Annotated in this window: 52 protein-coding genes; 27 read left to right on the forward strand and 25 right to left on the reverse strand. The window is 64.6% G+C overall.

Annotated features, from left to right (window positions below; translation table 11 throughout):
• Positions 1–129: 129 nt before the first annotated feature.
• The 4 genes from FCU66_RS26060 to FCU66_RS26075 all read left to right on the forward strand — a co-directional run bounded on the left by FCU66_RS26060 (position 130) and on the right by FCU66_RS26075 (position 3,796).
• Complete coding sequence (locus FCU66_RS26060) at positions 130–999, forward strand: branched-chain amino acid ABC transporter permease (RefSeq protein ID WP_136616330.1); 870 nt, start codon at positions 130–132, stop codon at positions 997–999.
• On the forward strand, positions 986–2,701 hold the full coding sequence (locus tag FCU66_RS26065; protein WP_136616331.1) for a branched-chain amino acid ABC transporter ATP-binding protein/permease: 1,716 nt from the start codon (positions 986–988) through the stop codon (positions 2,699–2,701). The genes FCU66_RS26060 and FCU66_RS26065 overlap by 14 nt, the downstream gene beginning before the upstream one ends.
• Positions 2,698–3,390 carry an ABC transporter ATP-binding protein gene (locus FCU66_RS26070; protein WP_136616332.1) on the forward strand — a complete coding sequence of 231 codons (693 nt, stop codon included), beginning with the start codon at positions 2,698–2,700 and terminating at the stop codon, positions 3,388–3,390. Before FCU66_RS26065 ends, FCU66_RS26070 begins: the two co-directional genes overlap by 4 nt.
• 262 nt (positions 3,391–3,652) lie before the next feature.
• On the forward strand, positions 3,653–3,796 hold the full coding sequence (locus FCU66_RS26075) for a hypothetical protein (protein ID WP_136616333.1): 144 nt from the start codon (positions 3,653–3,655) through the stop codon (positions 3,794–3,796).
• Between the two features lie 20 nt (positions 3,797–3,816).
• On the opposite strand, the gene FCU66_RS26080 is transcribed toward FCU66_RS26075, so the two are convergent.
• The 3 genes from FCU66_RS26080 to FCU66_RS26090 all read right to left on the reverse strand — a co-directional run bounded on the left by FCU66_RS26080 (position 3,817) and on the right by FCU66_RS26090 (position 7,284).
• Positions 3,817–5,127, reverse strand: coding sequence for a DUF763 domain-containing protein (locus tag FCU66_RS26080; RefSeq protein ID WP_246094010.1), 1,311 nt, complete (start codon positions 5,125–5,127; stop codon positions 3,817–3,819).
• Between the two features lie 162 nt (positions 5,128–5,289).
• Positions 5,290–5,982, reverse strand: a complete 693-nt coding sequence (locus FCU66_RS26085; protein ID WP_136616334.1) for a DUF2270 domain-containing protein — start codon at positions 5,980–5,982, stop codon at positions 5,290–5,292.
• Between the two features lie 111 nt (positions 5,983–6,093).
• Entirely contained in the window at positions 6,094–7,284 is a 1,191-nt protein-coding gene (locus FCU66_RS26090; RefSeq protein ID WP_168991740.1) for an MFS transporter, read from the reverse strand.
• Positions 7,285–7,420: 136 nt separating this feature from the next.
• Between FCU66_RS26090 and FCU66_RS26095 the strand changes: the two genes are divergently transcribed.
• Both FCU66_RS26095 and FCU66_RS26100 read left to right on the forward strand, forming a co-directional pair.
• Positions 7,421–8,329 (forward strand): LysR family transcriptional regulator, encoded by a 909-nt coding sequence (locus FCU66_RS26095; RefSeq protein ID WP_136616336.1) that lies wholly within the window; start codon positions 7,421–7,423, stop codon positions 8,327–8,329.
• 67 nt (positions 8,330–8,396) lie between these two features.
• Positions 8,397–9,059: an Imm52 family immunity protein gene (locus tag FCU66_RS26100; RefSeq protein WP_136616337.1), complete on the forward strand. Its 663-nt coding sequence runs from the start codon at positions 8,397–8,399 to the stop codon at positions 9,057–9,059.
• Between the two features lie 5 nt (positions 9,060–9,064).
• Here the strand turns inward: FCU66_RS26100 and FCU66_RS26105 are convergent, their stop codons facing one another.
• The 7 genes from FCU66_RS26105 to FCU66_RS26135 all read right to left on the reverse strand — a co-directional run bounded on the left by FCU66_RS26105 (position 9,065) and on the right by FCU66_RS26135 (position 15,937).
• Complete coding sequence (locus FCU66_RS26105; protein WP_136616338.1) at positions 9,065–9,895, reverse strand: 3-methyl-2-oxobutanoate hydroxymethyltransferase; 831 nt, start codon at positions 9,893–9,895, stop codon at positions 9,065–9,067.
• 1 nt (position 9,896) lies between these two features.
• Positions 9,897–10,358: a D-ribose pyranase gene (gene rbsD, locus FCU66_RS26110; protein ID WP_136616339.1), complete on the reverse strand. Its 462-nt coding sequence runs from the start codon at positions 10,356–10,358 to the stop codon at positions 9,897–9,899.
• Positions 10,355–11,317 carry a ribokinase gene (locus tag FCU66_RS26115; protein WP_136616340.1) on the reverse strand — a complete coding sequence of 321 codons (963 nt, stop codon included), beginning with the start codon at positions 11,315–11,317 and terminating at the stop codon, positions 10,355–10,357. The genes rbsD and FCU66_RS26115 overlap by 4 nt, the downstream gene beginning before the upstream one ends.
• A gap of 11 nt (positions 11,318–11,328) precedes the next feature.
• Positions 11,329–12,846 (reverse strand): sugar ABC transporter ATP-binding protein, encoded by a 1,518-nt coding sequence (locus tag FCU66_RS26120; protein WP_136616341.1) that lies wholly within the window; start codon positions 12,844–12,846, stop codon positions 11,329–11,331.
• 59 nt (positions 12,847–12,905) lie between these two features.
• On the reverse strand, positions 12,906–13,874 hold the full coding sequence (locus FCU66_RS26125) for a sugar ABC transporter substrate-binding protein (RefSeq protein ID WP_136616342.1): 969 nt from the start codon (positions 13,872–13,874) through the stop codon (positions 12,906–12,908).
• 45 nt (positions 13,875–13,919) lie between these two features.
• Positions 13,920–14,942 (reverse strand): ABC transporter permease, encoded by a 1,023-nt coding sequence (locus tag FCU66_RS26130; protein ID WP_136616343.1) that lies wholly within the window; start codon positions 14,940–14,942, stop codon positions 13,920–13,922.
• A gap of 230 nt (positions 14,943–15,172) precedes the next feature.
• Positions 15,173–15,937: a phytanoyl-CoA dioxygenase family protein gene (locus FCU66_RS26135; protein ID WP_109661350.1), complete on the reverse strand. Its 765-nt coding sequence runs from the start codon at positions 15,935–15,937 to the stop codon at positions 15,173–15,175.
• Between the two features lie 176 nt (positions 15,938–16,113).
• Between FCU66_RS26135 and FCU66_RS26140 the strand changes: the two genes are divergently transcribed.
• Together FCU66_RS26140 and FCU66_RS26145 are read left to right on the forward strand one after the other, a co-directional pair.
• Entirely contained in the window at positions 16,114–16,968 is an 855-nt protein-coding gene (locus tag FCU66_RS26140; RefSeq protein ID WP_246094012.1) for an AraC family transcriptional regulator, read from the forward strand.
• Positions 16,969–17,088: 120 nt separating this feature from the next.
• On the forward strand, positions 17,089–17,808 hold the full coding sequence (locus tag FCU66_RS26145) for a gamma-glutamylcyclotransferase (protein ID WP_136616345.1): 720 nt from the start codon (positions 17,089–17,091) through the stop codon (positions 17,806–17,808).
• Here FCU66_RS26145 and FCU66_RS26150 read toward each other — a convergent pair.
• The 5 genes from FCU66_RS26150 to FCU66_RS26170 form a co-directional block, all read right to left on the reverse strand.
• Positions 17,795–19,786: a glycoside hydrolase family 127 protein gene (locus tag FCU66_RS26150; RefSeq protein ID WP_136616346.1), complete on the reverse strand. Its 1,992-nt coding sequence runs from the start codon at positions 19,784–19,786 to the stop codon at positions 17,795–17,797. The two genes, FCU66_RS26145 and FCU66_RS26150, sit on opposite strands and share 14 nt — an antisense overlap.
• A 22-nt stretch (positions 19,787–19,808) precedes the next feature.
• Positions 19,809–20,666, reverse strand: coding sequence for a carbohydrate ABC transporter permease (locus FCU66_RS26155; RefSeq protein WP_136616347.1), 858 nt, complete (start codon positions 20,664–20,666; stop codon positions 19,809–19,811).
• Positions 20,666–21,595, reverse strand: a complete 930-nt coding sequence (locus tag FCU66_RS26160; protein WP_136616348.1) for a carbohydrate ABC transporter permease — start codon at positions 21,593–21,595, stop codon at positions 20,666–20,668. Before FCU66_RS26160 ends, FCU66_RS26155 begins: the two co-directional genes overlap by 1 nt.
• 175 nt (positions 21,596–21,770) lie before the next feature.
• Positions 21,771–23,018, reverse strand: a complete 1,248-nt coding sequence (locus FCU66_RS26165; protein ID WP_136616349.1) for an ABC transporter substrate-binding protein — start codon at positions 23,016–23,018, stop codon at positions 21,771–21,773.
• 63 nt (positions 23,019–23,081) lie between these two features.
• The gene (locus FCU66_RS26170; protein WP_136616350.1) at positions 23,082–24,125 is read right to left on the reverse strand and encodes a LacI family DNA-binding transcriptional regulator; all 1,044 of its coding nucleotides are present in this window, start codon (positions 24,123–24,125) and stop codon (positions 23,082–23,084) included.
• Between the two features lie 515 nt (positions 24,126–24,640).
• On the opposite strand from FCU66_RS26170, the gene FCU66_RS26180 reads away from it, so the two are divergent.
• From FCU66_RS26180 to FCU66_RS26195, 4 genes are all read left to right on the forward strand, one after another.
• The gene (locus tag FCU66_RS26180) at positions 24,641–25,717 is read left to right on the forward strand and encodes a diguanylate cyclase domain-containing protein (RefSeq protein WP_136616351.1); all 1,077 of its coding nucleotides are present in this window, start codon (positions 24,641–24,643) and stop codon (positions 25,715–25,717) included.
• A gap of 114 nt (positions 25,718–25,831) precedes the next feature.
• The gene (locus tag FCU66_RS26185) at positions 25,832–26,095 is read left to right on the forward strand and encodes a hypothetical protein (RefSeq protein WP_246094013.1); all 264 of its coding nucleotides are present in this window, start codon (positions 25,832–25,834) and stop codon (positions 26,093–26,095) included.
• Positions 26,096–26,100: 5 nt separating this feature from the next.
• Positions 26,101–26,292 carry a hypothetical protein gene (locus FCU66_RS26190; protein WP_027160878.1) on the forward strand — a complete coding sequence of 64 codons (192 nt, stop codon included), beginning with the start codon at positions 26,101–26,103 and terminating at the stop codon, positions 26,290–26,292.
• 52 nt (positions 26,293–26,344) lie between these two features.
• On the forward strand, positions 26,345–26,566 hold the full coding sequence (locus tag FCU66_RS26195; RefSeq protein ID WP_136616352.1) for a DUF6500 family protein: 222 nt from the start codon (positions 26,345–26,347) through the stop codon (positions 26,564–26,566).
• Positions 26,567–26,597: 31 nt separating this feature from the next.
• On the opposite strand, the gene FCU66_RS26200 is transcribed toward FCU66_RS26195, so the two are convergent.
• Together FCU66_RS26200 and FCU66_RS26205 are read right to left on the reverse strand one after the other, a co-directional pair.
• Positions 26,598–26,864 carry a DUF1488 family protein gene (locus tag FCU66_RS26200; protein ID WP_136616353.1) on the reverse strand — a complete coding sequence of 89 codons (267 nt, stop codon included), beginning with the start codon at positions 26,862–26,864 and terminating at the stop codon, positions 26,598–26,600.
• Positions 26,861–27,115 (reverse strand): hypothetical protein, encoded by a 255-nt coding sequence (locus tag FCU66_RS26205; protein ID WP_109660335.1) that lies wholly within the window; start codon positions 27,113–27,115, stop codon positions 26,861–26,863. The genes FCU66_RS26200 and FCU66_RS26205 overlap by 4 nt, the downstream gene beginning before the upstream one ends.
• A 249-nt stretch (positions 27,116–27,364) precedes the next feature.
• Here FCU66_RS26205 and FCU66_RS26210 point away from each other — a divergent pair, with 249 nt between their 5' ends.
• The 3 genes from FCU66_RS26210 (at position 27,365) to FCU66_RS41305 (ending at position 29,792) form a co-directional block, all read left to right on the forward strand.
• Entirely contained in the window at positions 27,365–27,694 is a 330-nt protein-coding gene (locus FCU66_RS26210; protein ID WP_136616354.1) for a co-chaperone GroES, read from the forward strand.
• Positions 27,695–27,794: 100 nt separating this feature from the next.
• Positions 27,795–29,426: a chaperonin GroEL gene (groL, locus tag FCU66_RS26215; protein WP_136616355.1), complete on the forward strand. Its 1,632-nt coding sequence runs from the start codon at positions 27,795–27,797 to the stop codon at positions 29,424–29,426.
• Positions 29,427–29,633: 207 nt separating this feature from the next.
• Entirely contained in the window at positions 29,634–29,792 is a 159-nt protein-coding gene (locus FCU66_RS41305; protein WP_164482308.1) for a hypothetical protein, read from the forward strand.
• Positions 29,793–29,811: 19 nt separating this feature from the next.
• Here the strand turns inward: FCU66_RS41305 and FCU66_RS26220 are convergent, their stop codons facing one another.
• The 3 genes from FCU66_RS26220 to FCU66_RS26230 are packed head-to-tail and all read right to left on the reverse strand — an operon-like array spanning position 29,812 to position 31,471.
• Positions 29,812–30,381 (reverse strand): DNA-3-methyladenine glycosylase I, encoded by a 570-nt coding sequence (locus tag FCU66_RS26220; protein WP_136616356.1) that lies wholly within the window; start codon positions 30,379–30,381, stop codon positions 29,812–29,814.
• Between the two features lie 12 nt (positions 30,382–30,393).
• Positions 30,394–30,693, reverse strand: a complete 300-nt coding sequence (locus FCU66_RS26225) for a hypothetical protein (protein ID WP_136616357.1) — start codon at positions 30,691–30,693, stop codon at positions 30,394–30,396.
• Positions 30,694–30,724: 31 nt separating this feature from the next.
• Positions 30,725–31,471, reverse strand: coding sequence for an SDR family oxidoreductase (locus FCU66_RS26230; protein WP_136616358.1), 747 nt, complete (start codon positions 31,469–31,471; stop codon positions 30,725–30,727).
• A gap of 184 nt (positions 31,472–31,655) precedes the next feature.
• On the opposite strand from FCU66_RS26230, the gene FCU66_RS26235 reads away from it, so the two are divergent.
• The 3 genes from FCU66_RS26235 (at position 31,656) to FCU66_RS26245 (ending at position 33,939) form a co-directional block, all read left to right on the forward strand.
• Positions 31,656–32,564: an AraC family transcriptional regulator gene (locus tag FCU66_RS26235; protein WP_136616359.1), complete on the forward strand. Its 909-nt coding sequence runs from the start codon at positions 31,656–31,658 to the stop codon at positions 32,562–32,564.
• Between the two features lie 379 nt (positions 32,565–32,943).
• Positions 32,944–33,258 (forward strand): GYD domain-containing protein, encoded by a 315-nt coding sequence (locus FCU66_RS26240; protein WP_095200474.1) that lies wholly within the window; start codon positions 32,944–32,946, stop codon positions 33,256–33,258.
• 183 nt (positions 33,259–33,441) lie between these two features.
• Positions 33,442–33,939, forward strand: coding sequence for a GAF domain-containing protein (locus tag FCU66_RS26245; RefSeq protein WP_136616360.1), 498 nt, complete (start codon positions 33,442–33,444; stop codon positions 33,937–33,939).
• Between the two features lie 154 nt (positions 33,940–34,093).
• On the opposite strand, the gene FCU66_RS26250 is transcribed toward FCU66_RS26245, so the two are convergent.
• Positions 34,094–35,152: a YeiH family protein gene (locus FCU66_RS26250; protein ID WP_136616361.1), complete on the reverse strand. Its 1,059-nt coding sequence runs from the start codon at positions 35,150–35,152 to the stop codon at positions 34,094–34,096.
• 813 nt (positions 35,153–35,965) lie between these two features.
• Positions 35,966–36,556, reverse strand: coding sequence for a transcriptional regulator BetI (gene betI / locus FCU66_RS26255; protein ID WP_136616362.1), 591 nt, complete (start codon positions 36,554–36,556; stop codon positions 35,966–35,968).
• A gap of 76 nt (positions 36,557–36,632) precedes the next feature.
• Here betI and FCU66_RS26260 point away from each other — a divergent pair, with 76 nt between their 5' ends.
• The 6 genes from FCU66_RS26260 (at position 36,633) to FCU66_RS26285 (ending at position 44,088) form a co-directional block, all read left to right on the forward strand.
• Complete coding sequence (locus FCU66_RS26260) at positions 36,633–38,657, forward strand: CocE/NonD family hydrolase (protein ID WP_168991738.1); 2,025 nt, start codon at positions 36,633–36,635, stop codon at positions 38,655–38,657.
• 37 nt (positions 38,658–38,694) lie between these two features.
• Positions 38,695–40,236 carry an ABC transporter substrate-binding protein gene (locus FCU66_RS26265; RefSeq protein WP_136616364.1) on the forward strand — a complete coding sequence of 514 codons (1,542 nt, stop codon included), beginning with the start codon at positions 38,695–38,697 and terminating at the stop codon, positions 40,234–40,236.
• Positions 40,237–40,530: 294 nt separating this feature from the next.
• On the forward strand, positions 40,531–41,496 hold the full coding sequence (locus FCU66_RS26270; protein WP_136616365.1) for an ABC transporter permease: 966 nt from the start codon (positions 40,531–40,533) through the stop codon (positions 41,494–41,496).
• Positions 41,493–42,335, forward strand: coding sequence for an ABC transporter permease (locus FCU66_RS26275; RefSeq protein ID WP_136616366.1), 843 nt, complete (start codon positions 41,493–41,495; stop codon positions 42,333–42,335). The genes FCU66_RS26270 and FCU66_RS26275 overlap by 4 nt, the downstream gene beginning before the upstream one ends.
• Positions 42,335–43,324 carry an ABC transporter ATP-binding protein gene (locus tag FCU66_RS26280; RefSeq protein WP_136616367.1) on the forward strand — a complete coding sequence of 330 codons (990 nt, stop codon included), beginning with the start codon at positions 42,335–42,337 and terminating at the stop codon, positions 43,322–43,324. The genes FCU66_RS26275 and FCU66_RS26280 overlap by 1 nt, the downstream gene beginning before the upstream one ends.
• Entirely contained in the window at positions 43,321–44,088 is a 768-nt protein-coding gene (locus tag FCU66_RS26285; RefSeq protein ID WP_136616368.1) for an ABC transporter ATP-binding protein, read from the forward strand. Before FCU66_RS26280 ends, FCU66_RS26285 begins: the two co-directional genes overlap by 4 nt.
• 7 nt (positions 44,089–44,095) lie before the next feature.
• Here the strand turns inward: FCU66_RS26285 and FCU66_RS26290 are convergent, their stop codons facing one another.
• The 3 genes from FCU66_RS26290 to FCU66_RS26300 all read right to left on the reverse strand — a co-directional run bounded on the left by FCU66_RS26290 (position 44,096) and on the right by FCU66_RS26300 (position 46,757).
• Complete coding sequence (locus FCU66_RS26290; protein ID WP_136616369.1) at positions 44,096–44,482, reverse strand: ester cyclase; 387 nt, start codon at positions 44,480–44,482, stop codon at positions 44,096–44,098.
• A 159-nt stretch (positions 44,483–44,641) separates the two neighbouring features.
• Complete coding sequence (locus tag FCU66_RS26295; RefSeq protein WP_136616370.1) at positions 44,642–45,634, reverse strand: carbon-nitrogen hydrolase family protein; 993 nt, start codon at positions 45,632–45,634, stop codon at positions 44,642–44,644.
• A 229-nt stretch (positions 45,635–45,863) separates the two neighbouring features.
• Positions 45,864–46,757 (reverse strand): LysR family transcriptional regulator, encoded by an 894-nt coding sequence (locus tag FCU66_RS26300; protein ID WP_136616371.1) that lies wholly within the window; start codon positions 46,755–46,757, stop codon positions 45,864–45,866.
• A gap of 154 nt (positions 46,758–46,911) precedes the next feature.
• Here FCU66_RS26300 and FCU66_RS26305 point away from each other — a divergent pair, with 154 nt between their 5' ends.
• The 3 genes from FCU66_RS26305 to FCU66_RS26315 all read left to right on the forward strand — a co-directional run.
• Entirely contained in the window at positions 46,912–47,307 is a 396-nt protein-coding gene (locus FCU66_RS26305; protein WP_136616372.1) for a (R)-mandelonitrile lyase, read from the forward strand.
• Positions 47,308–47,324: 17 nt separating this feature from the next.
• Positions 47,325–48,740 (forward strand): MFS transporter, encoded by a 1,416-nt coding sequence (locus tag FCU66_RS26310; RefSeq protein WP_136616373.1) that lies wholly within the window; start codon positions 47,325–47,327, stop codon positions 48,738–48,740.
• 50 nt (positions 48,741–48,790) lie between these two features.
• Positions 48,791–49,072, forward strand: a 282-nt coding sequence (locus FCU66_RS26315) for an aldo/keto reductase (protein ID WP_136625453.1), incomplete at its 3' end; no start/stop codon positions are given.

Consider the following 49,072-nt stretch of genomic DNA (forward strand, 5'->3'; position numbering starts at 1 on the left):
CGATGACAGCGTCCCTCTCCCCGTCACTATACGGGGAGAGGATGCCGGCAGGCAGGTGAGGGGCAGCACCAAACTCGACAGGGCGGCGGACCCCAACCCGCCGCCCGTTTTTCCAATCCAGGATATCTGATGAACGCTTTGCTCACATCCGCCGTGGCGGGGCTGACAGCCGGAGGCACCTATGCCTTGCTCGGCGTCTGCGCCGTCTTCACCTACCGGCTGGTCGCCGTGGTCAATTTCACCGGCGCCGCGATCGGCACGGCCGGGACCTTCGTGCTGATCGCGCTCTACGAAGCCGGTTTCCCGATCTGGCCGTCGGTGGTCGCCGGTATAGCGGCCGGCACGATGGTCGGCGTCGCCATCGGCACCATCATGACGCGGTGGTTCGGCGAGGCCAGCGCCTCGACCAAGGCGGCGGTCACCGTGGCGCTGCTGGTCGGCATCATCGCCATCGGGCTTCGCCTGACCGGGGGCCAGCATCCGCACAACATGCCGGAGCTGTTCCCGGGTTCCGCCTTTCGCATGGCCGGCGTCGAGGTGACGATCGCCTCGGTGCTGACGATCGGGCTGGCGGCGCTGTTCACCGTGCTGGCCGATCTGTTCCTCAACACCACCAAGGTCGGGCTCAATCTGCGTGCCCTGGCCGACCGGCCGATGGCGGCCGAACTGCTCGGCATCAGGGTGCAACTCCTGTCGTTGCTGGTCTGGGGCATGACCGGCGCTTTCACCACCTTCGCGCTGATGATCATCGCGCCGCAGCGCTCGCCGAATTTCATGACGCTCAGCCTGCTCGTCGTACCGGCACTGGCGGCCGCCCTTGTCGGCCTGTTCCGCAGTTTCTGGCGCACACTGGCTGGCGGCATCGTGCTTGGCCTTGTCGAAGGCATGGCAAGCTCGGTCGACAGCATCAGCCAGTACCGCAGCGCCATTCCGTTCCTGGTCGTGCTTGCCGTTCTGCTCTGGTCGCAACGGGAGGCCCGTTGGGATGAAGCGCGCTAGTTTGAAAGCCTCCCTGGTCGTTGTCATCGCGGCGATCGTCCTGGGCGGCGTCATCGCCGGGCTGCTGCCGTCCTACTGGGTGTTCCTGGCCACCTCGGTGCTGATCACCGGCGTCGCGCTGCAAAGCCTTGGCCTCGTCGCCGGCCGCACCGGCATGATCGCGCTCTGCCAGATGTCGTTTGCCGGCGTCGGCGCCTGGACCGTCGGCTATCTCAACCTCGCCGAGGCACCTGGCGGCCTGGCCGTGTGGATCCTAATCGGCGGGCTGGCGGCGGTGCCGCTCGGCGTCGCCATCGGCCTGCCGGCGCTGCGGCTGCGCGGCATCAACCTCGCCATCGTCACGCTGTCCTTCGCCACCGCTTTCGACACCATCCTGGCAACCATGACCTATCCCGGCCAGACCGATTTCCTGCAGGTGCCGCGGCCGGAACTGTTCGACGGCGATGAGGGCTATTTCGTCTTCGTACTGCTGTTCTACGTCGCGATTGCGATGGCGCTGGAATTCCTCAGCCGCTCGCGCCTCGGCGCCTCCTGGCTGGCGGTGCGTCACTCCGAACGCGCGGCGGCGGCGCATGGCGTCAGCATCGCCACCGCCAAGCTCTCGGCTTTCGCTATCAGCGCCTTCATCGCCGGCATTTCGGGCGGGCTGCTGGCCGGCTATCTCGGCACGCTGGTCTCCGAAAATTTCAGCATGATGCAGTCGCTGTCGCTCTATGCGGTCGCGGTGATGACCGGCGCGCATTTCGCCGAGGGCGCCATCATCGGCGGCCTGCTGGTCGTCATGTTCCCGGAAATCCTGCGCCGGCTCGACCTGCCGCAGGACATCGGCAATGTGCTGTTCGCCATCGGCGCCACGCAGGCCCTATCCACGGGCGAGACGATGAGCGAGACCTTTCGCCGGCAGCTGCGTAGACTGGTGCCGGCGCGCATAAAAGCGGCCGCGTCGGCGCCGGCAAGCGACCTGCCGGCCCCAGTCAGCCGCGCTGCCGGCCCGGCTCTCAGCGTCGAGAAACTCACGGTGCGCTATGGCAGCGTGGTCGCGCTCGACGGCGTCAACCTGACAGTTACGGCCGGCACCGTCGCCGGGCTGATCGGCCCCAACGGCGCCGGCAAGTCGACCTTCATCGACGCCGTCGCCGGCTTCCTGTCCAGCTATGAGGGCAGCATCAAGCTCGGCGGCAAGCCGCTCGAAGGCATGCCGGCGCATCTGCGCGCCCGCGAGGGTGTGCGCCGGACCTGGCAGACCAACCGCATCGCGCCGGAACTCACCGTCGGCGGTTATCTGGCGCTCGCCGCCAAGGGCCTGTCGGCGAGCGAGACCAGGGCGATCCTTGGTTGGCTGGATTGTCCCGATCCCAACACGCTGGTGGTCTCGGTCGACGCCGGCACCAGGCGCTTGCTCGATGTCGCCGGCGTGGTCGCTGCGCGCCCGGCGGTGCTGCTGCTCGACGAACCGGCCGCCGGCCAGTCGCATGAGGAGACGCTGCGGCTCGGGCAACGCATCGCCGAAATCCCAAAGCTGTTCGGCTCGGCGGTGCTGCTGGTCGAGCACGACATGGACCTGGTGCGGGCGGTCTGTTCGGAGGTCACCGTGCTCGACTTCGGCCGCGTCATCGCGTCCGGTCCGCCGGCCAAGGTGCTCGACCTGGGTCCGGTGAAGAAAGCCTATCTCGGCATCGAGGAAGAGAGCGTGGCCGCATGAGCAAGCTGGTCGTTTCCAACCTGTCGATCAACCGCGCCGAATTGCCTGTCGTGTCGTCGCTCGACATTTCGGTCGAAAGCGGCGCCATCAGCGTCGTGCTCGGCGCCAACGGCGCCGGCAAGACGACGCTGCTCGAAGGCCTGTCGGGCATCATCCCGGTCGCCGGCGGCTCGATCGCCATCGACGGCCGCGATATCCACAAGGCACGGCCTGGCGTGCGCTCGCGCGAAGGGCTGGCCCATGTCGAGCAGGGACGCACGGTGTTCCGGCAATTGACGACCGAAGAGAACCTCAAGGTGAGTTTGCACTCGGGGGCCGATCTCGCGGAAGCCTATGCGCTGTTTCCCGAACTGGTGCAGCGCCGCACGGTCAGGGCCAGCCTGCTGTCGGGCGGCGAGCAGCAAATGCTGGTCATCGCCCGCGCGCTGCTGACACGGCCCAAGGTGCTGCTGATCGACGAGATGTCGGCAGGCCTGGCGCCGGTCATCGTGACGCGGCTGATGAGCGCGGTGCGCAAGCTCGCCGACAATGGCTTGGCGGTACTGCTGGTCGAGCAGTTCGCCGCACTCGCGCTGTCGATCGGCAACCGCGCCTATGTCATGCGGCGCGGCCGCGTCGTCCATGATGGCGACTGTATGAAGCTGCTCAAGTCGCCGGACGAACTGCACCGGCTCTATCTCGGCGGATAGGACGGCGTTCATTCGTTGAATCGAGGTCCGGCGCCATCTTCTTGTTCAAGCACGGTCTTTTCCCGCTTGGCAGAAAACAACCGCGCGCCAGTCATGCTGGACCTCCTTGAACGCCGCTGAACAGGGCAGCACGTTCTTTGCCGGCCCACGCTCCGATCATTAGCATTTGTATCTGATCCGAGTTGATTTCCTATCGGGCCGTTAATGCGGCCATGCTGTTAATCAGCATTTGCTAATGATCATTCCGAACCTAAGGCAAGCCATGACCAAGAATCTCGGCAACGCACGTTACATGCCGCCAAAGGATGCCAAAGTCTCCTTGTTCGGCAAGGCCGCACCAGCTCTGTTCCCGCTTGTCGCGGCGGCGCTGGGCTACATGATCGGCAAGCAGTTCTTCGGCATCTAGGGCCTGGTGCAAACCATCCACTAATGTCGCTTGCCGCCTATGCCTTGGGGGCTGCCGGCAAAATCTTCGCGGACAGAGTCTTGGGACGGCGCCGGGGCGTCGGCGGAAGGCGGCTCCCAGCCGAAGACGCTGCGGCCGCCGAGCTGGTGCGACTGGTCGAATTCGCCGGCGACGATCTCCTTCAGGCTCGGCCCGGTGACGTAGCGCTCCAGCCGTCGCGCCTGGCCGTCCAGCCGTTGCAAGGCGCCGAGTTCCTCCTCATTGCCGAGCTTTGCCTTGCGGACCGCCGATTTCATCACCGCGATGGTCTCGTCATAGACTTTCAGCGGCACCGGAAAGGGATGCCGGTCCTTGCCACCATGCGCCAGCGAGAACCGCGCCGGATCGGAGAAGCGGCACGGCGCGCCATGCACGACCTCGGCCACCATCGCCAGCGCCCGCACCGTTCGCGCGCCGACGCCAGGCACCAGCAGCAATTCGGGAAAATCCGCCGGTCCGCTTTCGATCGCCGCGGAAATGTTGCCGTGCAGGCGGCGCATGACGATATCGCTTTCGCGGACATCATGATGGGCGGGCATGATCAGATTGGGCAGCATCGGCTGGGCGGATTGCGGCCTTGCTGAAGGTTCGATTGCCGCAAACTCGCGCACGATGCTGTCGGGACCGAGCTGGCGCAACAGGTCCAGCTGGCCGCTGCGCGAAGCCTCGGCGCGGTGGTCGGTCAGATTGACGATCTCGCCCTGCCGCTCGCCCTCGATGGCCGCATGCGGCTCGTCGACGAAACTTTTCAGGCCCTCCGAGAGCCAGTGGTAGCGGCGCGCCAGTTTGCTGTCGCCGTTCATGCCTTGCTGGACGACCACCCAATGGCTGTCGTCGGTGACGATGAAGCCGTGCAGATAGAGATCGAAGCCGTCCTGCACGGCGGCGCTGTCGACCTTGGCGACCAGCCGGCTGGCCGTGGCCAGAGCCTTGCCGTCGATGCCGACACGCTCGCCGATCGCCTCGAGTTCATGCGGCGTCTTGCGCGAGTGGGTGCCGCGTCCGCCGCAGACATGGATGCCGAGTTCGCCCGACAGCGGTGTCAGCCCGCGCTTCAGCGCGCCGATGACGCTGGTGGTGATGCCGGAGGAATGCCAGTCCATGCCCATCACCGCACCGAAGGACTGGAACCAGAACGGATGCGCCAGCCGGCGCAGCAACTCGTCGCGGCCATAGTGGTGAATGATGGCTTCGCACAGCACAGCGCCCAGGCGCGTCATGCGATCGCCCAGCCATTTCGGAACCCGCCCGCCATGCAGCGGCAGGTCGGCGCTGCCGCTTCGCTGCGTCACGTGATCATACCTCCGGCCGATGAGTCGGGCACCGGCAGCCTCGGATAGAGATGGCATCGGGGCGACGATTTGCAAGCGGATGCGCGAACGCCCGTTCAGAACCTGAATCAGGTCGGGGCTTTATCTCATTGTGTGACAATGATTTTCTTCAACCGCTTCTTTCTAAACATGGACGTCGCCGAAGGAGAGTTCGCCGTCGTCGCCAGGCGTCAGGAAGGCAGCCGCCAGGAGGCCGGCGTAAAGGAGGGCAACCACGGCGACAATGACCGCGCCCGGAATGGGACCGAGCGCAGCGGCGCTGACGGCCTCGCGCAATGTGCCGACGAAGCCGGCCGGCACAGCTTGATCGATCAGGCTCGGCGTCGACAGTTTGAGGATCCAGGCGAGGAGCAGAATCAACATCATATGCAAGTAGTTGCGGCGCAAACGCCGCGCCAGCGCCACCCTTTGCGAGACCAGGAATTTCGGCGCGCGCAGGCTTTCGCCGACGATCAGCAGCCAGTCAGAAGCGAAGTCGGGCTGCGGCGAGAAGATCTGAGCGAAATAGTTGCGCTCGAACTGGCGCACGCGGGCGCGATAGACATCGAAGAACCGGTAACGACGCGCCTCGATCCACAACAGAAGGAGCACCAGCAGCATGGCGAAAAGCAGCACGCCGTGATGGGCACTGGCCGTTGACAGCGACACTGACAGCATGGCGGCGACAACGGTGATCGCCCAATTGCTTGTACGGTCGAGGCGGTCGCGCCAACCGGCCATGCGGGCGATCTCGGCGCGGTGGAAATGCGACATCACGGTGACCAGTTCGCCTGACGAAAGCGGCCTGCCGATGGGCGTTGCCGGAGCATCGTTCATGGCTCCCTCCAACCAAATAAAACGCATCAGATTTGATCTCGTTCCGTAGCGTTCGGAATGGCCAAGGGAATCTCGACATCCTGGCAGGGTTCGCAGGCCTGGTCCGGCCGGTCACTCCGGCCCGGCGATCCAGTCGACCAGCAGGGCGGCAAAGCCGAAGGCAGCGGCGATGGCGCAGACTTCAGGCCAGCCGCCCGAGGCCCAGGCGATGCCGGCGAGCATCGAGCCGATGGCGCCGCCGATGAAGAAGATGCCGACGAACAGGCCGTTGAGGCGGCCGCGCGCCTTCGGCTGCAGCAGGTTGATGGCGCGGCGGCCGAGCGTCTGGTCGCCGGTGACGCCGATGTCGAGCAGCACGGCGCTGACACCCATCGGCGCTAGAGACCATCCGGTTCCGGATTCAGCGGCGCCGGCCCAGGCGGCGAGCCCCATCGCGCCGATCAGCACGAGATGGCAGGCGATGGTCGCCGGGCGCGTCCAGCCACGGTCGCCGGCGCGGCCGAACAGCGGTGTGACTATCGCGCCGCTTGCGCCGACCAGTGCGAACAACGCGATGCCGCGCTGGCCGAGGTCGAAAGGCGGCTGCGCGAGGCGCAACGCCACCGCCGTCCAGAACAGGCTGAACGTTGCCATCACCAGCGCTGCCGTCAGAGCGCGGCGCCGCAGCACCGGCTCGTCGCGCAGCAGGTCGAACAGCGAAGCGATCAGCGCGCCATAGGACGATCGCGCTTCCGGGCGCCGCCGGGGCAAGGTGAAGGCAAGCACGCAGCCGAGCACAATCAGGGCTGCGGCGCTGATTGCGTAAAAGGCTCGCCAGCCCCAGGCATCGGCAATCAGGCTGGCCAGCGGGCGCGCCAAAAGGATGCCGACCATCAGCCCGCTCATGACATCGCCGATGACGCGGCCGGCCTCGCCGGGCGGCGCCATCGAGGCGGCGATCGGCACCAGGATCTGGATCGCCGAACAGGCGGCACCGAGGATGAACAGGACGATCAGCAGCGAGCCGGCGGTGGGCGCCATTGTGGCGACGCCAGCCGCCAATGCCGCCGCGACCAGCATGCGCAGGATCAGGGTGCGGTTTTCGGCAAGGTCGGCGAGCGGCACCAGGAAGAACAGGCCGGCGGCGTAGCCGAGCAGGGTGGCCATGGCGACGAAGCCGACGCTCGCGGCACCGGCGCCGAGCGATGGCCCGATCAGGCCGACCAGCGTCTGCGGAGCGAACAGGTTGGTGACGATGATGCCGACCGCCGTGGCAAACAGCAGCGTCTGCGGGCCGGTGATGGTCGCGGCCGATCCGGCCATCTGGCCGTCATTGGTATCGAGCACTGGGGTATCGAGCATTGAGTCCTCAAGGATTTGCATATCGCGAGAGGACTTTATGCCAAAGCGTCATCATGCTACAATTCAATCAATTCGATAATGATTATGCGAGGTGCGCATGAATATCCACGACCTCGAAGCCTTCATCGCCGTGGTGGAGACCGGCTCGATCGTCGGTGCCTCGGCAAGGCTCAACCTCACCCAGCCGGGCGTGACGCGCCGCATCCAGAACCTCGAGGACGGGTTGGCGACATCGCTGCTCGACCGCCAGTCGAAGCCGCTGAAGCCGACCGCTTCCGGCCGCGAGGCCTATGAGCATGGCCGCCGCGTGCTGCGCTCGCTCGAAGATCTCAGGGCCGGCGTGTCGCCGCAAGGCGAGGTCAAGGGCGAGTTCCGCCTGGGCATCATGCCCTATCTCTCCGACGCCGCCCTGGCGCTGCCGCTCGACAGCCTACGCGCTGCCTTTCCGCAATTGACGCTGCGCATCTCTTCCGGCTGGTCGCCAAGGCTGGTGGAGCAGGTGGCGCGCAGCGAACTCGACGCGGTGGCGGTATGCCTCGCCGAGGGTTTGGCGCCGCCCGACGAACTGGTCTGCGACGATCTCGGCGTGCAGTCGGTGCTGCTGGTGGCGTCACCCGGGCTCGGCGTGCCGAAGCCCGCCGATCTTGCCTCGCTGTCGCGCTTTGCCTGGGTGATGAACGAAAACGGCTGCGGTTTCCGCGCTTTCATCCGCCAGAGTTTCGACGCCCTCAGGCTGCCGTTCCAGGTCGGGGTGGAGGCGCTCAGCGTCGATCTCAGAATGTCGCTGGTGGCGCGCGGCCACGGCATCGGGATCGTCACGCCGGGCGCCTTCGCCGACAGCCGCTGGCGCGATAGGGTGGAAGTCATCGATTGCCCCGACTTCAAGCCGCAAGTGCGCGCATGGCTGCTGCACCGCCCGCCGGCCGGACGGCTCAGCCGTCCGATCGCGCTGTTTCGCGACGCGCTGATCGAAGGGCTCGAGGTGCCGATGCCGCTGGTGTCTTGAGTGGTGGCCCACTGGCCGTTGTCGTGAGAAGGGCTCCCCAATAGGGTGATTGCTCCGGGAGGGTGCCGTGTCGATCACTATCGGCGTTTACTGGGGGCCGAGGCAGCGCCCCCTCGACGAACTGGTCTCGCAAGCTGCAGCGCACTTTCGCGTTCTGGCGAAAGCCGACGAGGGGGTCGCCCGTTGGGCACCCATGGGCCGATCGCTCAAGCAGGCGATGCTATCCGAGCCTGTCGATACGTCGTCGCCGGACGTTTTGCGCCGTTTCCTGCTGAAGGGGCAGAACAAGACGGACATGCCGCCGCGTCAGCCCATTCCAGAACTTGGGTACAGGCTGTCGCTCTGGAATCGGCGCCGTGGGAATCTGGAAGCGTCGACCTCGATCCATTGCGGAGCCCATTCCCAATATCTGTCCGAAGACAGTCAGAACAATGCCTTGCTCGATTTGCGTTACCTGGATGAGCGGGGGCTTGCAGTCGGTGTTCTCCTGGATGTGTTCCGTAAGACCATCGACACCTGGCAACCCGACTGGGGTACGATCTGGCGATATGCTCATGACGGCCATCCGGCCGGTGCGCCTTGGGACCCCAAGCACGTCCAGTATGCGTTCTACCAATCGCGAAGCGGGATGGGGCCGGCCGGTCGCGGCATCGGACAGCAGCAGCTGCTAGGCAGCCAAGGGCGCCTCTGGATCAACGAAGCGGCGTCGCCCTTTATGGAGAAGGCATAGCGCTTCTAATCCCGTTCCGCCTCCAGCCGCTCGCGAAAATCGTCAAGCTCGGCCTGCGCGATGCCGGCGACTTCGGCATCGCCGGGATAGCTGCCGCCCGCGACCTCGTTGCGGAAGCCTGACAGCGCCTCCACCCGCGCATCCTTCACTGCCTTTTGCAGCACGGCCAGATTGCCCCAGGCTCGCGCATGGCGCGGCAGGCGGGCGCTCTCGCCGCAGATGTCCGAGGTGAACAGGAAGATCACGTCGGCCTCTGCGCCCGAGCCGAGCGACACGGTGACCAGCGAGGTGCGGCGGTTGATTTCGGCCATCACCTCAGCCGCGATGATCTCGCATTCGACGGCAAAGGCACCGGCGTCTTCCAGTCGGCGAAAACGGTCCCACAGGTCGAGCGCCTCGGCTGATGTCTTGCCGACGGCCCTGATGCCGCCGACCCAGGTGGATTTGCGCGGCACGAAGCCGAGATGGCCCATCACCGGGATCTGTTCGTTGGCAAGCATGCGCACGGTGTCGAGACCGCGCCCGGTGATGACGGCGTCGGCGCCCGCCGTGATGGCGGAGAAGGCGGTGCGCAGGTTTTCGTCTGATGTCACTGCGTCGGCAAAGCCGAGTGCGGCGGTGACGAAGACGCGGCGCGACCCTTCGCGCACGCGGGGCACGTTGGCTGCGCGGCAGACCACCATCTCGATGCCGGCGGCCTCTGCCGCCGCAGCCTCTTCCGTCGTTTCGGCCGTCACCTGGGCGGCATGCCGCCCGCTGCCCTTCAGCGCGCGCAGGCTGGCGACCGTCACGCTGCGCTCGACCTCGCGGCCGCCGAAGTCGAAGATGCGTGGCATCTCAGCCCTTCAGCTTCTTGGCATAGTAGTCGGGCGCGACGACGCCGGGCTTGGAGAACCAGGCTGGCACGTCGACGCCGGAATAGAGCAGGATGTTGCCCCATGGGTCGAAGGCGCCGGTGCGCACGATGACCTTGGCTTTCTGGGCCATCTCGCCGAGGATGGTCTCGTGCGTCGTGGTCTCGAAGTCGGCGTCGGGGAACAGCCGCTTCAGCCTGGCCAGCAGCGGCGCATTGTGCACCGGCAGTGTATCGGCATAGCCGACGCGCTCGGCGATCAGGTTGGCGGCGATCGGCGCCAGCACGGTTTCGAGATCGGGCACGTCGGGCGAGATGGCGAGGTCGATGCGCCAGGCGCTCGACGGGATCGGAAAGCCCGCGTCGCAAACGATCATCAAATCGCCGTGGCCCATCGAGGCGATGGCGTGCGACAGTTCGGCGTTGAGCAGCCGGTTCCGGTTCATATCTGTTCCTTCCATGTTGTCTTGAGAGCTTCGGCGAACAGCGCGTCGGCCTGAGCGCGTTCGGGCAGGCCCGGAATGACGCCGAGTCGGGTGCAGGCGATGCCGCCGCAGACGACGCCGAAGCGGACCGCGTCGACGATGTCGCGGCCTTCGGCCAGCGCCACGGCGAAGCCGGAGTTGAAGGCGTCGCCGGCGCCGGTGGTGTCGACCACGGCGACCGGCACGGCTGGCACCATGACATCGAGTTCGTCGGTGAGGATCAGGGCGCCGCTGCGGCCCAGCGTCACCACCACGTTGCGCACGCCGCGCCGGCGCAATTCGCTGGCGAGTTCGCGCGAGGAGCGCGGATCGTCGGCCGGCAGGCCGAGCAGGATGCGCAATTCGCTTTCGTTGGGGGTCAAATAGTCGACGGAAGCGAAGATCGCGTCGGGAAGCTGGCGCGCCGGTGCGGGATTAAGGATGGTGCGGGCGCCGTGCTTGCGGCCAAGCTGCATGGCGCGGGCGGCGGCCGCGATCGGCACTTCGAGCACGGTCATGACGACATCGCTTTGCGCGATGCGCTCTTCGGCCGCGTCGACGGTGGCGGCACCCATCAGCTCGTTGGCGCCCATGTCGAGGATGATGAAGTTCTCACCCTTGTCGTTGAGGATGATGAAGCCGACGCCGGTGGCGCGTTCGGTTCTCGTCGTGACCAGGCTCGCATCGACGCCCTCGGCGGCATAAAGGTCGGTGGCGATGCCGGCCAGCTTGTCGGTGCCGATGATGGCGACCAGCGCCGAGCGTGCGCCGAGCCTTGCGGTGGCCACCGCCTGGTTGGAGCCCTTGCCGCCGGCGCCCATGTCAAAATCGGTGCCGAGCATCGTCTCGCCGAAGATCGGCAGTTTTGGCGCCCGCATGGTCAGGCCGACCGCAAAACTGCCGACGATCGTGATTCTGGGTGCGGTCTTGGGTGTGTTCATCAATGCCTCGTTCAGGACGCCATGGCGCGCGCCAGGATCGCTTCCTCGTTGATGCCGGCTCCGGTCAGCTCGCCCGAAATGCCGCCATTGCGCAGCACCAGAACGCGTTCGGCGTTCATGATCAATTCGGGAATCTCCGAGGAGATCATCACCACCGCCACGCCTTCGCCGGCGATGCCGCGCAAAATGGCGTAGATCTCGGCCTTGGCGCCGACGTCGACGCCGCGCGTCGGCTCGTGCAGCACCAGCACGCGGGGATTGGTGACCAGGCTGCGCCCGAGGATGATTTTTTGCTGGTTGCCGCCCGACAAGGTCGCCAGCTTTTGGCTCAGATGTGAAATGCGCGCGTCGAGCCGCGCGACCTGCGCGCGGGCCTCGCGGCGCACGGCACCACGCCGCATGAAGCCGACCATCGAGAAGCGCGGCAGCGAGGCCGAGACGACATTGTTGGCGACGCTCATCGACAACAGCGCGCCGGCGCCACGCCGGTCGGCCGGCACCAGCGCCATGCCGTTGCGGATCGAGGCTTGCGGGTCGGTGGCACGCAATTCCTTGCCGTCTATGGTGACGCGGCCGCTGCGCTGGCACAGGCCGAACAGCGCTTCGCCCAGCATGTCCTTGCCGGAATCCGGCAGGCCGCCAATGCCGAGGATTTCGCCGGCGCGGGCATGAAAGCTCAGCCTGTCCAGCCCCGGCGCGGTCAGCTTCTCGACGGACAGCACGATTGCCGCCTCATCCGACCGCGCTTCAGGCTGCAGCGACCATTGCGCCGCCGTGTCGAGGTCGCGGCCGACCATGGCGCGGATCAGCCGGTCCTCCGACAGGCCGTCATTGTCGATGGTCTCGATGGTGCGGCCGTCGCGCATCACAGTGATGCGGTCGGCAAGGTCGAGCACTTCCTTCAGATGGTGCGAGACGTAGATGACGGTGACGCCTTCGCCGCGCAACTGCTTGACGATTTCGAACAGCCGCTCGCTCTCGCGCTTGGACAGGGCCGAATTGGGTTCGTCGAGCACCAGCACGCGGGCGCGCTGGCGGATGGCGCCGGCGATCTCGACCAGTTGCATCTCGGCCACCGACAGGCGCGAGACCTTCGTGTCGGGATCGAGCGCGCCCATGCCGAGCCGTGTGAGTGCCGCGCGTGCCTCGCGCCGCATCTGGTCGCGCGGCACGAAGGACAGCGACGAGCGCGCCGCCATGTCCGACATCATGATGTTCTCGGCGATGGTCAGCGTCGGGCAGAGCGCCAGTTCCTGGTAGACCACGGTGATGCCGGCGGCGCGGCTGGCCAGCGGCGAGGCAATGGTGGCGCGGCTGCCGTCGATGCGGATTTCGCCGCCGTCCGGCTGCAGGTCGCCGGCCAGGATGTTCATCAGCGTCGATTTGCCGGCGCCGTTCTCGCCGATGACGGCATGCACCTCGCCGGCGCGGAAGCCGACGGAAATGCGGTCGAGCGCCAGCACGCCGGGGAACCGCTTGGTCAGTCCGGAGATCTCGACGATGGGGGCAGGGGTCTGTTGCTCTGTCATTGGCTGGCTGGCGTCAGGCGGCTGCCGGCAAAGACCGGCAGCCGCGCGACGCTTGCTTGTTACTTCTTGGCCACCTCGGCGATGTTTTCCTTGGTGTAGATGCCGACGCCGGTGTCGACATTGTTGATCGGCTGGCCCTTGAGGAACTGCACGATCAGGTCGACCGCGGCAAAGCCCTGCTTCTCCGGCGCCTGGTCGATCGTGGCGTCGACATTGCCGTCCTGAACCAGTTGTACGGTCTGGTCGAGCAGGTCGAAGCCGACCACCTTGACCTTGTCTGCAGCCTTGTTGCGTTCGACCCACGTGCCGGCGGCGGGCGTCGAGCAGCATTCGAGCGACAAGACGCCTGATATCGACGGATTGGCGAGCAGGGCGTTCTCGATCGCCGCGTAGATCTTCTGCGGGTCGGTGCCGGTGTTGAGCGTCGAGACCACCTCGATGCCGGGCTCCGCCTTCAGTGCCTCGCGCGCGCCCTTCTCACGGTCGAGCGACCACTGCGCGGCGGCGTCGATAGTGGTGATCATCACCTTGCCCTTGCCGCCCAGCACCTTGGCCATCAGCTTGCCGGCCTCGCGGCCGGACTGAATGAGGTCCTGGCCGGCGAAGGCCAGCCGCTTGCTCTCCGGATTGTCAGTGTTGAAGGTGACGACCGGGATGCCGGCGGCGATGACGCGGTCGATCACCGGCGCCAGCGCGTCGGTGGAGACGGAGGAGATCGCCAACCCGTCCATCTTGCCCATCAGCGTCTCGATCTCCGAGATCTGGCCGTCGGCATCGGCGCCGACAGGACCGATGAACTGAGCGCCGACCTTGTCCTCCTTGGCGGCGCGCTCGACGCCGGCCTTCATGAACGGCGCGAATTCGTTGGAGACGTCATGGTAGGAAACGTAGATGTCGAGCGGCTGCCCAGCGTCGATCTTGGCCTTGATGCGCGGCGCCAGCGTAAAATCGGCGAGCTTGGATTCGGCGTGCGCCGACAGCGGAAACAGACCGAGCGTGGCTGCGAGAATGACGTGTCTGATGTTCATGGATAGTCCTCCCTTTTTGGTTCTGATTGCTTCTGTTTTCTGCACTTAACCCGTTCGGCGCGTGCTCCATTTGTCGATGCCGACCGCGATGATGATGACCAGGCCGATCATCAGTTCCTGCACGAAGGGCGACACGCCGAGCAGCACCAGGCCGTTGCGCATGACGCCGATGATCAGCACGCCCAGAATGGTGCCGAGGATGGTGCCTTCGCCGCCCGACAGCGAGGCGCCGCCGACGATGGTGGCGGCGATGACGTCGAGCTCCAGGCCGAGCCCGGTGCGCCCGGCCTGGCTGGAGGGCAGGAAGGCCAGGCCCAGAATGCCGGCGAGGGCGGCGAGCACGCCCATCAGGATGAAGGCTGATATCTTGACCTTGTTGACGGAGATGCCGGAGACACGCGCGGCCTTGGCGCTGCCGCCGACGGCATAGACGCGGAAGCCGAAATTGGAGAAGGACAGCACAATCCAGGCCAGCACCGCGACGATCACGAAGAACACCAGCTGCATCGGGATGATGGTGAAGAGGTAGCCCTGGCCGATGAAGGAGAAGGTCTGCAGCACATCGGGAAGGGCGCCGTTGCGGGCGTTGACTGTCACCGGCTGGCCGTTGGTCAGGATGAGGGCCGCGCCACGCACGATGGAGAGCATGCCGAGCGTGGCGATCAGCGAGGGCAGGCGGCCATAGGTGGAAAGCACGCCGTTGATCAGGCCGATGGCGACGCCGGTGAGCAAGCCGACGCCGATCGCCGGCAGCAGCGCCCAGCCGGCAATGATCAGCATGCCGGTGGCGAGGCCTGAGAACGCATAGGTCGAGCCGACCGACAGGTCGACCTCGCCGGCGATCAACACGAACGTCATGCCGACCGCCATGATCCCGAGCAAGGAGATCTGGCGCCCGACATTGAGCAGGTTCAGCGATGTCAGGAATCCATCGGTGGCGAAGGACAAAAACAGGCACAGCACGAGCAGCGCGATGAATACGCCTGCCTCGCGCGCCCGCAATAGCCGCGCCATCGTGAATCGGTCCGTGGCTGGCGCGCGCGCGCCGGTCCTGACCGCATCGGCCATACAGCATCCTCCCTGCGCGTGGCCCGCCGGTCCTCACCAGCGTGGCCACTCCTCCGTTTCGTCGACCCGAGCCGAGCTCGTGCGCGGGCCGTTGCTTCAGAGCCGGCCCCAAACTGATTCAGGACCCGGCTCTATCTCCCTGTTCGGCCGTGATTTTTCGGGAATCCGCTTCCGGCTCCCTGGATCGTGGCCGGGCGTGGGCTGGCCGCCCATACCCTGTATTTGCAGCGTCAGGACGCCTTGCGGAAGGAACCTGCCGGCACCTTGTGCATCTCGTCAAAATTTCCGTAGTCGCGCACCTTCTTGAACGGCGCGTTCTCGACGGCGTTGTAGGAACAGATGTAGCCCCAGCGATAGGTGTCCGAACGGTTGGCATCGGAGCGGTGCAGCAGATTGCCGTCGAAAATCAGCGCGTCGCCGGCTTCCATCTCGACATAGATGTGCTCGAAGCGCTTCAGCGCCGCGTCCAGGTGCTCCTGCTCGACATTGGTCTGGTCGTTCTCCCGGATATGATTGAGACGGCCGAGCTTGTGCGTGCCTTTCAGCACCTGCAGGCAGCCGTTCTCGCGCGTCGCCTTGTCGAGCGCGACATAGATGCTCATCATCTCCGGCGCCAGGCAGCCGTAATTGTACCAATAGCCGAAATCCTGGTGCCATTCCCAGGCGCCGCCTTCATTGGGCTGCTTCATTGTCATCTTGTGGCTGTAGAGATAGATCGGCTTGCCGACGGCGGCCTCGGCCAGATCGACCATGCGTTCGTCGCGGGCCAGAAGACCGTATTTGTCGTCCTCGGCCTTGGTCCACATCTTCAGAAGGGTGGTCTTGCCCTCCTTGTCGCCCTTGGCCATCACGGCGCCGCTCTTGTTCTCGGCCTCGAGCTGCTTGCGGGCGTGGTCACGGAAATCCTCCACTTCCGCGACGCTCAGCAGTCCCCTGCGGATAATGTACCCGTCGCGGGCGTAGAGCTCGGTTTCCTGCTTGGTCATCGCCAACATCGTCTTGCCTCCCTGGTCTATCGGGGCCGCCGCCGGCGCAAGGCGCCTGGAAAGCCCGCAAAACTCGGGGGATCCGGCCTCTGCCTGCCGAAATCCCATCCTCTTGAGAGCGACCATAGCGACGCCGGGCAGCGAACAAAATGGACAGCAAGGCACTTGTTTTGTATAAAACGCGCATGATGGCAAAGACGTCGGTCTTCGAGAGTTTCCACTATGTGCCGGCGGCCGGATGGACGCGCACGGCGTTCAGCGTGCTGCGTGCCGGCAAGGTCGCAGCGGCGCCCGATTACCGCATCGAACGGCCCGTCTACCCCGGCCAGGACATCCTCTATTGCCTGTCTGGCCGGGGTTTCGTGGAGACGCTGGGGCAAAGGCTGGAGGTGCGTGCCAACCAGCTGGTGTGGATGGCCAACGAGGCGCCGCATGTGCACGCGGCCGATCCGGCCGATCCCTGGACCTTGCTCTGGTTCAGGCTCGACGGGCCCGATCCGGCCATCCTTCGGCGCAAACTGTTCGGTGAAGGGATATTGCGGACCGTGTTTACGGAAGGAACCGGCCCGGCGCCATGGTTCGAGCGGCTGTTCGCGGCGTTGCGGCGGCGCGACGCCGGGCTCGACCTGCGCCTCAACCAGCTGGTCGCCGAATTCCTGCTTCTGGTCGACCGTGCGGTGAACGGCGCCGGCAACGACGATCTGCCGAAGCCGCTTGCTGCCGTGCTCGACGCCATGCGCGCCGAGCCCGGTTCCGCCTGGGCGGCGCCGGAGCTCGCCACTGTCACCGGCCTCGGCGCCTCGCAGATAAGGCGGCTGTTCCAGAAGCATCTGCGCACCAGCCCGCACCAGTGGCTGATGCGCGAGCGGCTGATGCAGGCGCAGTCGCTGCTGGTGCAAGGCGACCAGCCGCTGGCCGAAGTGGCCGAGGCCTGCGGCTTCTGCGACGTCTATCATTTCGGGCGCGAATTCAAACGCTCGGTCGGCATCTCACCGGCCGCCTGGCGGCGCAGCGAACTGAGCGCGGCGCCGGGGCGTTAGGATAGTCGATACTTACGAATCCTTTCAGGCGGTTGGGCGTGGCTGTTCAGGTTTTGACTCCGCGCGTCTTGAGAATCTCCTTGCCTTGAGCAACATGGCGGCGATGCCTGAGGCGCGAAAATGAACAAGCCGATTTCCACCATATCGCCGCGCAAGGCGCCGATGGCGCTGACCGAGGACCTCGTCGCCCGCACCATGCGCGCGGTCGAGGATGCCGGGCCGACGCCGGGCATGGTCTACATGACCGATGCGGACTATGCGCGCATCCGCGACGAGATCCTGGCCAGCGCACCGGCCGGGCCGCTGAAGCTGTTCGCCTATGGCTCGCTGCTGTGGAAGCCGGCCGGCGAGGTAAGGGGCGGCGAACGCGCGGTGGCGACGGGCTGGCACCGTTCGTTCTGCTTCACGGTGCAGCGTTTTCGCGGCACGCTCGATCAGCCCGGCCTGATGATGGCGCTCGACCGTGGCGGCCAGTGCCAGGGCATGGTGTTCGAGATCGCCGAGCCGGTGGCGGCAAACCTCGAAGCGCTGCTGCGCCGCGAAATGACCATCCTGCCGGCTGTCAACGTACCGCGCTGGCTGCAGGTCAGGACCGAAGGCGGCCTCTGCCGCGCGCTCGGCTTCGTCGTCGATCCGGCCAATCCGCGCTATGCCGGCAAGCTCGACAAGCAGGCGATCGCGGCGACGCTGGCGACAGCCGTCGGCCATTGGGGATCGGGCGCGGAATATCTGTTCGAGACGATCCGCCACCTCGACGCTTGCGGCATCCGCGACCGCAATCTGTGGCAATTGCAGGCGCTGGTGGCCGAGGAGATCGGGCGGGCGTTCACCCGTCCCTGAGCCACACCAGCATTTCACCGGCTTCGCGGTTGTCCCAGGCGAAATAGGGAATGGCGGTCAAGCGGGTCTGCGAGGTGGCCGGCGGCTCGGGCCTATAGAGCCCGCTTTGCCAGCCGTCGGCGGCATCGGCAAGTGCTGTAGCCGACAGCGTCACCACGCCGCCGAGAAGCTCCGGCCGGTGCTGCGCTTCGACGCTGGCCGTCCTCGGCAGCGTCACGCGATGCGGCTGACTGTCATTGTCCGTCGCCTCGACGCAGTAGATCAGCGGGCCGCGCGACAGCGCGACGCGGCCGGCATCCTGGCGCACCTGCGGGTTGGCATAGAGCCGCTCGATCGGCATTTCGAGATCGAGCCGGACCTGGTCGCCCTTTTTCCATGTCCGCCGGATCGCGGCGTAGCCGTCGCTGGTGACATCCGCCAGCTTGACCGCCTCGCCATTGATCTTGAGCGCCGCGCCAGTGCTCCAGGCCGGGATGCGCAGGTGCAGCGTGAACGCTACCGGCGCCTGCGGTTCAACCGTGATCTCGATAGCGCCATCCCAGGGATAGCGGCTCGCCTGCGTCAGGCTGACCGCGGTGCTGCCAATGTCGAAGCGGGCGGCGGAGTCGCCGTAGAGGTGCACGGCCAGCGCATCGTCGGCCAGGCTGTAGAAATAGCTGCCGATCGAGGCGACCATGCGCCCGATATTGGGCGGGCAGCAGGGGCAGCGGTGCCATTTCCAGCGGTTGTGGGTGCCCCGGCTTTCCAGTGGGTTTTCGTAGAAGAACAGCGAGCCGTCGAGCGACAGGCCCGAGATCGAGCCATTGTAGAGGGCGCGTTCCATCATGTCGGCGTAGCGGGCGTTCGGCCCCATGCCGAGCATGCGGCTGGCCCAGAACACCAGCCCGACAGAGGCGCAGGTCTCGGCATAGGCGGTCTCGTTGGGCAGGTCGTAGTCGCTGGTAAAGCCCTCATTGTGCGCCGACGGACCCAGTCCGCCGGTGATGTAGAGGCTCTTGGTGGTGAGATCGTCCCACAGAAGGTCGAGTGCTGCCCGCAGCGTGTCGTCGCCATATTCGGTGGCGATGTCGGCCATGCCCGAATAGAGATACATTACCCGCACAGCATGGCCGACAACCTTGTCCTGCTCGCGCACCGGTCTGTGCGACTGATTGTATTCATAGGTCTTGAAATGATAGGCCTTCGGGTCGGCGCCGCGGGCGCGCGCCTCCTCGTCGAAATAATGCGGTTGCTGGCCGCGCTGGTCGATGAAGTATTTCGCCAGCTCCATGTACTTCTGCTCGCCGGTCACCCGTGCCAGCTTGACCAGCGCCAGCTCGATCTCCTCATGGCCGCAATAGCCCTTCTTCTTGCCGGGCTCAGGGCCGAGCACCGAGGCGATATGGTCGGCGTAGCGGCACATGATGTCGAGCAGCTTGCGTTTTCCCGTCGCCTGGTAGTAGGCGACCGCGCCTTCGATCAGGTGGCCGGCGCAATAGAGCTCGTGGCAGTCGCGCAGATTGGTCCAGCGCTTGCCGGGCTGGATGCGCTGGTACCAACTGGAGAGATAGCCGTCCTCTTGCTGCAACTTGCCGTACATGTCGATGACGGCATCGATCTTCTTCTCCAGTTCGGGGTTCTTGCGCCGGTAGAGCGAATAGGCCGCGGTCTCGATCGTCTTGCCGAGATCGGAATCCCAGAACATCTGCGTGGTCACCGTCGATCCCGTGAATTCCGCACCCTGGCGGTCGGCCTCATCTGGGGAAGGCGAGTGGAAGGGGATGACGATTCCGGGCGAGGGCCGGTCCGGATCGATCTGCTCCAGCATGCGCGCCTCGACGCAGCGCTCGTAGAGGATGTCGGCGGTGCGGGTGGCGACCGCGTCGGCACGGTCGCCCCAGAAGCCGTGCACGTCGACCTGCGGCACCGGCAGCGGGCGGAAGGCGAGTTTCGGCTTGGCTTCCAGCTTGGCCGTTTTTGCGGTTTGCGATGCGGTCATGAAACTTACTCCATTCGGTCGATTACTTGACGGCCCCGGCCATCAGGCCGCGGATGTAGAAGCGCTGCAAAGCGAGGAACAGGATCAGGCACGGTACCATCATCACGGTGACGCCAGCCTGTACCGCGCCCCAGTCGATGGCGCCGAAGCGGCCCGACTGCAGCGCGGTCATCATCACCGGCAGCGTGAATTTGGACTGGTCGGTCATCAGCACGAGAGCTGCGAGGAATTCGTTCCAGGCGCCGAGGAAGGCAAACAGCGCGATGGTGACGACGCCGGGCCAGACCAGCGGCAGCATCACCTTCAAAAGCATGGTGAGATTGCTGGCGCCGTCCATGCGGGCGGCTTCCTCGATCTCGCGCGGCACCGCGTCGAAGGCGTTGCGCATCATGAAGATCGAGAACGGCAGTTGCAGCGTCACATAGACGCCGACCAGGCCGGTCAGCGTGTTGTGCAGGCCAAGCTTGGTCAGCACCAGGAAGATCGGCGTCAGGATCGACTGGAACGGGATCATGATCGTCGACAGGATCAGGATAAAGAACAGGTCCTTGAACGGAAACCGGAAGCGCGAAAAGCCGTAGCCGGCCAGCACGCTGACGATGACCGACAGCACCACGGTCATCACCGAAACGTAGATGCTGTTTTGCGCCGAGACCCACAGCCCGTCGCCGAAGCTGTTGAGCGTGGCATAGTTCTCCAGCGAGAAGCCCGATGTTGGCCAAGGCGGCAGCGGCGGCTGGCGCGCTTCCTGCGCCGGCTTGAACGCCGACAGCACCGCCCAGACGATCGGCGCCGCAAACAGCACCGAGGCGATGATGCCGGTCGAATGCTCGCCGATGCGGGCGGCGAGCCGGCGGTTGCGGGAGGCGGCCTGCGCCATCAGTCGAGCCCCTCGGGCTTGCGCAGCAGCCACAGCTGGACGAGGCTGAGCGCCACCAGGACCACCAGCAGCACCATCGACAAAGCCGCGCCATAGCCGAGCTTGAACGACACGAAGGACTGGTTGAAGATCCAGTAGACCGCCGTCAGCGTCTGGTTGCGCGGGCCGCCGCGCAGGATGATGTAGAACTGGTCGAAGGCGAGGATCGAGCCGGCGACCGACAGGATCAGCGCCAGCGCCAGCGTGCGGCGCATCAGCGGCAGGGTGATCGCCCTGAACCTGGCGAATGGACCGGCGCCGTCGATGACGGCCGCCTCCTGCAGATCCTGCGGGATCGATTGCAGGCCGGCCATCAGGATGATCATGGTGAAGCCGGCGACCTTCCAGACGACCATGGCGATGATCGACCAGAAGGCCGGCTGGAAGGTGGCCAAAAGGTTGAACTTCCTGTCGATCAGGCCGAGATCGTAGGCGGCCGGGCTGAACAGGCCGGAATCGACATTCAAGAGCCATGACCAGAGCAGGCTGGCCGAGGCGAAGCCGACCACCGCCGGCATGAAGAACATGGTGCGGTAGAGATTGGTCAGCGGCCGCGGCCGTTCGACGAACAGCGCCAGCGGAAACGCCACCACGAAGATCGCGATGGTGACGATCACGGTGTAGTAGGCGGTGAAGCGCAGCGCGTTCCAGAACCTGGTGTCGCGCAGGATGGCGACATAGTTGCCGAGGCCGATGTAGCTGTGCTCGCCCATCAAGGGCCAGTTGTGCAGCGACATCCACGCCGTCATGCCAAGCGGTATCAGGAAGAAGACGACGACCAGCGCGACAGCCGGCGCGACATAAAGCAGGCCTATCCACTGCCGGCGGCTGGCGCCGGCGCGTTTTCCGAGGCGTGGCGGCGCGATGGTTGCATCTGTGATGATGGTCATGGCTGTTCCCTTGGCGCTGCGTCCCCCTCCCCCTTGAGGGGAGGGTCCGGCCGAAGGCCGGGGGTGGGGTCGTCTCTGCAGCGCGCCGACGAAAAAGGAACGTCGAGCACTGCCGGGACGACCCCACCCGGACCTGCGGTCCGACCTCCCCTCAAGGGGGAGGTGGGGTTGGCGCTTATTTCTGCGGCGCCTGGTCGATGATCGACTGCATCGTCTCTTGTGCGTTCGATATCGCGCCGTCGACATCGTCGCCGAAGAAGACCTCGTTGATCATCTGCGTCCACGGCCCGTTGGCGGAGTTGATCAAATCGTTGAACACCACCGAATAAGGCGTGCGGCCCTTGGCCATGGCCTCGGCTGCGATCTGATAGCGCGGGTCGAGATCCCTGAGCGCTTCCTTGGCGATGTCGCCGCGCACCGGCAGGCTGCCGTATTTGGCCAGGATCGTCTGGCCCTCGAGCGAATAGGCGAAGTCGAGGAACTCCTTCACCACGGGCAGTTTCGTGGTGCCCTTGGTGACGACGAAATTGTCGCCGCCGGCAAAGGACGACCAGCCGCTATCCTTGCCCGGCAGGAAGGTGACGCCGTAGTCGATATCGGGATACTGGGTGTTGAGCGCGCCGATGGCGAAGGCGCCGGACGGCGAGATGCCGATATTGCCGGCGGCGAAGGCGGCAAAGAAGTTGGCGCCGGTGTCGGTCTGCGCACCTGCCGGCACCAGATCCTTCTTGACCATCGAGCGGTAGAGATCGATGGCGCTGCGCAACTGCGGACTGTCCAGCGTCGCCTTCGAGCCGTCCTCCGAGAGGATGTCGCCGCCAGACGCCCAGATCAGCGGGGTGAAGGTGAAGATGTTGCAGCCGCCGCAATTGCCGGAGAAGTAGAAGCCCTTGATGTTGCCGCCGAGCACGTTGACCTTCTCGGCGTCGGCCGCGATCTCGGCCCAGTTGGCCGGGCCCTTTTCAGGGTCGAGGCCGGCCTGCTTGAACAGTTTCTTGTTCCAGATCAGCACCGAGGCGTCGGCGGAGAAGGGCAGGCCGTAGATGTGGTCCTTGTAGGTGCCGGTCTTCACATGCGCCGGCGACAGGCTGGCGAAATAGGGCAGGGACTTGGCCCAGTCGGTGATGTCCTCCAACTGGCCGGCAGCGGCGAAGGAGGGCGTGTAGATCAGGTCGAGCGACAGCGCGTCGGGCGCCGTGCCGCCGGCGGCGGCAGCGCCATATTTCGGGATGATCTCGGCATTGGGGATGATGTCCAGCTTGACCTGGTTGGTGTGCGCCTTGTTGTAGGCGTCGACGATCCTCGGCATGAAATTCGAGCCGTCGGCGCGCACCCAGATGTTGGCCGTCTCGGCGGCGGCAGTGCCGAGACCGCTACCCAGAACGGCAGCGGCCAGGGCCAGCTTGGCAATCAGGTTCCTCATGTTCTCCTCCTCCAGGGTTGGCCGCGCTCCGCGGCTTGGCGCCGATCACGCGGCGCTTCGTCTTCAGCCATCCAGCGGATGGCCGCATGACTGCCGCACCACCAGCCGGCACGGCAGTTTTCGAATGCCCGGCGCGGCGGGCTTGCCGCCGACCAGCGAAAGCAGGGTCAGCCCGGCCTCGCGCCCGAGTGCGACCAGGTTCATGTCGACAGAGGTCAGCGGCGGGCGCGTCGCCTCGGCCACGATCTCCCAATTGTCGAAACCGATGACGCCGACATCGCCGGGAACGCTCAAGCCACGCTCGCGCAAGGCATCGATGACGCCGCGCGCGATCTGGTCGTTGCCGCAAAAGACGGCGTCCGGCCTCTCGCTCTTGCCGTCGAACAGCCGCGCCACCGCCTCGTGGCCCCAGGCTTCCGACCAGGAGCCGAGCAGCGGCTCGGTGACCGGCAGGCCGTTTTCGATCAGCACGTCGCGGTAAGCCTGGGCGCGGGCGTGCACCACGGCAAAGCTTGCCGGTCCGGTGACGTGCGCAATGCGCTTCCAGCCCAGCCGGCACAGATGCTCGACCGCCAGCCGGGCGCCCTCGGCATCGTCCGAGACGAAGGCGATGGCGTCGGGATCGGGCTGCGTGAAGGCATAGATCACCGGGACGCGCAGATTGCTGAGATCGACCGGCAGATGGCGGTCGATGCGCTTGCCGGTGGCGATGATGCCGTCGACGCGCTTGTCGAGCATGGCGTCGACATGCATCTGGCCAAGGCGCGGATCTTCTTCGACATTGCACAGGAACACCGAGACGCCATTGTCGACCAGCGCGTCCGAAATGCCCGACATCAGCGGCAGCGAGAAGCGGCCATAAGTATCGTTGGTGAGCAGGCCGACGGTGAAGCTGCGCCGCCTGAGCAGGCTCTGCGCCAGGCTGTTGGGCCGGAAGCCGAGACGCCGGGCCGTCTCGCGAATGCGCTCGCGCGTCTCGGCCGTCATGCGCCCCTGGTCGTTGAGTGCCTTCGAGGCGGTGGCGACGCTGACGCCGGCCTGCGCGGCCACGTCACGCAAGGTGACTGGCTTGGAAAAGACAGGAACTGGCTGATCGTCCGATGGCATCGCGCCGAGAATCCTTAGTTGGGAAAAGGTTTTCTCTTAAAATCCGAAAAAAGACCCGGCACGTGGCCGAGCCCGATCGAAACTGTTTGGAAAAACCTTTTCTCAACTCGAGGCTAAGCCAGATCGGGAGGTCGTTCAAGGGGAAAAGTGGTTTGGATCAGGGATCGTTCCTTTATCACTCCACTCCAGGCGTTGGCGCCGCCCCTCATCGCCCTGCCGGGCACTTCTCCCCGTATAGTGACGGGGAGAAGGGGGCTGGCCGCAACCTCGGCGCCCATTCTGCGACGCTGGTGATTGGCGAAACCATTGATGAGAGCGCCCCTCTCCCCGTCACTATACGGGGAGAGGATGCCGGCAGGCAGGTGAGGGGCGGCGCCGACTTCGACAATTGATATCTCAGCCAAAAGGTGTCGGCGGATACTCCGTCCGTTTCCGGCGAAGACGGCCCACCGTCAGCGAAGTGTTAATCGCTTGCGCGCCATGGTGGTCTCCCGCCAAGACAGCAGAGCCTCGCCATGTCCGATACGCCCTACAGTCCGAAAGGCCCGGTGCGGCCGGGCGCTGCGTCCCGCTCCGAAGTGACTGCGGCCATGCAAGGCGCCGACGACCGACACCGTAACGCGGCCACCATCGCCCGGCTCAAGGCAGAGCTCGCGGCGCAGGCGGCATTGATCGCCAGCCAGGAGCTTTCGCTGGCGCACAGCCGCAAGATCTTCGACCGCGCTTCGGTCGCCGCGCGCCTCGGCGTGTGGGAATGCAGCCTGCCCGGCGAGCAGCTGGCATGGACCGATGTGGTCTATGATTTGTTCGACCTGCCGCGTGGCTCGGTGCTCGATCGCTCGGAGATCATCAAGTGCTACCCGGCGGAGTCGCGCAAGGCGCTGGACACGTTGCGCGGCCGCGCGATCGCCGAGCGCAGCGGCTTCAATCTCGACGCCGAGATCACGACTTTCGCCGGCCGCAGCCGCTGGATACGCATCACCGCGACAGTCGAGTGCGAGGAGGGCGTTCCCGTGCGCATCTTCGGCATGAAGCAGGACATCACCGAAGAGAAGATCCTGTCGGACCGGATGCGCTATCTCGCCGAATATGACGTCATGACGGGGCTCGCCAATCGCGGCCGGTTCCAGGCGCGGCTGGCGCACGCCGACGAGGGCCGCCCGCTCGGCGCGCTGCTTCTGGTCGACCTCGACGGCTTCAAGGCCGTCAACGATACGTTCGGCCATGTCGTCGGCGACGAATGCCTGAAGGAAGCAGCGAAACGGCTTGCCGCCGGCTGCGGCGAAGCCGATCTGGTGGCGCGCGTCGGCGGTGACGAGTTCGCGGTGCTGGTAGGGCCGCATCTCGACCGTGGCGCGGTCTCTGGGCTGGCGCGCCGCATCATCGAGGCGATGGGCAAGCCGGTCGCCGCCTGCGGCCAGTCGCTCGGGCTCGGCGCCTCGGTCGGCATCGCCTTCACCGAGGCGGGTGCGCCCTGCGATCTGTTCGCGCAGGCCGACACCGCGCTCTATGCCGCCAAGGCGGCAGGGCGCAACACGTTCCGCATCTTCAAGGCGCAAGCCGGGGTGAGAGGCCGCAGCGCCGCGGCGTGAGAGCTAGCGGCTGTTTGTTGTACAGCCTCGCCGACCGGGCCCGCCATCTTCCACCAATGCAGTCGGTGGCGCCCATTTGCATTTGGCATGCAGGGCGCTCGCGAAAAGAGTGCTATGAAAGGGCAAGCGAGCGTCCTTGCTCCGCTCTTCCCGACATTCGAGGTCATTTTCGTGCGTGAACCGTCGCTGCTGCCTGTCTTTGGAAAACTTGGCCTCAAGGCGCCTGTCGCCCTGGTGGCGGCGCCGGTCCCGTCGACAAGTGTCGTGTCGCGCCTGCGGGAGCTTCTGACCGCGCATGGCGGCATGGTGCTGAAACTGTCGGTCATCGCCTGGACGGTGCTGATCCTGGGCGCCGTGTTTTTCATGATGCAGGGCTGATCGACATGGCCAACCGCTACACGCTGCGCATGGAGCTTCCCCAGAGCTGGAGCATCATCGACGTCTTCACCGGCCAGCCTGCCGTGGTCCGGCAGAAGGTGATGGTCGGGATGGGCCCGCGTGAGGCCGAGGACATGGTCGTGCAGATGAATGTCCGCGACGTCAAACGCCGCGAACGGGCCGAGCGCAAGGCCTGATCCGTATCGGCCGCCGGCAGAAGCCTGCCGCACCGCAAATCAAGGGATTCCCGTGAGAACCAGCCTGAAGCAGAAGATACTGGAGGTCTGCGACCGCAAGATTTCCGAAAAAGGGGCCGGCGTCGGCGTGTCGTTCTATGCGTTTTTCGCCAATAGGAACGACGACCCCGAACTCTTGATGGAAGCCGCCGAATGGTGGATCAGAACCCACCGCCTCGACCATTTTGAAAAGGCTGCGAAGATACGCGCGATGGTCGAGGAGATGGATCCTTAATCTTCGTTTTGAGCGACATGCATCAGGCTGATCAGCCGAAATCGGCCGCCGTCAGCACATACATGCTCTTGTGGGTGCGGTCGTAGGCCCTTGCCGCCACGTCGCGGATGGCGCTGCTCTCGGTGTCGAATGTCTGGAGGTAGCCGGCTTCGTCGGCCGCGGTTCCGGGCCGCATCTTGGCCATGGCGTCGGCAGCGACGGAGAAGGAGATCTGGAACATACCGTCATGGCCGACGAAACGGATGCGCTTGCCGGCTTCGTCATAGCTGCGGCTGCGGTTGGGGAAGGTGAGGCTCATGTCTTGACCTCCGTCGCGGCGGCCTTCTTGGTCACCCGCTTCTTCTTCGGCGTCGGGTTCAGGGCTTCGGCGACACGGTCGGCCTCTTCCTTGGCCAGCCGCAGCTCCCTCAGCCTTGCCGTCTTGATCTCCCGGGCCCTTGCCTCGGACATGTATTCGGCGGTTGCCTTGTTTTTTTCCGCTGTCTTTTTCTGCTTGTCGACAAAGCGGGCTTCAGCTTTTTCCATGATCGTCTGATTGCCTTCGGCCATCGAAGAAATCTCCCTTGTGCCTGAAATCGTGAAAGTGAACTTGTCCGATAAATAGGCACTCGATCGGCAAAATTCAATCTTTTGAATTATTTGACACTCTGCGGATAGCACGAAACGGCTGGCCGAAATAATACTTTTGAATATTTAATCTGGCTCGCGAATAATTTTTGGCACTCCTATCTATCGAGTGCCAACGCGTCTATAAAGGACGGGCGTGGCCGCCTGTGCCGGCCCCAGAAAGAAGTTCCCATGAAATTTCGGCCACTCCACGACCGCGTCGTCATTCGTCGCGCTGAAGGCGATATCAAATCCAAGGGCGGCATCATCATTCCCGATAATGCCAAGGAAAAGCCGCAGGAAGGCGAAGTCATCGCCGTCGGCCCGGGTGCACGCGACGAAAACGGCGCGCTGATTGCACTCGACGTCAAGGCCGGCGACTTCATCCTGTTCGGCAAATGGTCGGGCACCGAGGTCAAGATCGATGGCCAGGACCTTCTGATCATGAAGGAAGCCGACATCATGGGCGTTATCGACAAAACCGGCGTCGAGAAGACCGTGCCTGCCAAGAAGGCCGCCTGATTGGAGCGCTGCGTGTCCTTCGGGATGCGCAAGGGACACTCCGGGCTTTGATCATGGAGGGCAGGGCTCTGCCTTCCTCAACCGAACTGGATAAAAAATCATGTCTGCCAAGGAAATCAAATTCTCCACCGATGCGCGCGACCGCATGCTGCGCGGCGTCGAGATCCTCACCAATGCGGTGAAGGTCACGCTCGGCCCCAAGGGCCGCAACGTCATCATCGACAAGGCCTATGGCGCGCCGCGCATCACCAAGGACGGCGTCACCGTCGCCAAGGAAATCGAGCTTGCCGACAAGTTCGAGAACATGGGCGCGCAGATGGTCCGCGAAGTTGCTTCGAAGACCAACGACCTCGCCGGTGACGGCACCACCACCGCCACCGTGCTGGCCGCCTCGATCCTGCGCGAAGGCGCCAAGCTGGTCGCCGCCGGCATGAACCCGATGGACCTCAAGCGCGGCATCGACCAGGCGGTTTCCGCCGTGGTCAAGGAAATCCAGGCGCGTGCCAAGAAGGTCAAGTCGTCGGCCGAGATCGCACAGGTCGGCACCATCGCCGCCAATGGCGATGCCAGCGTCGGCGAGATGATCGCCAAGGCGATGGACAAGGTCGGCAATGACGGCGTCATCACCGTCGAGGAAGCCAAGACCGCCGAGACCGAACTCGACGTCGTCGAAGGCATGCAGTTCGACCGCGGCTATCTCAGCCCGTATTTCGTCACCAATGCCGACAAGATGCGCGTCGAGCTGGAAGAGCCCTACATCCTCATCCACGAGAAGAAGCTCGGCAATCTGCAGGCGATGCTGCCGATCCTCGAGGCGGTGGTGCAGAGCGGCAGGCCGCTGCTGATCATCTCCGAGGACGTCGAAGGCGAGGCTCTGGCGACGCTGGTCGTCAACAAGCTGCGCGGCGGCCTCAAGGTCGCGGCCGTCAAGGCGCCGGGCTTCGGCGATCGCCGCAAGGCGATGCTGGAAGACATCGCCGTGCTGACATCAGGCCAGATGATCTCCGAGGACCTCGGCATCAAGCTTGAAAACGTCACCATCGAGATGCTCGGCCGCGCCAAGCGCGTGCTGATCGAAAAGGACACCACCACCATCATCGATGGCGCCGGCACCAAGGCGACGATCCAGGCGCGCGTCGCCCAGATCAAGGGCCAGATCGAGGAGACGACGTCCGACTACGACAAGGAAAAGCTGCAGGAGCGGCTGGCCAAGCTCTCCGGCGGCGTTGCCGTCATCCGCGTCGGCGGCGTCACCGAGTCGGAAGTCAAGGAAAAGAAGGACCGCATCGACGACGCGCTGAACGCAACGCGCGCCGCGGTTGAAGAAGGCATCGTGCCCGGCGGCGGCGTCGCTCTGTTGCGCGCAAGGTCGGCACTTGCCGGCCTGACCGGCGCCAATGACGATGTGACGGCCGGCATTTCGATCGTGCTGCGCGCGCTGGAAGCGCCGATCCGCCAGATCGCCGAGAATTCCGGCGTCGAAGGCTCGATCGTCGTCGGCAAGCTCACCGACAGCAAGGACCACAATCAGGGTTTTGACGCCCAGAACGAGACCTATGTCGACATGATCAAGGCAGGCATCGTCGATCCGGCGAAAGTGGTGCGCACCGCACTGCAGGACGCCGGCTCGATCGCGGCTCTTCTGATCACCGCCGAAGCGATGATCACCGACATTCCGGCCAAGGATGCCGCGCCGGCAGGTGGCGGCGGTGGCGGCATGGGCGGCTACTGATCCTGATTCAGGTGAGGCCGGCCTGCAAACGCCGGTTTCCTGGGCTTCCGGTGCTCACGTACCCAAAAGTACGCTCCGCTCCGGTTCTCGGAAACCACCGTTTTCGGCTCGGCCTGACCTGAATCTTCTACGCCGGTTCCAAGAGCCGGGACTACCGCCGGGGGATTTTCTCCCGGCGTTCAGGCCTCTAGCCCAGGAGACGGATCCATGATCACGTTCGTGCGGAAGCCAGAGACGGTCGTCACGACCGAAAAGACCGAGGAAAGCCGCTTCGACCGCATCCGCAGGATTGCCGCCGACAAGCACAAGAAATCCGATTCCGACACGGCAACGCCAGCAAAGAGCGAGCCCAAACGCCCGATGTGAGGCTGCGGCGCTGCCGCAATCAGAGCCCTACCTCCGATCGCCGGAAGCAGCCGGCCGCGTGGTCGTTGACGATGCCGACCGCCTGCATCCAGGCATAGACGATGGTCGGGCCGACGAACTTGAAGCCGCGCCGCTTCATCTCCTTGGAAATCCGCTCCGACAGCGGCGACGACGCGATCCAGCCATGGCCGTCGCTTGCCACAACTTTGCCGTCCGTGAAGGACCAGCAGAAGTCTGCAAAGCTCTCGCCGCGCTCCGCCATCTCGCAGAAAATCTCTGCGCCCCGGATCGTCGCCTCGATCTTGGCGCGAGCGCGGATGATGCCGGGATCGGCCATCAGCCGTTCGATATCGGCCGCGCCGAAGCGCGCGACCTTTGCAGGATCGAAGCCGGCGAAGGCGGCGCGAAAGGCCTCGCGTTTCCTGAGCACGATGATCCAGGCAAGGCCGGCCTGGAACCCTTCGAGCATCAGCATTTCCCACAGCATGCGGGGATCGCGCTGCGGAACGCCCCATTCCTCGTCGTGATAGGCGCGCATCAGCGGATCGCCCTGCGCCCAGCCGCAACGATGATGTGCATGATTGTCCATCGCGGTGCTCCGTCACACGATACTGTGGCGAACCGGCGCCACGGTCCAGTCCACCGTACGCTGATCGATCATGGCATGCACCGGCGAGTGCCCCATCTCGGTCATGATGCCGCTTGCAGCGTTTCTGCCGGCCTCGACTGAGGCCCAGACCAGCATGTCGACGATGGTGCCGTCGTCACGCTCGGCAATCCGGCGCGACAGAAAGCCATGCTGACGCCGCAGCCAGGCGTCGATATCGGCATTGGCGGCGATGAATTGTGTGCAGGATTGGCCATTGAGCCTGAAGGTCGTCACTTCGATTGCCTCCGTCATGTCATCTCTCCATTGGCAGGGTTCATGGTGCTCAGCCCTGCGTCGTCGGGCGCACGATCAGTTCGTTGACGTCGATGCCATCCGGCTGGCCGATGGCAAAGCCGATCGCCTCGGCAATCGCACTGGGCGGAATGGAAGCCTGGTTCAGCATGGCGCGGGCGCCTGCTTCGACTTGCGGGTTGGCGATGCCGTCGAACAGTTCTGTGCGGGTTAGGCCGGGGCTGACGACCGTCACGCGCAGATCCCGGCTTTCCTGGCGAAGTCCCTCCGAGAGCGCCCTGACCGCGAATTTGGTGGCGCTGTAGACGGCGGCCGTGGGATCGACCCGGTGCCCGGAGACGGACGCGACGTTGATGATATGGCCGGACTTCTGTTCGCCCATGATCGGAAGCACGGCGGCGATGCCATTGAGAACGCCACGCAAATTGACGTCGATCATCCGGTTCCAGTCGTCGACGCGCAGTTCGGCCATGAACGACAGCGGCATCACGCCGGCATTGTTGACCAGCACGTCGATCCGACCATGGCGCGCATGGGCGGCTGCGGCGAAAGCCTTGACGCTGTCGAGATCGGTCACGTCGAGCTCCTGGGAAAAGGCCTGTCCGCCGGCTCGCTCGATGTCCTGCGCGATTGCCGCGATCCGGTCGGTGCGCCGGGCGCCGAGCACGATCCGGTGGCCGCTGGCCGCGAGGTGGCGGGCGGTGGCCTCGCCGATGCCGCTCGAGGCGCCGGTGATCAACACCACCTTGCTGGCCGATGAGTTGGGTGAGTGTGTCATGAAGGCTCCGCCTGTTGGTTGGGAGCCAAGCTCCCGTTGGCGGCGTTATGCGACGCGGCGCCTGTGAACCGTTATCGCGATCCTGCAAGATTCATGCACGATCCTGCAAAGCTCGATTGCCGCCGCTGGCTTGGCTTGCAGGATCGGATATGATCGGCGCCATGGCCGTTTCGACGATATCCTTTTGACATCCGCACACGCCCCTTACGGCGAGATGGCATCGATCATCGCCCGCTTCACGACGCAGGACGAGGAGTGCGCGACTGATATCGACACGCTGTTCCTCAGCCGGCGGTCCTCGACCGACAAGAGCGTCCACACAGCGCAGTGGCCCTGCTTTGCGCTGGTGGTGCAGGGCGCCAAGAGCCTGACGCTCGGATCGGAACTCCATACTTATGGCGTTGGCGACTATCTGGTGGTGTCGCTCGATCTGCCGGTCGTCTCCCGGGTGACGGAGGCGAGCCCGGACGTGCCGAACCTTGGCCTGGGGATGCGGATAGAGCCGGAGCGGCTGAAGGAGCTTTTTGGCCGGATCGGCAGCGCAAATTCCGCGCTCGCTTCGGACGAGATGCGGGCAGTGGCGGTCAACAAGGCGCCGCCCGACCTGCTCGATGCGGTTTTGCGGTTGCTGCGCCTGCTCGATCGGCCGCGGGATATTCCCGCGATGGCGCCGCTGATCGAGCAGGAGATCCTCTACCGGGTGGCGACCGGCCCCTTCGGTCCGGCGCTGCTGCAGATCGCGATGCTCGAAACGCCGACAAACAGGGTTGCGCAGGCTATCGCCTGGCTGCGGCAGAATTTCACGCGGCCGCTGCGCATCGAGGACCTGGCGCAGCATGTCGGCATGAGCCCGTCCTCGCTGCATCACCACTTCAAGGCGGTCACGGCGATGACGCCGATGCAGTATCAAAAGCAGTTGCGCCTTTACGAAGCGCGGCGCCTGATGCTGACCGAGCGGCTGGATGTCGGCTCGGCCGGCTACAGCGTCGGCTACCAGAGTCCGTCGCAGTTCAGTCGCGAATACAGCCGGCTCTACGGCCGGCCGCCGCTGCGCGACGTCGCGGCAAGCCTGGAGCCGGCACGCGGGTTCTGACGATCGGTTGAACGCGCTTCTGCCGGTTTTCGCAGGATTGCCGCCTACAAGCACAAGAAATCCGATTCCGATACGGCTGCTTCGCCAAAGAGCGAGCCGAAACGCCCGATGTGAATGTGCGGCGCCGCCGCCACTTTCCGGCCCGAGCTCGATGCCTGTCCGAGCCGTGATCCAGCCAGATCACCTCCGCAATCCAGGTGGCTGCTATCGGCCTGTCTACTATTGTCATTATATTAGCCAAGGCGCATATTTATCCGGCAGTGGGCCCTTGGTCGCCAACGCGTCCAAGGGCGCCTGCGATTGTTCCGAAAAATAAATCACTCCGTGCCGCTCGAATTATGGAGCAGCCACGAGAGAATGACATTTGGAGGAAATACCCATGAAAGTGACTATTTTGGCAAACTATGCGCCTCATGCCGCCAAAGGATTGATGCAAGGTTCGGACAGGCAAGCTGCGGTCAAGGCGCTTTTTGAAAGCGTTGGCGGCAAGGTGACCAGCGTGATGTTCACGCGCGGTATCTATGACGTCGTCGTCAATGGCGAGGTGCCGGACCAGTCCGCGGGGATCGGCATGTCCCTTGCGGTGCGAGCGAGCGGCTCGCTGACCGAGATGGTTGTCCTGGAGGAACTCGACATGAAGGCAGTGCTCGCGGCCGCCAACAAGGCTGCCGGCGCGTACAAACCCGCGGGCTAATGGACTTGCCTTTTTGATCAAGGCAGCACGGTTCGATGGATGTGCCGTGCTGCCGAGTTTCGGACAGGACATCTTCTTCCGACTTTCGCGGCGACCGGAATTCACGCTAGTATCGTCCGGTGATCGTTTGGTGCAGAGAGCTTGCGAAAACGAAACCGCGATTCTCGATACGGAGACAAGTTCATGTTTGCGGCCAAGGCCATCGACACGTCGGACAAGGCCGCGTTCTACCGCGACCTCGCCGCCCAGCTTAAGGCGCTGCTCGAGGGCGAGCGCGATTCGATCGCCAACGCCGCCAACACCGCGGCGCTGATCTTCCAGATGGTGCCGGACCTCAACTGGGCGGGGTTCTATTTCCTGCAGTCCGACGAGGAAATGGTGCTCGGGCCGTTCCAGGGCAAGCCGGCCTGCGTGCGCATCGCCGTAGGCAAGGGCGTGTGCGGGACGGCGGTCGAGCTCGGCACCTCGATGCTGATCAAGGACGTGCACGATTTCCCCGGCCACATCGCCTGCGACGCCGATTCGCGTTCGGAACTGGTGGTGCTGCTCGAAGACGATGACGGCGTCTTCGGCGTGCTCGACCTCGACAGCCCGTTGCCCGGCCGCTTCGACAAGCAAGACCAGGCCGGCATCGAGACGCTGGCGGCGATCTACGCCGCGGCGAGTTCCTTCGAGGATTAGGGCATATTGATATTCAGGTGAGGCCGGCCTGCGAACGGCGGCTTTCTGCGCTTCCGGTGCTCACGTACTTAAGTACGCTCCGCTCCGGTTCTCGAAAGCCATCGTTCTCGCCCCGGCCTGACCTGAATCTAAACATGCCCTGGCCCGGTCTAGACTAGACGAACTTCACCAGCATCAGGCTGAAGCAGCCGATGAACAGGAAGGCCGAGAAGGCGAGCGCCAGCGGGCGCAGGCCGCGCGAGCGCAGCTGCGAAATGTCGGCCTGCAGGCCCATAGCGGCGAGCCCCATGGTCAGCATGATGGTGGTGGCAAGCGCCATCGCCGATTTCACTTCGGCCGGCACCGCGACCAGGCTGTTCAGCACGACGACGGCGACGAAGGCGGCGACGAACCACGGCATGGGCGGCCGCGCCGCCGAGCGATCGCTCTTGCGGCGTGCCATCAGGCCGAGCGCGATGACCATCGGCGCCAGCATGGCGACGCGGGTCAGCTTGGCGACGGTGGCGATCTCGCCGGACTGGGTGCCGTTCTGGAAACCGGCGCCGATGACTTGCGCCACCTCATGGATCGAAGCGCCGGCCCACAGGCCGAAAGCGTGCTGGTCGAGGCCGAGCGTGGGTGCGAGCAGAGGGAAGCCGAGCATGGCGACAGTGCCGAACAAAGTGATCGAGGCGACGGCGTAGGTGACGTCCTCGTCGCGCGCATCGGTGACGATGTTGGTGGCGACGATGGCCGAGGCGCCGCAGATCGACGTGCCGGCGGCGATCAGCTGCGCCAGCTTGGCGTCGACGCCGATCAGGCGGCCAAGCGTGATGGTGAAGACGAAGGTCGAGCCAAGTGTCAGCGCGACGATGCCGACGCCGCTGGCGCCGATCGAGACAACCTGGCCAAGCGTCAGCTGGAAGCCGAGCAGTACGATGGCGAAGCGTAAGAGCCGGCGCTGTGAAAAGGCGATGCCGGCCTTCGCGTGGGCGGGCGTGCCGAGCACGTTGGAGTAGATCATGCCCGCGACGACGGCGAGGATCATCGGGCTGAGCAGGGCAAAGCCGGAGACATTGTGGGCGGAGAAGGCGACGGCTGTGTTCATCGCCACCAACACGATGCCGGGGATGACACCGTTCCACACCGAATCGAGCCGCTTGCGGCCCGCCGCCAGATCAGCGGAAATCGTGCTTTTCGGAATATCGTTCGCGACGCGGGTCAGGGAAGACAATGCAATTCTCCAGGCAAGTACCCCAGGAGAATGTCATTCCTGAACCGATCTTTCCAACGAATTGTTATGGTTAGAATGATCGATTTTTCCGAACGATTTATGGACCTATCGCCGCCAGGCCCGAGCGATTTCAATGTTCTGCAGCGCATATCCATCGCTGCGGCGAACACAGGACCTACGATCCTAAATGTCATATCGCTCAAGCTCGAGATATCGGCTGGAATAATTTAGGCGATGCCCCAAGTGGATCTGACTTGCGCCGCGATCGAATTTGCCGCTGTGTGCGGATAAGAGTTTGGCGTAATCAAATGCGCGATTGGTGCGTAGTTGGTAAGAATAGGGCTGCTGCCTAGATTATTCCCCGTCAGCGCGATACCCAAGCAGGTCCAGCCCGCTGTCCTGATGAAATAGTCCAAGTACGCCAATGCATCTGGAGCTTGATTTCTCGCAGCTGCGCGCAAAGGAATTACAAGGTGCGATATTCCATGTCGTTGCTGTGCGGCAGTTACGAGGCTGACAACGCCAGGAGGCAAGATTTGCGGGCTCTGTTCTTGCGGTGAGCTTGTTTCGATGTACGCCTTCACCAGAGAGGGAATTTGTGTCGTTAGACCCAGCTCCCAACATTCTTGACGTCTTCCCACTCCCGTCAAAGCTCTGATCGTAGATGTCTTTCGAGTACCTTTATCGCCGACTACCGCCCAGAATTCCAATCTTGCCCCCCAATAAGATTCTCCCCTGACTGGAACCTGACAGGCTAACGGCAAAAGGCAAGCTAACAGCAGACATTCAAGCTTCTAGGCGCAAATCCGACGCCTACCCCTCGATCCCCGGGATCAGCAGGCAGATGTAGCGCCAGCAGATCCGGCGCGCCCGTTCCAGGTCCTCTTCCTCATATTCGCCGGCGCTCTGCCAGAAGAAGCCGTCGATCAACGCGGCGATGCCGTCGACGGTGTCGTCGACCTGATCGGCCGGAACCAGCCGCTTGACGGCATAGCGGATGTTGGAAACGAAGCGCGCGCCGGTCAGGTGGTAGAGATGCTTGATGCGCGGCTCGGTCTGCGCTGCGATCATGAACTGCATCCAGGTCACGGCGCGCTTGGGCACGCCGAGGTGCTGCGGTGCGAAAGAGCCGTCGACGATCGCCTTCAGCCGTTGCACCGGCGTCGGATCGGCAGGCGCCAGCTTCAGAATATCCTGGCGAAACAGGTTCGACAGGTTGCGCATGGCCAATGCCATCAGCTCTTCCTTGCTGTCGAAATAATGGTTGACCAGCCCAGCCGACATGCCGGCGCGCCGGGCGATCACCGCCATCGTGGCGCCGGACATGCCTTCCTCGCCGACGACGGCAATCGCGGCGTCGACCAGCTCGTCGCGGCGCATCGCCTTGATTGATCGTTTCGCCATTGCAATGCCTTCTCGTTTGTATATTGATTGGCCATTCAATACATTATATCGTCATTCAATCCAAGCCGGAGTTCACATGCCCAGCGTCGTCATTTCCGGGGTCAGAACGGTCGAAACCCACTGGATTCCGCTTGCCGACGGCCGCAAGCTGGCCGCCCGCCTGTTCCTGCCTGATGACGCCGAGAAGAACCCAGTCCCGGTAATCCTCGAATACATACCGTATCGCCGCCGCGACGGCACGCGCACCGGCGACGACGAGATGCACCTTTTCTTCGCCGGGCATGGCTATGCCTGCGCGCGTGTCGACATTTCCGGTGCCGGCGATTCCGACGGCCTGCTCGATGACGAATATGTCAAACGCGAGCAGGATGACGGGCTGGAGATCCTGGCGCATCTGTGCGCGCAGCCCTGGTGCACCGGCGTCGCCGGCATGATCGGCATCAGCTGGGGCGGGTTCTCAGGCCTGCAGCTGGCGGCGCGCCGGCCGCCGCAGCTGAAGGCGATCGTCACGGCGTGCTCGACCGACGACCGCTATGCCTGCGACGCGCATTACAATGGCGGCCTGGTGATCAACGACAATTTCGGCTGGGGCGGGGCGCTGTTCGGCTATTCGGCACTGCCACCGGACCCTGCCGTCGTCGGCGAGGATCGCTGGCGGCAGATGTGGAGAGACCGCCTCGACGATCACAAGAACCATGCCGCCGAGTGGCTGAAGCACCAGCGCCGTGACGCGTTCTGGAAGCAGGGCTCGGTCTGCGAGGATTTCTCCGCGATCGAGTGCGCGGTGCTGGCCGTCGGCGGCTATCTCGACGGCTATACGCAGACCATCTTCAATCTGGTCGAGAATCTCGAGGCGCCGGCCAAGGGCCTTTGCGGTCCCTGGGGCCACAAGGAACCGAACAGCGGCGTGCCGGGTCCGGCGATCGGCTATCTGCAGGAATGCATCCGCTGGTACGATCACTGGCTGAAGGGCATCGACAACGGCGCCGACCGCGACCCGGACATGCGCCTCTATCTGATGGACTATGCCAGGCCGCATTCGCACATCGACGCCCGGCCGGGCCGGTGGCTCGGCTTTCCGCAATGGCCGGCAAAACAGATCGGCGGCAAGGCTTATTGGCTGAACGGCGACGGCAAACTCGGCGAAACGCAGGGCGCCGGGGCAGGGCCGCTGACCATTTCATCGCCGCTCACCACTGGCGTGCAGGGGCAGGAATGGTGCCCCTACGGCCAGGGCCGCATCTCGGCCGAAGGCGCGCGCGACCAGCGGGCCGATGACGGCGGCTCGCTGTGCTTCGACAGCGCTGACATGGATGCCGACCTGCCGCTTGCCGGCATATCGAAAATCAGACTGCGCGTTGCATCGGACAAACCGCAGGCACAAATCTGCGTCAGGCTGAACGATGTGGCGCCCGATGGCACCTCTGCCTTCATCACCTTTGCGCTGCTCAATCTTGCGCATCGCGAGAGCCACGAATTTCCGACGCCGTTGACGCCGGGACAGTTCGAGGATGTCGAGCTTGCCTTCAAGCCGGTGGCGCAGATCATTCCCAAAGGACACAGGCTGCGGGTGGCGATTTCATCCTCCTACTGGCCGATGGCCTGGCCGTCACCGGAGCGCACCATGCTGATCTTCGACCCGAAGGGCTGCCGGCTCGATCTGTCGGTCCTGGCCAGCGAGGATGGTCTCGCGCCCGTCGCCTTCGAGGAGGCGCTGTGGGCCGAGCCGGGTCCGGTGACTGTCAAGGAGCCGGCACGCCAGTTGCGCTCACTGACGACAGACCTGCCGACCGAGCGCACCGAGCTGACGGCATTGTCCGATGACGGCCGTTTCGTCTTCGAGGACATCGGCACCGAGATCACCTCCTGGCGCCGCAAGATCTACGGGATATCAGACAATGATCCGACGAGCTGCGTGACGCAGGTGACCTGCCATGAGGAGTTGAGCAGGCCCGATTGGAACGCGCGGCTCGATTGCGAAATCACCGTCAGCTGCGACCGCGACAGTTTCCATATCAGCGGCTGGGTCAAGGCCTATGAGCGGGGAACGATCTTCGCCGAACGGACTTACGACGAGGTCATTCCACGCGACTGCCTATAGTCAACAAACGTGCAGCCAACAAAAAAGGGGAACAAAAATGCGCATGAAACTCGACCGCAGAACATTCCTGGCCGGCTCGTCGGCACTGGCGATCCTGCCCTATGTCGGCTTTGCGCGGGCTGCCGACAGAACCAACCCGATCATCGCGCTCGATGCCGACATCGGCAATCTCGATCCGGGCAACCGCGTCGGCACCACCGAAGGCAACATCATCCGCTCGGTCTGCCAAACCCTGGTGCGCTTCGAGCCGGGCAAGACCAGCTGGACGAATGACGCGGCCAAGGAGATCAAGCAGATCTCCGACACCGAGTTCGATTTCGAGCTCAACCCTGGCCAGATGTTCACCGGCGGTTTCGGCGAGATGACCGCCGACGACGTCAAATACTCGTTCGACCGCTACATCAACGGCGACAAGAGCGGCAAGAAGCTTGCCTATGCCGACGACATGGAAGCGCTGAAATCGGTCGAGGTGACCGGCAAATACACCGGCAAGCTGATCCTCAAGCACCCCTCGGCGGCACTCTGGCTGATCGGCATCTGCGATGCGTCAGGCGCGATCCTGTCGAAGAAGGCCGTCGAACAGCTGGGCGACAAGATCGCCACGACGCTGATCGGCTCCGGCCCGATGGTGCTCAAGGAATGGCGCCCGAAGGAGCAGTTCGTGCTCGCCGCCAATCCCGACTACAAGGGTCCCTACAAGGCGCATTTCGAGGAGATCACCGGCAAGATCATCCCCGAGCACAAGACCTCCTTCCTGTCCTATCAAGCCAAGGAACTCGACTTCACCGCCTTCGATGCCGACCAGCTCGACACCGCCAAGGGCCTGCCGGACACCAAGGTGATCGACATTCCCGGCGTCGACTACACCTGGATCGGCATCAATGTTGAGAAGGGCGATCTCGCCGACCTCAAGGTGCGCCAGGCGATCCGCTTCGCGATCGATGTCGACGCCATCATCCAGGGCGCCTATTCCGGCGCCACCTCGCGCGCCAAGACGCTTCTGGCGCCCGGCCTGCTTGGCAACTGGGCCGATGCGCCGCTCTACACCAGGGACGTCGCCAAGGCGCAGGCGCTGCTCGCTGAATCCGGCAAGACGGGGCTGACCTTCACCTTCACCTGCCTCAACGACGCGACCTCGCTGGCGGTGGCGCAGATCGCGCAGGCCAACCTCGCCGAGGTCGGCATCACGCTCACCATCAACGCGATGGATTCCGGCGCCTACTGGGCGCTCGGCGCCGACGATGCCAGCAAGGATCTCGAACTGACGCTCATTCCCTACACCTCCAAGTTCGACCCGAGCTTTCAGACGCAATGGTTCCTCGCCAGCCAGATCGGCCTGTGGAACTGGCAGCGCTGGAACAGTCCCGAATTCGACAAGCTCCACCAGGAAGGGCTGGAGACACTGAACAAGGCCAAGCGCGAGGCGATCTATATCAACATGCAGAAGCTGCTCGATGAATCGGCCTCCTGCATCTGGATCACGCATGGCCGCAACTTCTTCGTCGACGCGGCCTGGCTGAAGCCGATGTTCCTGCCCAATGGCAAGGACTGGCAGTTCGAGTTCTTCGACAAGGCGTGAGCGGGAAGGGGGCTGCCGCCAACCCTCCCCGCTTATGGTAGAGAAGTCGCATAAGGGCAAAGACCCCCCTCACCCGGATTGCCAAGACCGAATTGCAAAGAGCAATTCGGGGCAATCCGACCTCTCCCCGAGGGGAGAGGAGGGAGCTGGCACGAGCGCAATCCTCTTCTCCCCTCGGGGAGAAGGAGGACGCGAAGCGGCCGGATGAGGGGGCCTCAGCGCCAGCCTCAGCGATTGGCCATCTCCAGTTAGGTTGAAGCCATTGACCGACCCTGACGAACCGGACACCCAGCGATGACCAGACCGCAACGGACCGCTGCTTTTATCGCCAGCCGTCTGGCGTCGGTGGTGCTGACCATCGCCGGCGCCACGCTGCTTCTGTTCCTGATGGTGCGCTTGGTGCCGGGGGATTTCACTTCGGTGATGCTCGGCCCGCGAGCGACGCCGGAGCTGCGCGCCCAGATCACCCATGACATGGGGCTCGACCGCAGCATGATCGAGCAGCTCTGGCTGTTCGCCAGCCGTGCCGCGACAGGCAATTTCGGCGAGGATGTCGTCTCGCACCGGCCGATCCTCGATATCGTGCTCGATGTCATCCCGAACACGCTGGCGCTGGCCTTCAGTGCGCTGGCGCTGGCGCTGGTGGCCGGCATTCCGATCGGCGTCATCGCGGCGCTGAAACCGGGCTCGTGGCTCGACAGTGGCCTGGCGCTGCTGTCGATCTCCTTCATCACCACGCCGACGCTGGTGGTGTCGGTGATCCTGTTCCTGGTCTTCGCCATCGGCCTGCACTGGCTGCCGGTGGCCGGCGCCGGCGACCCCGGCGATATCATGGACCGGCTGCAGCATCTGATCTTGCCCAGCGTGGCGCTGGCGCTCGGCTGGGTTGGCTATATCTCGCGGCTTGTGCGCGCCGCACTGCTCGACACGCTGGCGGAGCTGCATGTGCGCACGCTGCGCGCCTATGGCGTCTCCGAATACCGCATCGTCGGCCTCTACGCGCTGAAGCTCGCGCTGGTGCCGGTGGTGTCCATCCTCGGCATCGGGCTCGGTGACCTGATCGGCAGCTCGGTGGTCGTCGAGATCATCTTCGCCCGTTCCGGCATCGGCAGCCTGATCTTCAATTCGATCGCCCAGCGCAACTACCCCGTCGTGCAGGCTTGCGTGGTGTTCATCGTCGCCTTCTACATCGTCGCCAATCTGGTGGTCGACATGATCAATGCGCTGCTCGACCCGCGCATTGCGGCGGGCCGCGGATGAGCGGACTGGTCGCGACGCTCAAACGCATCTGCTTGGAACGTGACGGCCGGCTTGGGCTGGCCTTCACGTGTCTCATCCTGGTGTTCGCGCTGGTTGGCCCGTTGGTCAGCCCCGACCCCAACGCCATCGACATCAAGGCCCGCTTCGCGCCGCCGGGCGTGACGCATCTTCTGGGCACTGATAATCTCGGTCGTGACCTAATGGCGCGCACCTCGGTCGGCACGCGCTATGCGCTGACGCTGGCGGTGATGATCGTCGTCATCTCGTCGGTCATCGGCTCGCTGATCGGCATTGTCGCGGGCATCGCCGGCGGCTGGGTCGACCGGGCGGTGACGGCGGTGTTCGACATCGTCAACGCCTTCCCGCCGCTGATCCTCGCCTTCGCGCTGATTGCGCTCTACGGCAAGGGCTCGGCGACCTTCGTGCTTTTGGTCACCGTCGTCTTCATTCCGCAATTCGGCCGCATGGCGCGCGCCCGCGCGCAAACCCTGCGCAATCTGAGCTTCATCGAGGCCGAGCGCATGCTGGCCGTCCATCCCGTCACCATCGTGGTCAGGCACTACCTGCCCAATGTCGCCGGACCGATCATCGTGCTGGCCAGCATGAACCTGCCAGTGGTGATCGCCTTCGAAGCTTCGCTCTCCTTCCTCGGCTTTGGCGTCCAGCCGCCGAAATCCTCTCTGGGCACGCTGATCAAGGACGGCTTCATCTCGATCAACCAGTCCTGGTGGCCGACTGTTGCCGCAGCCCTTGTGCTGGCCATCGCCACGCTCGGCGCCACCTTGCTCGGCGAAGCGCTGCGGCGCGTCATCGACCCGAAGTCGGCGGGGGTGCGCTGATGGCGATTTCGCTGCGCAACCTGTCGGTCGACTACAGCCTGTCGCAAGGCACCGCGCATGCGCTGCGTGGCGTGTCTCTCGACATTCAGAAAGGCGAACTGCTCGGGCTGGTCGGCGAATCCGGCAGCGGAAAATCGACCGTCGCCTTCGCGCTGATGGGCCTGCTCGCCAACAATGCCAAGGTCACCTCTGGCACGGCGACGATCGACGGCAAAAGCTTCGACCTGACGAAGCGCAATGCGACGGCGGCGTTGCGCGGTCGCGGCATGGCGATGATTTTCCAGGACCCGATGCTGTCGCTCAATCCGGTGTTCACCATCGGCACGCAACTGTGCGAAGTGCTGCGCCGGCGCGCGCCCAACGGCGACCGCAAGACCCGGGTCGCGATGGCCGAAGATGCGCTGGACAAGGTCAAGCTCAGCAACCCGCGGCGGCGGATGAACCAGTATCCGCATGAACTGTCCGGCGGCATGCGCCAGCGCGTGGTGATCGCCATGGCGCTGCTGTCGGAACCGGCGCTGCTGATCGCCGACGAGCCGACGACAGCCCTCGATGTCACCGTCGAGGCGCAGATCATGCGCGAGATCATCAGCCTGCGCGACCGCATCGGCTGCGCGGTGCTTTTGATCACCCACAGCCTCGGCCTGGTCACCGAATATTGCGACAAGCTTTCGGTGCTCTATGCCGGCGAGAGATTGGAAAGCGGCACGGTCAGAGAGGTGCAGCGCCAGCCCGGCCATCCCTATACGCGCATGCTGTTCGACTGCGAGGTGCCGATCGACCGCGAGCGCCATGCCGATGCCTCGGAGAACCGCTTCACGGTGATATCAGGCGACCTGCCGGACCCGCGCCGGCGGCCGCCCGGCTGCATCTTCAACGGACGCTGCGATGTCTCGTTCGACGAGTGCGCGACGATCAATCCGGACGATTATCCCGTCGGCAATGACGCCGGGCACAGCGCCCGCTGTCTTCGGTTGCGCGCGTCATGACCGACGCGATCTCGATCAGCAATGCGCAACTGCGCTTTGGCGAGACCGCAGCGCTCGACGGCGTGTCGCTGGCGATTCCGCAAGGCACATGTTTCGGCATCGTCGGCGAATCCGGCTCCGGCAAGACGACGCTGATGCGCGCCGTTCTCGGCCTGCAGAAGCTCGACCAGGGCGAGATCCGCATTCTCGGCAATCCGCTGGTGCACAGCCGCGCCGCTCTCAAGCAGCGCGCCAGCTTCATCCAGCCGATCTTCCAGGATCCGGCTGCCTCGCTCTCGCCGCGCAGCCGCATCCGCACGCTGATGAACGAGGTCGGCACGGTGCTGAGGGAACCGCATGCCGCAATGCATGAGCGGCTGCGCGTCATCCTGGACAGGCTTGGCCTGCCGCCAGGCGTCATCGACAAATATCCGCACGAGATCAGCGGCGGCCAGGCGCGGCGCGTGGCGATCGCCAGGGCGCTGTTGATGAAGCCGTCGATCCTGATTGCGGACGAGCCGACCGCCGGTCTCGATGTCTCGGTGCAGGGCGACCTGCTCAATCTCCTGCAGGACATCAGGCGGTCGGACAGCATCACGCTGGTGGTCATCAGCCACAATCTGGCGATCGTGCGCCTGATTGCCGAAAACGCCGTCGTCATGCGCGCCGGCAAGGTGGTCGAGGGCGGCGAAGTGGGATCGCTGTTCAAATCGCCTCGGGAAGCCTACACGCGCGAATTGCTGGCCGCGTGGCCTGGTGTCACGCAGTCCGGAGTGTCGGGCTGAGCGCTGGTCAAAGCTGCGCTTCGATGGCCGCCTTGTCGATCACCGACCAGACATGCCTGATCCTGCCGTCAAGAAATTCATAGAAGACGTTCTCGCTGAAGGAGACTTTCCGGCCGTTGATGGGCAGGCCGAAGAAGGTTCCGATCGGCGTGCAGTTGAACTGGAGCCGGCTGGCTATGAAGGGCGTATCCGAGATCAACAGCTGGATGTCGAAATAGAGGTCCGGAATCTCGGAAAAATCCCGCTCCAGCATCTTGCGATACCCGGCCAGCCCGACCCGGTCGCCATTGTAGTGCACCTCATCATGAACGAACCGGTGCAGGTGCCGCCAGTCCTGATTGTTGAGGCAAGCGATGTAGCCGAGATAGGTGTCGGTAAGATCGGTGTCGGTCACGGCGATTGCTCCGGTGCTGATGCCTGGTCTCGAACCTGTGGTTCGCGCGAACAGGAAGATAGAACGACCGCGGATTCAATCCAGATGGATTGCGCTCTATCGGCAGCAACGCAGAGGGCGGCCGGCAGTCGCCCGCCGCCCCCTGTGCGCGACGCCTTCCTAGAACACGCCGCGGTCGTTGCTCCGCTGGTCGTCTTCCGCCAGATGCGGTTGGTAGATTCCCGTCCGCGCCGTTCGCCGCCAGGGCCGGGCCGGGTCTCCCGGATTGCTGTCGATATCGGCGACGGCAATCGCGGGGGCTCCATCGGCTGGGCATTGCGCCGCCCAGCGGCCGCCGGGGGCAACGATTCCCGAAGGCGCAGTCAGGCTGTGTTGCGCGGGGATCGAGAAACTCGCCCAATAATTGTTGCTTGCCGCGTGTCCTTGCATCTCGACGGCGAAAGCCGGGCCATCGGCGGCAGTGATTGTCGAGAACAGGACGCAGTCGACATCGAGCCTCTCATAGTCGATGAAAATCTCGGGAAAGTGCGCTTCCATGCCGAGCGTGCAGCCGAAGCGGAGCCCGTCGACCTCGAACGTCACCGGGGTCGAACCCGGCGTGTACATGAAGGAGATCTTGGTGTTCGACAGCATGCGCTCGTCATAGCGCGTGACCAGTTCGCCGCGATCGGAGACGACATACAAGCTGTTGTGCGGCCGGCGCGGCTGGCTGAGTTGATGCACCGACCCGAAGACCGTCCACAGTCCAAGTTCGCGCGCAAGTGCTGTCGTCGCCTCAAGTTCCTCGCGCAGCACCGTCCATTCGAACCGGCTCCAATCGGCCGGCCCGATATGTTCGCGGCCGCTGGCCGACATGATGCGCTTGTTGGGAGAGCAGGTCGCGCCTTCGGGAAAGTGCAGCAGTCTCGCGCCCGCCTGCCGGGCCTCCCGCATCAGGCGTCGCATCTCCAACCCGCTGTCGCGCAGTTTGCCGATGTCGCGCGGGTCGTCATGGACGGTGCTTTGCGCCACGGCCAATCGAACCGATCTCACTTCGGGCGCCGCATCATCCGGCGCGCCGCGGTGAAAATGCCTGAGAGCGGCCGTGTAGGACTCGCCTGTCCTGGCAGCGCGAGCCCGCACACGACGTTTGAAATTTACGTTTTGGGTCATTGTCATGGCCTTTCACGTTCCGGATGGCGTTCCCCAGCAACCACATCCGAAACGGTCGGACCAAGACAGCGGCCTGAGACTGGAAAGCCCCTTTGCCTCCGTTGAAAGACCGTGCTGGGGACAGTCCCTGGAGGTTCGGCGCAGGCCACGCCGTGGAGAATGATGCCGATGCTGTCCTGCTTCGTCAACTAGGTACGCAACAGATCCTGGCCGATCGAAAAGCTCACATCTAGTCCCGGTAGCGCAGCGCGTCGACCAGTAGCGAGAAGGCGGGTGTCGCCTGCCGGCGGCTGGGGTAATAGAGGTGGTAGCCGGGGAAGGGCGCGCACCAGTCGGCGAGCACCCGCACCAGCCGGCCGTCGGCCAGATAGGCTGTCACCTGGTCCTCGGGCAGATAGGCAAGAGCCAATCCGGCAAGCACGGCATTCAACCGCAGTGCGGCTGTGTTGAACACCAGCTGGCCCTCGACCCGCACCTTCAGTTCGCGTCCGGCCTTCTCGAACTCCCACGCATAGAGCCCGCCATAGGTCGGCAGCCGCAGATTAATGCAATTGTGGTCGGTCAGGTCCTGCGGCACGCGCGGCTTCGGCCGCGTGGCGAAATAGGCCGGCGCCCCGACCACCGCCATGCGCATGTCAGGGCCGATGCGCACCGCGATCATGTCGCGCGCCACCTGTTCGCCGAGCCGCACGCCGGCGTCGTAGCGCTCGGCGACGATGTCGGTCAGGCCGTAATCGACGATGATCTCTATCCTGATGTCGGGATAGTCCGGCAACAGCCTTGATATCGCAGGCCACAGGATCGCATCGGCTGCGTGCTCGCCGGCGGTGATGCGGATGGTGCCGGCGGGCTTTTCCCGCAAGGCGCTGAGCGCGGCGAGCTCTGTCTCGATCTCGTCGAGCCTCGGCCCGACGGTGCGAGCCAAACGCTCGCCGGCTTCGGTCGGCGAGACGCTGCGCGTGGTGCGGGTCAGAAGCCTCACGCCCAGCCGTTCCTCCAGCGCGCGCACCGTATGGCTGAGCGCCGATTGGGAAACGCCGAGCTTGGCCGCCGCCCTGGTGAAGCTCTCTTCACGCGCGACGGCGAGGAAGGCGGTCAGCTCGTTCAGATTGTCTCGCGGCATTCATGAGCCCTTCTCATAAGTACATGCCGGTTATAGCAGCTAATCACGGGCAATCGCAGGCCCTAAATTGGCATCATCACAATTGGGCGCCCAAACTCGGCGGCCCTGAGGACCGGCCGCAGTGTCCTGCCTGGCGCAGACGAAGGGAAAGACCATGGATATCAAGCGAAGCGGCTCTCAAGCTTCGGCCAAGGGACCGGGCGACTGGTTCACCGGCACGGTGCGCATCGACCCGCTGTTCCAAGCCATCGCACCGGCCCGTGCGGCCGGCAACGCCGTCACCTTCGAGCCCGGTGCGCGCACAGCCTGGCACACCCATCCGCTCGGCCAGTTGCTGATCGTCACCGCCGGCTGCGGCCGCGTGCAGCGCGAGGGCGGCCCGGTCGAGGAAATCTGGCCCGGCGACGTAGTCCGCTTCGAGCCGGGCGAAAAGCACTGGCATGGTGCAGCACCCACCACCGCCATGACCCACATCGCCATCCAGGAAGCGCTCGACGGCAAGGCGGTCGACTGGATGGAGCACGTCAGCGACGCGCAGTACCAGGCCTGATCGCCGGAGCCAGCAGAATGTCCACGCCCGCACCGCACAAGACGGCCATCCTGGCGATCATCCTCGTCAGCTACGTGATGATCGTGCTCGATACCTCGATCGTGCTCACCGGCCTGCCGAAGATCCATCAGGGCCTGGGCTTCACCGATGCCGGGCTGGCATGGGTGCAGAGCGCCTATACCTTGACTTTCGGCGGCTTCCTGCTGCTGGGGGCACGGGCGGGCGACATTCTGGGCCGTAGGCTGATGCTCATCGTCGGCCTCGCTCTGTTCACGCTCGCCTCGCTGGCGATCGGTGCTGCGCAATCAGCGGCCTGGATGATCAGCGCGCGGGCCATCCAGGGCCTTGGCGCCGCCATCTTGGCACCGTCGACGCTGGCACTTCTGCAGACCACCTTCGCCGAGGGCTCCGAACGCACTCGCGCCGTGTCCTACTACAGCGCCGTGGCCGGTGTGGCGGCAAGCGTCGGCCTGGTGCTGGGCGGCGTGCTTGCCGACTGGATCTCCTGGCGCGTCGGCTTCTTCATCAATCTCCCTATCGGCATCGCGATGATCATCGCCGCACGCCGATACATCGTGGAAACCGAGCAGCGCGCTGGCCAGCTCGACATCGTCGGCGCCCTGACCTCGACCGTTGGCATGACGGCCCTTGTCTACGGCTTTATCCGCTCGGCCGACACTGGCTGGGCAAACGCGCCGGGACGATCGCGTCGCTGGCGGGCGCGGTGCTGCTGCTTGGCGTCTTCGTCGTCAACGAGTGGAACGCAAGCCAGCCGATCATGCCGCCGCGGTTGTTTGCCAGCCGCGAGCGCGCTGGCGGCATACGCCGCCCGCATCCTGTTCCTGGGCGCCATGATCGGCTTCTTTTTCTTCACCACGCAGTATCTGCAAGGGGTGCTCAACTACAGGGCATCGCTGACCGGCATGGCCTTCCTGCCGATGACGATGGTGAATTTCGCTGTGGCAATGGTCGTGCCGCAGCTGACCCGTAGGTTCGGCAATGGCCGGCTGCTCGCCTGCGGCCTCACGCTCTGCCTCGCGGGCATGGCGTGGCTGAGCCGCGCCTCGTTCGACACCAGCTACCTGACCGGTGTGGCGCTGCCGATGGTGCTGATCGGCGCGGGACAAGGCATGGCGCTCAGCCCGCTCACCACATCGGGCATTGCCGGCGTGGCGCCTGAGGATGCCGGCGCTGCCTCGGGCGTCGTCAACGTCGCTCATCAGCTCGGCAATTCGCTTGGCCTTGGCGTGCTCGTTGCCGTTGCGGCGGTGGGCGCCGGCGCGCTCGATGGCCGGGAGCTGCTCGCATACCGCGTCGGCACCGCGCTCACCGCCGGCTCCGCCATGCTGGCACTCGCACTGCTGATCGTCTGCGCGCTGATCGTGTGGCCCCGCAAGGCGGCGCAAGCGGTTGCGAGCGGCGCGAACGCCTGAGTGCCGGACATGGGGCGACAGCCTCAATAGGAATCGAAAGGAGAACAACAATGCAAAAGCGCACACTTGGCACTAGCGGTCTCGAAGTCTCGGCTCTCGGACTCGGCTGCATGGGCATGACCTCGGTTTACGGGCCGCCGGCCGTGAGGGGCGATATGATCTCGCTCATACGGACAGCCGTGGATCAAGGCGTCACCCTGTTCGATACGGCAGAGGCCTACGGCCCCTTTGTCAATGAGGAATTGGTCGGGGAAGCGCTGGCGCCGTTGCGGGACAGAGTGGTGATTGCCACGAAGTTCGGCTTCGACATCAATCTTGAGACGGGCCAGCGC

Origin of the sequence: Mesorhizobium norvegicum (genome assembly GCF_004919685.1) — a bacterium.
In the GTDB taxonomy this organism is placed as follows: Bacteria; Pseudomonadota; Alphaproteobacteria; order Rhizobiales; family Rhizobiaceae; genus Mesorhizobium; species Mesorhizobium norvegicum.

Coding starts and splice junctions, on each gene's coding strand:
- FCU66_RS26090 (WP_168991740.1), bottom strand. CDS start 7,284: ATGGCCGGATCGGCCGCGACCATCACCGGCCCGCAGACGCTGCTGTTT.
- FCU66_RS26275 (WP_136616366.1), top strand. CDS start 41,493: ATGAGCGGACTGGTCGCGACGCTCAAACGCATCTGCTTGGAACGTGAC.
- FCU66_RS26070 (WP_136616332.1), top strand. CDS start 2,698: ATGAGCAAGCTGGTCGTTTCCAACCTGTCGATCAACCGCGCCGAATTG.
- FCU66_RS26180 (WP_136616351.1), top strand. CDS start 24,641: ATGTCCGATACGCCCTACAGTCCGAAAGGCCCGGTGCGGCCGGGCGCT.
- FCU66_RS26155 (WP_136616347.1), bottom strand. CDS start 20,666: ATGGCGCAGGCCGCCTCCCGCAACCGCCGGCTCGCCGCCCGCATCGGC.
- FCU66_RS26190 (WP_027160878.1), top strand. CDS start 26,101: ATGGCCAACCGCTACACGCTGCGCATGGAGCTTCCCCAGAGCTGGAGC.
- FCU66_RS26150 (WP_136616346.1), bottom strand. CDS start 19,786: ATGACCGCATCGCAAACCGCAAAAACGGCCAAGCTGGAAGCCAAGCCG.
- rbsD (WP_136616339.1), bottom strand. CDS start 10,358: ATGAACCGGAACCGGCTGCTCAACGCCGAACTGTCGCACGCCATCGCC.
- FCU66_RS26240 (WP_095200474.1), top strand. CDS start 32,944: ATGAAAGTGACTATTTTGGCAAACTATGCGCCTCATGCCGCCAAAGGA.
- FCU66_RS26130 (WP_136616343.1), bottom strand. CDS start 14,942: ATGGCCGATGCGGTCAGGACCGGCGCGCGCGCGCCAGCCACGGACCGA.
- FCU66_RS26085 (WP_136616334.1), bottom strand. CDS start 5,982: ATGAACGATGCTCCGGCAACGCCCATCGGCAGGCCGCTTTCGTCAGGC.
- groL (WP_136616355.1), top strand. CDS start 27,795: ATGTCTGCCAAGGAAATCAAATTCTCCACCGATGCGCGCGACCGCATG.
- FCU66_RS26185 (WP_246094013.1), top strand. CDS start 25,832: ATGAAAGGGCAAGCGAGCGTCCTTGCTCCGCTCTTCCCGACATTCGAG.
- FCU66_RS26210 (WP_136616354.1), top strand. CDS start 27,365: ATGAAATTTCGGCCACTCCACGACCGCGTCGTCATTCGTCGCGCTGAA.
- FCU66_RS26310 (WP_136616373.1), top strand. CDS start 47,325: ATGTCCACGCCCGCACCGCACAAGACGGCCATCCTGGCGATCATCCTC.
- FCU66_RS26065 (WP_136616331.1), top strand. CDS start 986: ATGAAGCGCGCTAGTTTGAAAGCCTCCCTGGTCGTTGTCATCGCGGCG.
- FCU66_RS26260 (WP_168991738.1), top strand. CDS start 36,633: ATGCCCAGCGTCGTCATTTCCGGGGTCAGAACGGTCGAAACCCACTGG.
- FCU66_RS26075 (WP_136616333.1), top strand. CDS start 3,653: ATGACCAAGAATCTCGGCAACGCACGTTACATGCCGCCAAAGGATGCC.
- FCU66_RS26120 (WP_136616341.1), bottom strand. CDS start 12,846: ATGACAGAGCAACAGACCCCTGCCCCCATCGTCGAGATCTCCGGACTG.
- FCU66_RS26140 (WP_246094012.1), top strand. CDS start 16,114: ATGATGGCAAAGACGTCGGTCTTCGAGAGTTTCCACTATGTGCCGGCG.
- FCU66_RS26225 (WP_136616357.1), bottom strand. CDS start 30,693: ATGACGGAGGCAATCGAAGTGACGACCTTCAGGCTCAATGGCCAATCC.
- FCU66_RS26115 (WP_136616340.1), bottom strand. CDS start 11,317: ATGAACACACCCAAGACCGCACCCAGAATCACGATCGTCGGCAGTTTT.
- FCU66_RS26105 (WP_136616338.1), bottom strand. CDS start 9,895: ATGCCACGCATCTTCGACTTCGGCGGCCGCGAGGTCGAGCGCAGCGTG.
- FCU66_RS26200 (WP_136616353.1), bottom strand. CDS start 26,864: ATGAGCCTCACCTTCCCCAACCGCAGCCGCAGCTATGACGAAGCCGGC.
- FCU66_RS26230 (WP_136616358.1), bottom strand. CDS start 31,471: ATGACACACTCACCCAACTCATCGGCCAGCAAGGTGGTGTTGATCACC.
- FCU66_RS26160 (WP_136616348.1), bottom strand. CDS start 21,595: ATGACCATCATCACAGATGCAACCATCGCGCCGCCACGCCTCGGAAAA.
- FCU66_RS26095 (WP_136616336.1), top strand. CDS start 7,421: ATGAATATCCACGACCTCGAAGCCTTCATCGCCGTGGTGGAGACCGGC.
- FCU66_RS26295 (WP_136616370.1), bottom strand. CDS start 45,634: ATGACCCAAAACGTAAATTTCAAACGTCGTGTGCGGGCTCGCGCTGCC.
- FCU66_RS26285 (WP_136616368.1), top strand. CDS start 43,321: ATGACCGACGCGATCTCGATCAGCAATGCGCAACTGCGCTTTGGCGAG.
- FCU66_RS26280 (WP_136616367.1), top strand. CDS start 42,335: ATGGCGATTTCGCTGCGCAACCTGTCGGTCGACTACAGCCTGTCGCAA.
- FCU66_RS26220 (WP_136616356.1), bottom strand. CDS start 30,381: ATGGACAATCATGCACATCATCGTTGCGGCTGGGCGCAGGGCGATCCG.
- FCU66_RS41305 (WP_164482308.1), top strand. CDS start 29,634: ATGATCACGTTCGTGCGGAAGCCAGAGACGGTCGTCACGACCGAAAAG.
- FCU66_RS26060 (WP_136616330.1), top strand. CDS start 130: ATGAACGCTTTGCTCACATCCGCCGTGGCGGGGCTGACAGCCGGAGGC.
- FCU66_RS26145 (WP_136616345.1), top strand. CDS start 17,089: ATGAACAAGCCGATTTCCACCATATCGCCGCGCAAGGCGCCGATGGCG.
- FCU66_RS26205 (WP_109660335.1), bottom strand. CDS start 27,115: ATGGCCGAAGGCAATCAGACGATCATGGAAAAAGCTGAAGCCCGCTTT.
- FCU66_RS26125 (WP_136616342.1), bottom strand. CDS start 13,874: ATGAACATCAGACACGTCATTCTCGCAGCCACGCTCGGTCTGTTTCCG.
- FCU66_RS26300 (WP_136616371.1), bottom strand. CDS start 46,757: ATGCCGCGAGACAATCTGAACGAGCTGACCGCCTTCCTCGCCGTCGCG.
- FCU66_RS26265 (WP_136616364.1), top strand. CDS start 38,695: ATGCGCATGAAACTCGACCGCAGAACATTCCTGGCCGGCTCGTCGGCA.
- FCU66_RS26305 (WP_136616372.1), top strand. CDS start 46,912: ATGGATATCAAGCGAAGCGGCTCTCAAGCTTCGGCCAAGGGACCGGGC.
- FCU66_RS26165 (WP_136616349.1), bottom strand. CDS start 23,018: ATGAGGAACCTGATTGCCAAGCTGGCCCTGGCCGCTGCCGTTCTGGGT.
- FCU66_RS26245 (WP_136616360.1), top strand. CDS start 33,442: ATGTTTGCGGCCAAGGCCATCGACACGTCGGACAAGGCCGCGTTCTAC.
- FCU66_RS26170 (WP_136616350.1), bottom strand. CDS start 24,125: ATGCCATCGGACGATCAGCCAGTTCCTGTCTTTTCCAAGCCAGTCACC.
- betI (WP_136616362.1), bottom strand. CDS start 36,556: ATGGCGAAACGATCAATCAAGGCGATGCGCCGCGACGAGCTGGTCGAC.
- FCU66_RS26270 (WP_136616365.1), top strand. CDS start 40,531: ATGACCAGACCGCAACGGACCGCTGCTTTTATCGCCAGCCGTCTGGCG.
- FCU66_RS26135 (WP_109661350.1), bottom strand. CDS start 15,937: ATGTTGGCGATGACCAAGCAGGAAACCGAGCTCTACGCCCGCGACGGG.